Source organism: Aliiglaciecola sp. LCG003 (assembly GCF_030316135.1).
Lineage (GTDB): Bacteria > Pseudomonadota > Gammaproteobacteria > Enterobacterales > Alteromonadaceae > Aliiglaciecola.
In genome coordinates this window covers 2537544-2595214 of the sequence record NZ_CP128185.1, presented here as the reverse complement: position 1 = coordinate 2595214, position 57671 = coordinate 2537544, and the positions used below count along the sequence as shown (strand labels likewise).

Here is a 57671-nt window from a genome sequence, read left to right as displayed (position 1 = left end):
GAAAATAACACTATCAATACGACTAAGTACGCTTGGCGATGAGTCATAGCGACTACCTATTTTTTAAAGCTAGGAAGTGGTTCATATGATCTTAGTTCATCTTAAAAAGTTGGTTTAAAGATATCAATTGTAACCTTGCATTCGGCACTGTCGAGGGGGGAGATTTTGGGTAGGTTATCAGGCTCGCAACTAATGCTGTGATTAAGCGACATTGTGGCTATCCCAGCATCAGTCAGGCTATTTAGACCAGAAAAAAGATAATCAGATATTACCGCAACAGGTTTGGGATCGTATTCGGTGTCTATAAATTGCTCTGTGTCATAAATAAGGTAGCTTGGATGGCCTTCTTCAGCTTCGCCAATAATGGTATATCTTCCACCCAGTGAAAAGCCTTCTAACCAAGTGACGGCTACATCTCCTTTTCGCACGTGCAACAAAGTTAAGTTGTCACCTTGATCAGAATGATAAAATACTACGTCGTTAACCGCGTTCAATTTAGAATGTGTTGAAGCAACGCACAGCTTTTGCTTGTGCTGAGGAATTGGTTCGCAGCTAAGGGGTAATTGATTGACGTGACTAAGCTCATTTGCCTCTACTGTAGGAATTTTTAGCAGCATTGTTGTAAGTAAAAGGGCAGCTGGTACTGGGGCGTTCAAATGCACGGTCCATTTGGTTTGATAGCAATAATCTAGCACAGACCTGCTGATTTACCCAATTTGAGCGCAGATAGGACTGCTTATTTTAGGGCATCAAGCCTTCAATGTTGCTTGATGCCCAATCCTGTCATACAGATTGAACAGCCGTTTTTTAAAGCCTAGCGGCTAGTGCATTGGCAACTTTAGATTGGGATTGTCGGTCTAATACTGACATAATATTCCGCCCTGACAAGGCAAGTTTATCGATATCTATACCGGTCTCGATACCCATACCGTTGAGCATATACACAACATCTTCAGTGGCAACATTACCGGAGGCTCCTTTCGCGTAAGGGCATCCGCCTAAGCCAGAAACAGCGCTGTCGATGATAGAAACCCCCATTTGCAGCGCAACCAATATATTTGCTAATGCTTGCCCATAGGTATCATGGAAATGAACGGCTAGCTTTTCCACCGGTACTACCTTGAGTACCGCCTCTAGCATGGCTGCCGTTTTTGTCGGCGTACCGACACCTATGGTATCGCCAAGACTAATTTCATAACATCCCATATCGAGCAATTTAGCAGCGACCTGTGCCACCTTATCAGGGGATATATGACCCTCGTAGGGGCAGCCTAATACGCAGGATAAATAGCCTCTAACGGCAACATCACGTGCTTTAGCTTCTGCCAGCAGTGGCTCGAACCGCGTTAAACTTTCATCAATAGTGCAATTAATGTTACGTTTAGAGAAGCTTTCAGACGCAGCGCCAAACACCGCAACTTCGTTTACACCAGCGGTCATCGCCGCTTCGAAGCCTTGCAAGTTTGGTGTTAAGGCTGAATAAGTTACCCCTGGCTGACGCTTCAACTGCTGGAACAGCGCTGCACTGTCAGCCATTTGTGGTACCCACTTAGGCGACACAAAACTACCCGCTTCAATCACTTTTATGCCACTGTAGGCTAGCTCATCAATCAAGGTTAATTTATGCGCTAGACTCACAGGTGACTGCTCATTTTGCAAACCATCTCGAGGACCCACCTCGACTATTTTTACCTTTTCTGGGTATACCATGTCTGACTTACTCTTGTGCTTCTTGTGCGGCAAAACTCAGTAGTTGTGCGCCACCATCAACTAGATCACCTGCCTGATAATAAAATTCAGTCACGGCACCATTTTGCGGTGCTTTGATGGCGTGTTCCATTTTCATGGCTTCCATTACCATCAAAACCTGTCCTTTTATGACCGACTGATTAGCTTCCACCATCAGTCCAACCACAGTACCATTCATAGGTGCATTAAACCCACCATGTTCATCTTGCGCATCAGAGGTGCCCAAATCCGGCTCTAACAACTGACAACGAATAGCGCATTGTTTGGTGAATAAAGTCGTGTCTTTGTCATGCTCAACAACTGTTATCTGGTAACTATGGCCATTAATGTTCGCACAAAGGGTTTGTGCACTTAAGTCGCCGTGACAGATATACTGCTGTTTGTTGCAATTAATTTTGAATGTATGGTTACCTTTGTCATTGATATCACTGTGGATAATGTCAACTTCAAACTGCTGGTCTTGCAGCAGCATTGATAAAGTTTCACTGTGCTGCTCATTCATCCGCCAGTGATTATTTGCCGACCAAGGAGATGGGCATATTTGTGATGTGTTATTTTGTTGTTCTCGTCTGAGGAGCAAGTACATAGCAGCCATCGGTACGATAGCTTCAATAGTATTCACATCCTCAACAAAGAGCGTGTTATGGTGCTGCTCGATAAAATGTGTGGAGAGCTGTGCATTTTTAAATGCATTATGTGTAGCCAAATTATACAAAAAGTCGATATTGGTGGTAACACCCTCAACATCATAAATACTTAGCGCCTTGGCAAGTTTAGCCAACGCCTTGTCACGGTTTTCATCCCATACAATTAACTTTGCAATCATGGGGTCATAAAATGATGACACTTCATCACCTTGTAAAACCCCAGTATCCACTCGAGTTTTTTCGTCCTCCATCGGCGGAACTAAACGGGTTAACGTGCCGGTTGAGGGTAAAAAGTCATTATTCGGATCTTCCGCATAGATACGCGCTTCAAATGCATGACCATGGATCATAAGCTCGTGTTGTTGTTTAGGTAAGTTCTCACCTTGTGCAACCCGTAATTGCCACTCGACTAAATCTTGTCGGGTGATCATTTCGGTAACCGGATGCTCTACCTGTAGGCGAGTATTCATTTCCATAAAGAAGAATTGACCGTCAGGTTGAAGTAAGAACTCAACGGTGCCAGCACCAACATAATCTATTGCTTGTGCCGCTTTGAGAGCAGCTTTACCCATTTCCTCTCGTAGAGACTCAGTCATTCCTGGGGCTGGGGCTTCTTCAATGACCTTTTGATGGCGACGTTGTACCGAACAATCCCGTTCGAATAGATAGACGCCGTTACCGTTTTGGTCGCAAAATACTTGTATCTCAACGTGTCGAGGTTCGATTAGATACTTTTCGATCAGCATGATATCGTCACCGAAACCTGACATGGCTTCGCGTTTAGCGGCGTCCAGTGCATCGAAGAATTCATTGCTTTGATGCACTTGGCGCATACCTTTACCACCGCCACCCGCTGCAGCTTTAAGCAATACAGGATAGCCCATTTCATCAGCGTATTTTTTCAATAGATCGGCGGATTGGTCATCGCCATGATAACCAGGTACGAGAGGCACGCCCGCTTGTTGCATTATCTGCTTGGCGGCTGATTTAGAGCCCATGGCCTCAATTGCGCCAACAGGGGGGCCAACAAAAATGATGTTATGCTGTTCACACAATCGACAGAATTGGGAGTTTTCTGACAAAAAGCCGTAACCGGGATGGATGGCATCCACATTTAACTTTATGGCTGCGGCTATGATCAATTCACCTTTAAGATAACTTTCTCTCGACGGAGCAGGTCCTAGGCGCACACTTTCGTCAGCCATTTTTACGTGCAACGCGTCAGCGTCTGCATCTGAATAAACCGCCACTGTAGCGATCCCCATTTTTTGGGCTGTCTTGATGATACGGCAACTGATTTCGCCTCGATTGGCTATCAATAATTTTTTAATTTGACGAACTTGTTTCATTATTCACTCCGCCAGTTTGGCGTTCTTTTCTCCAAGAAGGCACTCAGACCTTCTTGTCCTTCTGCAGAGACACGAGTCGTTGCAATACGTAAACTAGTCTTTTCCATTAATTCTTCGCCTAATGGCTCGTCTTTAACGTCAAATACAAGCTGTTTTGCTGCTGCTACTGCTAGCGGACCATTGTTCAATATTTGCGTTACTAAGTCATCAACTGTGCGATTGAGATCTTCCTCAGTGACAGCTTCGCTCAGCAATCCTAGGCGACGAGCGCGCTGGGCTGAAAATACCTCTGCAGTCATAAAATAACGTCTAGCAACTCTGTCACCCATGGCGTCGATCACATAGGGACTTATGGTTGCTGGGATCAAACCTAATTTCACTTCACTAAGACAGAATTTACTCAAGCGGCTGGCAATGGCTATGTCACAGCAGGCTACCAAGCCTACTGCTCCACCAAAGGCAGCGCCTTGGATTTTTGCGATAGTCGGCTTGGGCAGGGTATAAAGGGTATGAAGCATATTCGCTAACGCATTCGCATCGGCTAGGTTTTCTTCATAACTATAGCTGGCCATGCGTTTCATCCAGTTCAGATCGGCCCCAGCACAAAAGTTCTTACCCTCTGACATCAACACCAACACTCTGGCTTTATGATCCCGCGCCACTGTTTCGAAAAGTTTGGTTAAGGTGCTAATCATATGTTCATCAAAGGCGTTGTGCTTATCTGCACGATTCAGGGTTATTGTTGCTACACCTCTATTATCTAAATGGTAAAGGACATCGTCTGAGCCTGTCAGTATTTCGATTGTTGGGTCAGTCATATTATTAAACACCTTACATTCTGAACACGCCAAAGCGTGTTTCTTCTATCGGTTTATTTAAGGATGCAGCAATAGCTAGACCTAATACAAATCGTGTATCAGCCGGATCGATTACGCCGTCATCCCATAAACGGGCAGAGGCATAATAGGGATGGCCTTGCTGCTCATAGGTGTCGATGATGGGTTGCTTAAATTGTTGCTCTTGTTGTTCGCTCCACTCTTCGCCAGCACGGTCTTTCTGATCTCGTTTGACTTGGGCTAACACCCCTGCGGCTTGTTCGCCGCCCATAACCGAAATGCGTGCATTGGGCCACATGAACATAAATCGGGGGTCATAAGCCCGACCACACATTCCATAGTTACCGGCCCCAAAGCTTCCGCCGATTAAAATGGTAAATTTAGGGACTTTAGCACAAGCGACTGCGGTGACCATTTTAGCCCCATGCTTGGCAATGCCACCCGCTTCATACTGCTTACCAACCATGAATCCGGTGATGTTCTGTAAAAATACTAATGGAATTTTACGTTGAGCGCATAACTCAATGAAATGTGCACCTTTTTGTGCAGATTCAGAAAACAAGATGCCGTTGTTCGCTACTATGCCTACCGGATAACCGAAAATACGCGCAAAGCCACACACCAGAGTCGTGCCAAACAAAGCTTTGAATTCGTCGAACTCTGAGCCATCCACTATTCTTGCTATTATTTCTTTAATATCATAGGGTTGGCGAGTATCTTTGGGAATGATGCCGTAAATTTCATCTATAGAATAGGCTGGATCTTGTGGCGCAACTACATCTAAATAAGTGCTTTTGCGACGATTTAATCTAGCCACAGCGTCTCTGGCTAATTGCAGTGCATGATGGTCGTTATTCGCCAGGTGATCTACCACTCCTGATGTACGGCAATGCACATCCCCACCACCAAGTTCTTCAGCACTAACCACCTCACCGGTTGCGGCTTTCACCAATGGTGGGCCACCTAAGAAAATAGTGCCTTGTTGTTTAACAATGATGGATTCATCTGCCATGGCTGGTACATAAGCACCACCGGCCGTACAGGAGCCCATTACAACAGCAATTTGCGGAATGTTCTGAGCAGACAGGTTGGCTTGATTGAAGAAAATCCGGCCAAAGTGTTCTCGGTCTGGAAATACTTCATCTTGTCGAGGCAAGTTAGCGCCACCAGAATCAACCAAATATATACACGGCAAGTTATTCTGTTCAGCAATGGTTTGCGCCCGTAAATGCTTTTTAACGGTTAAGGGGTAATAGCTACCACCTTTGACCGTTGCGTCATTGGCGACAATCATACATTCCATACCAGACACTCTGCCAATACCTGCAATAACACCGGCAGCAGGGACATAGTCTTCATAGACATTCCAGGCTGCAAGTTGGGATAATTCCAAGAATGGTGAGCCTTTATCCAGTAGGCCATTAATTCTCTCTCGCGGCAATAACTTACCTCGTGCAGTATGGCGAGCATTGGCTTTTTCGCCCCCACCTTGCTTGATTTGATCAACCACTTTTTTCAAGTCGTCAACCATCTTCTGCATATGGGCAGCGTTATCGTTAAAATCTTGACTCTTAGTATTTATTTTTGTGACGATGCGGGGCACGAAGCTTGCTCCTGATTATTTTTAATCCAAATTAACTGCGTTCTATGACAACAGTATTTCATCGCTATTTAGCTACTTAGTTTCATTGAACAACTCGCGGCCAATTAACATGCGTCGTATTTCTGAGGTGCCGGCGCCGATTTCATAAAGCTTGGCATCACGCAGTAAACGTCCCGTAGAATACTCATTGATATAACCATTTCCACCTAATAACTGAATGGCATCCAGTGCCATTTTAGTGGCCAGCTCAGCAGAATAAAGGATAGCACCTGCAGCGTCTTTGCGCGTTGTTTCGCCTCGGTCGCATGACCGTGCTACAGCGTAGACATAAGCGCGGGCTGCGTTCATCTGGGTATACATATCAGCAACCTTGCCCTGCACTAGTTGAAACTCGCCGATGGATTGACCAAATTGTTTGCGGTCATGGATATAAGGAACCACTTGATCCATACAGGCCTGCATTATGCCTAACGGACCACCCGACAGGACCAAGCGTTCATAGTCGAGTCCGCTCATAAGAACGCGAACACCGCCGCCTTCATGGCCTAATATGTTTTCCGCCGGTACTTCACAATCTTGGAAAACCAATTCACAGGTATTCGAAGAGCGCATACCTAATTTATCTAACTTCTGCGCTTGGCTAAATCCTGGTGAGTCTTTTTCGACGATAAAGGCTGTAATTCCTTTAGAGCCGCCATTGACGTCTGTTTTTGCATAAATTACAAAAGTATGAGCATCGGGACCGTTGGTGATCCACATTTTGTTGCCGTTGAGTATGTACACGTCACCTTTCTTATCGGCACGCAGTTTCATACTGACCACATCAGATCCTGCATTGGGTTCACTCATTGCCAATGCACCAATGTGCTCTCCACTGACTAGCTTAGGTAGATACTTTTCTTTTTGTGCATCGGTACCGTTTTTAGAAATTTGATTGACGCACAAGTTCGAATGAGCCCCATAACTAAGTCCTATCCCGGCAGAGGCACGACTGACTTCTTCCATCGCAATAGTATGAGCGAGGTAACCCATGTTCGCCCCACCATATTGCTCAGATACAGTAACTCCGAGCAAACCCATCTCACCCAGTTTTGGCCACAGTTGGTTAGGAAAAGCATTGTCAGCGTCGGCTTTTTCAGCCAAAGGAGCGATTTCTGTTTGTGCGAAGTTGTATACGTGATCGCGCAACATATCTATGTCTTCGCCAAGACCAAAATTAAGAGTAGGGTAGGCAGCGTTCATCTTGAGTTATCCTTTTGTTAATTGGTGTAGTTCATCTCGGCAGCGTGACTCAACGTCGTCTAATTCTCCCATCAACATCCTGATATCTTCGAGCTGCTGATTGAGTATTGCGCGTTTTTGTTCGGTCATTTGCAACATAGCTTCAAGCTGAACAACGGAATTTTGGTGACTGTCATAGAGGTTGAATAGCGTTTTTGTTTCGGCTAATGAAAAGCCTAGCCGTTTCCCCCTGAGAATCAATTTGAGTCTTACTTTATCTTTCTTGCTATAAATTCTAGCTTGGCCTGAGCGTTTTGGCGCTATTAAGCCTTGCTCTTCATAAAACCGAATGGAACGGGGCGTAATATCGAAACTTTTAGCTAATTCACCAATACTGAAGGTAGTAGGCGAAGTCGTTGAAGTCGCATTGATATGCTGTTCTGCTAACTCGGTTTTTTGCATGCACTGAGGCCTTTAAGCTATATATTAGGGATGAGGGTGTACCCCATAACTATTCAATCATTACTTGGTTTACCTTTACGTTCACGTAAACCTTTTGGTTACGTTAAATCACCAAAACTAACTCGTCAACTGTCTTACCTTAACCCCTTCTATTGGTTTTAGACGTTTCGTTCAGATTCCTGTACAAATTGAAACAATAATTAACGACCCTAACCAACTAGATAATGGTCTGTAATACAAAGGCTTATATCGCTTTAATAGACGGTTAAAAGGTGTTAATTACTCCGCTAAGGCTTATTTTTAATGGGTTGATAAATTTCACATTGTATTTAACTAGACGATCGGTCTATTATTGTTGAATGAATACATCAGCTAGTAAACCACGTCGTGGTCGTCCCCCTAAAATATCCCGAGTTAATTGTGATACTCGAGCAGAACTGATCCGCAGTGGCTTGGAACAATTGACAGAGCATGGCTTTACATCGTCAGGCATCGAGCCAATTTTGAAGAAGATAGGCGTACCTAAAGGCTCTTTTTATCATTACTTTTCTAGTAAAGAAGCCTTTGGTCAGGAGTTGATCGAGAATTATGCGAATTATTTCTCCAGTAAGTTAGATGTTCACTTGTTAGATCACTCTGCTGCGCCACTGGCGCGCATTGCCAGTTTTGTTGAAGATGCAAAAGCGGGGATGCAACGCCATCAATTTAAGCGGGGATGTTTAATCGGTAATCTTGGACAAGAGGTAGATTCGTTGCCTGCTGGATATAGGCAGTTACTAATGACTACTTTTGCTAGTTGGCAACAACGAATACAGCGCTGTCTGGAACAAGCAAAGGTGCAAAAACAAATCTCGGCGACAGCAGATTGCGAGCAACTAGCGGAGTACTTCTGGTTGGGGTGGGAAGGAGCGGTTAGTCGCGCAAAACTGGTACAAGAGTCGACGCCACTGGATAACTTTTTGAGCTGTTTTATCGCGGGCTTGCCCAGATAAAATTTTTTATCTATTTTTATAGACGATCGGTCTAAATGAGAGGTGCAATATGTTTAAAGGAATTTTAATTGAAAAAGATGATCAAGGTTACCGAGCGACTTTGCAATCAATAGATGAGAGTGTGCTCAATGCTGGTGATACAACTGTTAGCGTTTCATACAGCACCATAAATTATAAAGATGCATTGGCGATTACCGGTAAAAGCCCGGTGGTGCGGACATTTCCTATGATCCCTGGCATAGACTTAGTCGGCACAATTGAGCAGTGTGATAGCGGTAAGTTTAAGCCAGGAGATAAAGTACTACTCAATGGTTTTGGCGTGGGAGAAAGTCATTGTGGCGGGCTGGCGCAAAAGGCCCGTCTAAACAGTGAATGGCTGATCCCATTGCCCACAGCATTTAGCGACCGACAAGCGATGACTATTGGCACCGCGGGCTACACAGCGATGTTAAGTGTCATTGCATTGGAAAAGCAGGGAGTGACACCGGAAAAAGGCGAAATTTTGGTAACTGGTGCAAATGGTGGAGTGGGTAGCTTTGCCATCACTATATTAGCAAAATTGGGTTACACGGTTGTCGCATCCACCGGGCGTCCAGAGCAAGCAGACTATTTAAATAAATTAGGCGCAAAAGAAGTGATAGATCGCTCAACTTTGTCAAGTCCTGGTCGTCCTCTGGCTAAAGAACGTTGGGCCGGAGCCATTGATTCTGTTGGGAGTCACACATTGGCTAACATCTGCGCAAGTACCCAATATGGTGGTGTGGTAACTGCCTGCGGCTTGGCACAGGGCCTAGATTTTCCTGCATCAGTTGCACCATTTATACTGCGCGGAGTTACTTTGGTCGGGATTGACAGTGTTATGCGACCCTTGGCTGATCGAGTGGAGGCATGGAAACGACTGGCAGAAATCCTAGGACAAACTGAGTTTGAAGATATTTGCACTGATATAAGCTTAAGTGAGGTGGTTGAGGTAGCCGACAAATTATTAGCCGGTCAGGTGCAAGGTAGAGTAGTGGTTGATGTGAATCGTTAGATCAAAAAGCATCTACTCAACGAGTAGGTGCTTTTAACTGGCTTCAGCGTTGATATAAATAGATTGATTAAAAAATATTTTGAACGGTAGATAAACATTGAGGCTGGGCATAGCAAATCTTCTTGCCCAAAAACCACCTTTAAATCTAGCGACTATTCACTCCAACAAAGCTTATTAATTTTTGCCCCACAAAGCAAATTAGCACACCCTATCATCATCCTTTTACATTACCACAATCTATTACTTTTTATCCGTTATGCAGTAACCAATGAGCTAAACTTAACTAAGTAATCTCCCTGTAGCTAAATTGATTAAGAATAATTTTGTTAACCAAACAAATACTAGTATTGGTATTTTGAATCAATTTATTTCACAAGTTATTTACATGCTGTAAAATATTTGCTAATTTAACTTAATCGTTTAAGAAGTCTGGCTGATTAGCTAGGTGCAGGACAAGTTAAAACCAAGAGTTAGCTTGCCTATTTCGTTCTACTAAATAGTGAGTCACCGTTGTGAGGCTTGCAGTATTATTTAGGCAATTTGTTTGGATCAAACCTAGGCTTAGCAATATGATTTGGGGCGCAAAAAACCGCCAAACAGCTAAGTTTTAACAAAAATTAATTTTTAATTAGTAAGTTATTTAGCAGTCGCGATCTGATTTACTTTTTACAGTGATGCAACGATTTCTTAACGGAAGTTTTGAAGTATTTCGTTGTTAAACATAACAATGGGGTCACACATGAAACACACACACTTATTTAAACCAGCGCTGTTGTCGCTTGCCGTATCGACAGCAATGTTTTCCCATCACAGCTCAGCGCAAGAAACCGCTGCGCAAGATAATAGCGTTGAAGTTATTTCCGTTAAGGGCATCAGAGGCTCATTAATAAGAGCCCAAGCCGTTAAAATGGAAAACTCCTCCATCGTTGAAGCAATTTCTGCAGAAGATATAGGTAAATTACCCGATTCATCCATTGCCGAGTCATTAGCCCGTTTGCCTGGTATGGCGGGCGAGCGAGTGGGTGGACGTACTTCGGGTATATCGGTTCGTGGTTTTAAAGAGGATTTTACAGGTACCTCATTAAATGGTCGCGAGTTAATTGGTATTGGCGACAACCGTGGTGTGGAATATGACTTGTATCCTTCTGAGATTATGACGGGCGCGACCATATATAAAACGGCTGATGCTGGACTGATGGTTCAGGGCATTGGTGGTACTGTTGATTTGCAGACTGTACGTCCGCTACAAGCTCAAGAAACCTTAACTGTAAATGGCAATTATGAGCTATCAGGTCGTGACTCTGACAACCCGGAGTTTGACAATAAAGGGCATCGTTTGTCTCTGTCATTTGTAGAAAAATTTGCTGACGATACGGTTGGTTTAGCGGTGGCACTTGCTACCACTGAGTCGCCTAATAACCAACGTAAGTATGGGGTGTGGGGCTATAATACCAATGATGAAGGCCAAGTGACCCCTTCAGGACTAGACAGCCAGGCCATCAGTACGGTATTGGAACGCGATACCATATCTGTAGTTTTACAGTTTCAACCTACTGACAATCTAGATATTATCGTAGATGCGTTAGACATCAGTTATTCTGACTCCGGTGTGATTCGCGGCTTTATTGAACCCTTCTCTGCAGGAGCAATGACAGGTACCGGCACTAACACCACGGGAACCCAAATTGAGGCCAACCCAGTACTAAGAACTGACCCGTCACAAAAAGACGGTGATCTACAGGTATTCGGCTTGAATGTGGAATATCATGTAAATGACAACTGGTCGGTAGAGTTGGATGTAGCCAACAGTGAGTCTACCAAGCGCGATTTACGCGGTGAATCTTATGCAGGATTGGCCCGTTCTGGCGCTTTGACCAGTGATCAATTGGGAACTCGTGATTTCGTTATGAGCTCAGACGGTATTTATTTCACCGGCTCAACTGGTTTGGATGCGTTTTCTGATCCAAATGCTTTGCAACTTACTGGTCCACAAGAATGGGGCGGTGGTTTAGCCAATTTGGCAGATCAATTTACCAGTACTGAATTAACCGCTAACGGCTCGCCATACACCTACCTTAATGCACAGGATGGTTTCTTAAACTATGCCGATTTTAGCGAAGAGTTAACGACCTATAAGTTTGAGGTTGTGGGCTTGCTAGACGGTGATGTATTTACCAAAGTCACCGCGGGTGTGAATTACAGTGACAGATACAAAGATAAAGAAAATAAAGGCTTCTTTGCCACAGCATCTTCTTATCCTTCATCTAGCGCTATACCGCAACAATACCTTTATAACGGCTTGGCAGATTTAACCTGGGCTGGAATGGGTTATGTGGTTGCCTATGATGGTTTTGCCCCTTATGAAGACGGCGAATATACCTTGAATGATGCTGGCTTACTCGAACCTGACCGTTTAGGCGACACCTATATCGTTGAGGAAGAAATAACCACAGTCTACGCTAAAGTAGATTTTAACACTGAGCTGGGCGGTCTTCCGGTTATGGGTAATATCGGCTTACAGTATGTGCAAACTGACCAATCTTCATCTGGATATACGGGGGTGGTAGGTGCTAACTTTGCGGTTTGTGATGCAAATGGTGACCAACAAATAGATGCAGACTGTATAAAATTTGTCAGCACCGATTATAGCCATGTATTACCAAGCTTAAACGTCAGCATGGAAGTAGCTGATAATAAATTTGTACGCTTTGCGGCAAATAAAACTATCAGCCGAGCCCGTATTGACCAAATGAAGGCATCTGGTTTTGTGAAATTTGACCAGAACATTGATTTAATTGCTATTCCTAATAGCCAAGCTGCGGTTGATCAGTATGGCTCGCCTTGGTCTAAGTTTGCGGGTAACCCATTACTTAAACCTCTTGAAGCTAATAATTTTGACGTATCATTTGAGAACTATTTTGATGATGAAGGCTATGTATCGGCCGCGGTCTTTTATAAAGACTTAGTCAACTGGACTCGAGACGGCAACTTACCTATTAACTTTCGCAGCGATGAAACTAATGACGGTGCGGACTACTTCATTGCTGGATTCCATGACCGTGTAGCAACTGAAGATGGCGAATACGGCCCCGCAAAAGTGTTTTATGCGGCGGGCGATTTGATTACGCCACCAGATTACGGCACTTTCTCGTATTTCGAAGATGGTTTAACGGGAACAGTGAAAGGATTAGAGCTAACGGCGAATGTACCCTTTAGTATGTTTGCTGATGAGCTGGAAGGTTTTGGTGTTGCCGCTTCTGCGACCTTAATTGATGCAGAGCTAGAAGATGGTACCAGCATTCCAGGACAATCAGACCGAACCTATTCACTAACGGCCTATTACGCTAAAGGTGGTTTTGAGGTTCGAGTTGCCGGAACAGATCGTTCAGAGTTCAGTACCTATCAACGTGGCGGCTCTAACAAAATAGAGACGGCGACACGAAATGGTGTAACTTTATTAGATGCCCAAATCAGTTATGACTTTGAAAACCATGACAATGATTATTTGCAGGGTTTGCGTGTATCGCTACAAGGCACCAATCTGACCGACGTAGATGAGGAAACCGTCAATGACGATGGCATCGTGACCACCCGTCGTCAATTTGGTCCTTCTTATATGCTGAACTTTAATTACTCGTTTTACTAAATAACGCCCGTTATATCGTCTAGACCTCTAAAGTTGTGAGACTTTAGGGGTCTTTTTTTTGTCTGTCCGTGTATTATTGATTAATAAGCATTATGCAAAGCATAAAAACTAATCAGTGTAGTTAAGGTGAAAAGTGAATAAACCTTTTAAGATTGTGATTTTAGGTGGCGGTACAGCCGGATGGATGGCTGCCAACCTTTTTGCCAACCAATGGCGCCAGCAGAACATTCAGATTACCCTAGTTGAATCACCTGATATTGGCATTGTGGGTGTAGGGGAGGGCTCAACCCCTTCTTTGAAGCACTTTTTCCAACAGCTTAATATCGCTGAATCTGACTGGATGCCAAGATGCAATGCTACTTATAAGGTTAACATTCGTTTTGCTGGTTGGAGCCCTGCGTCTGGAATCGCACAATATAGTCACCCCTTTGTGTGTCAAACCGATACCTTCACGAAGCGGGACTTTTACCTTAATTGTCGCACTCGTAGGTTGGGCTTAGATACCCATGTGGTACCTGAAGATTTTCTCTTGAACGGGTGGTTGGCAAAGCAAAACAAAGGCCCGCTAGCGCCAGAAAACTTTCCCTTTGAGATGGAGTATGGCTATCATTTTGATTCCCATCTACTTGGTCAGTTTTTAGCTGAACATGGACAAAAACTTGGGGTTATCCATCGGCAAGAAATCGTTACCTCAGTTGAGACACACGACAACGGTGACATAGCCCGATTGCAATGTGAATCTGGGGCACATATCGACGGAGACTTATTTGTTGATTGTAGCGGCTTTGCCGCGGTATTAATGCAACGGACTCTGGGGGTTAAGTTCCAAAGCTACAAAGAAAACTTATTCAACGACGCCGCTGTGGTGATGCCGACTCCAATAAAACAAGTCATCCCGGCTGAAACTATTGCTACCGCCTTGACCAATGGTTGGGCTTGGAAAATCCCCTTAACTAATCGCTACGGAAATGGTTACGTTTATAGCTCTGATTTTATTAGTTCAGACCAAGCCGAGCAAGAATTACGTCTACACTTGCAAACCCTTGATGATCCCCAGGCCTGTCGACACTTAAAGATGCGTGTCGGTCAATTAGAGCAGCATTGGGTTAAAAACTGCATTGGACTTGGCTTGTCTCAAGGTTTTATTGAGCCTTTGGAAGCAACGGCATTGCATTTGGTACAAGTATGTATTGAAACCTTCATTACTGAATTTGAAAGCGGCAAATTTACCGCTCAACACCAACAAAAATACAACCAACAAATCTCTGAACGCTTTGAACGGGTAAGGGACTATGTCGTAGCGCATTATAAATTGAATACTCGGGATGATAGTGAATACTGGCGAGTGAATCGAAATAATGAAAATTTATCCGATTCGTTGCTAAATATTTTACATGTGTGGTATCAGCGTGAAGATTTACAAACGGAAATCAATCGTCAGCAAATCAGCAGTCATTTTGATACCATTTCCTGGCATTGTTTACTGGCGGGTTATGGTGCATTTCCACCACTAGCAGCCAAGCAGCCTCGCCAAGGTGATATGTATCTGGAAAAAAGCATTGAGCAATTCAATTACCGTTGCGCATTGAACTTTAGTTCTCATCAGAGCAATTTGAATCAACTAAAATGATTGTATAAACGGAACAAGATAGCGCTGAATACGTATGCAGATGGGATGTTAATGAACCGTTAAGCCGTTAATATTTACTTATCATGTACAGTGTTAACAAGTTGATTAATCCATGTCGAAATATCGATTAACAGGCTATTTATGCATTACCTTATTATTAGGTTGTCAAACCACCATTGAGGGGGAAACTATGCAGGACTCCCAAGCGCTGGGCAAACCTGTGGTCTATCAAGTTTTTACTCGTTTGTTTGGTAATACCCAGACCTTAAATAAGCCTTGGGGAACCGCCGCTGAAAATGGTGTCGGTAAGTTTGACGATTTCAGCCCCGCTGCACTGCAAGGCATTCGTGAGCTTGGTGTGACACATATCTGGTACACCGGCGTTCCTCATCATGCTGTGATAGCCGACTATTCCGATTACGGTATCTCGATAGATGATCCAGATGTGGTCAAAGGTAGAGCCGGCTCGCCCTATGCGGTAAAAGATTATTATTCGGTCAATCCTGATTTAGCCAATGACCCAGCAAACCGACTGGCAGAATTCGAACAGTTGATTCAACGCACCCATCAACAGGGTATGAAAGTCATCATTGATATAGTGCCCAATCATGTCGCCCGTAATTATCAATCTATTGACAAACCTGCTGGTATCACTGACTTTGGTGAAAACGATGATCCGAGCTTGGCGTATTCCCGCGACAATAACTTCTACTATATTCCAGAAAACGACTTTCAAGTGCCTGAACTGTCATTAGACAGTCAACTTCCTGCTGACGACAGTATGCGGCTAGCCGACGGTAAGTTTCATGAATCCCCGGCCAAATGGACGGGCAATGGCTCGAGGCTGCCTCAGCCGGATGCAAATGATTGGTATGAAACTGTCAAAATAAATTATGGTGTACAGCCCAACGGTGAGCTCGACTTTCCCCGTTTACCCCGTGCTTATAAAGACAAAGATTATATTGCGCATTATGAATTCTGGGCTGATAAATCAGTACCTGATTCATGGCTTAAATTCGAACATATAGCCCACTACTGGTTAGACAAAGGCATAGATGGTTTTCGTTATGATATGGCTGAAATGGTACCGGTAGAATTTTGGAGTTATCTCAATTCATCGATTAAAACAAAAAATCCACAAGCCTTCATTTTAGCTGAAGTGTACAACCCGCAATTATACCGAGATTACATTCAGCTGGGTAAAATGGATTATCTATACGATAAAGTAGAATTTTACGACAGTCTGAAAAAGGTCATGCAACAACAAGCTGGCACTGATGAGCTGGAGCTTATCCAAGCCTCAATGGCGGATATTGAACAGCATATGCTGCATTTTCTGGAAAATCATGACGAACAGCGTATAGCCAGTCCTGAATTTGCTGGTGACGCCCAATGGGGATTACCTGCAATGGTGGTTTCTGCACTCATTAGCCGTTCTCCTACTATGTTATATTTTGGACAGGAAGTGGGCGAGGACGGCAGTGAACTTGCAGGGTTCGGCAAACCCTCTCGGACCAGTATTTTTGATTACATTGGCGTGCCAGCGCATCAAGCTTGGATGAATAATGGCAAGTTTGATTCAGGACAGTTAAGCGAGCAACAAAAAGCTTTGCGTGAATACTATCGAAAATTACTTAACTTATCCGCCTCACTTCCTGCCATGCAAGGGCATTATGCCAGTTTACACTCCGCCAATCGATGGGGTCAGAGTAACTACAGTAGCAAGCATTTCTCTTTTGCTAGGTGGAATGAGCAGCAACAATTAATAGTGTTGAGCAGTTTTGATTCAGACAAGAGTGCAGAATTTGACTTGCTGATCCCCGAGCAGCTTATTGCAAAATGGCAATTAGCAGACGGACAGTATCAGCTAACAGATTTACTCACAGAAGCTGATATGACTATGAAGGTAGTTAACGGGGAGGGTAGGATTGGAGTAAATTTGGCATCAAGGACATCCTTAGTACTAGCGCTACAGCGAGATTAGGTGATGATTTCATTCACCACCTTCAGCACAGATCATTTATCGCAAATGTTGATTGAAAAAACTCACTGTCCGTTGCCAAGCTAATTCTGCTGCTTCTGGGTCATAACGGCCAGTAGAGTCGTTATGAAAACCGTGATTTGCATTCTGGTACATGTGCATAGTGTAGTCGACGTGATTGTCTTTTAAATCCTGTTCGTACTCAGGCCAGCTCGCATTAACTCTTTTATCCAATTCTGCGAGCTGGACTAACAGTGGCGCTTTGATATTTTTGCGCAGTTCTTTTGTGGCTGGCGTGCCATAAAAAGGGACGCCCGCACTTATAACATCAGGTATCGATGCGGCTAGCATATTGACTATGTAACCGCCGAAACAAAAACCGACAGCGCCAAGCTTGCCATTACCAGATGGATGGGCTTGTAAAAATTTTGCCGCCGCAATGAAGTCTTGCTCAATTTTCGCCCGGTCCATCGAGCGCTGCATGTCTCTACCTTGATCATCATTACCTGGATAGCCTCCAAGTGGGTGCAATGCATCTGGCGCAAACGCGATAAATCCGGTTTTTGCTGCGCGTCGGGTAACATCTTTGATGTAGGGATTAAGGCCTCTATTTTCGTGTACGACTAAAATTAGTGGTGCTTTAGCAGACATCTCACTGGGAGTAACCAAGTAACCTCTGCCGTCTCCATGCCCCTTTTCCGAGGGAAAGTTCAAGTAGGTTGCTTTAATATCAGGGTCGTTAAATGAAACTTGTTCTGCCAAGGCATAGTTGGGCAACAACGCCGAGGATAGCACCGACATACTAAAACCCATCGCAGCAAGGGATCCCAGTCGAGATAAGAATGTACGTCGGTCTATTATTCCGTGGGCATATTGATCGTACCAATCGAAAGCTTCTTGGGGAATGATTTGTGCTGACTGATCGTCATTCTGAACTGGAGCGCTCATAAACATTTACCTATCTAATAAAATATTAAGCTTAACTACAACAATAATATGTATTGCTTGTGTTTACGATCACAAAATAATTAACGGCGTGTATAATTTTTACTTTTAGCAGTGCAGATTAAGACAACATTGATTGCTCTTTTCGCCAGTTTCAATGTTTGTAACTCGTATACTTAATAAACGGACATTTGGGCGGTTTTGTGCCAATTCCCGCCATTTCGGCCTCAATATTATTTGACCATTTATAAAGCGGACTTTTCAAAACAGTACATTGACAGTAAGCAAAGGGCAGTTTGCAGCCCTTGATATACGCTCGGTTTTTGAAACATCCCAACGTCATCCTTGCTAAGGCAAGAATGACGTTGGGATGTTTCGTAAGAAGCTACATTATGGCGGCTATTGCCATCGTAGAGTCAACAAATTCTAAATGGCCGTTTCTCGAGGGCTATCCGGTCGTTAACGCTAAAAATTGTTTTGGCTAAACAAATCTTACTTTTCGTTGATATTCGAAGCAAAATGATCGACCTACTGCTCTATGGCTGGTAATCGCTCTTCGATTTCTTTTGGTAGCCTGTCACTGATAGAGTTTTCGGCAATGCTGATGGGGTTCGCATTGTTCCTTAATGCTTACCCAGCGACTATTTTATTCCGATGCTTACAGAGCAACAAGCCAATTGTGGGTGCATCATTTTCAGTTTTTATTTGTTGATCAACACGGTTTAAATAAAAGTTTAGCTGGCCAGTGTGCTCTGGTTTGAATTCGCCGACTTTAAGCTCGATTACAATATAGCAACGCAGGTTTATATGGTAAGCATTAAACAGCTAGAGGATGACAGGGCACTGTTGACGCTGATATTTCTCACGATTTACCCACGCCACTGACCCGTATTCGATTAGTCAGTGAAATGTTGCTCGTAGATCAATAATGGGGGAAAGAAGGCATAGTGCATGACATTAAGGATATGAACGACATCATTGATTATGTTTGCCAAGACAATCAGGAAAACCGCGAAGACATTAACTTAAATGATCTAATAGAAGACGTAGTACAGGCAAGAAATATAGCAGAACACCATCACATAGAAACCCGACTAGAACCGATACCAGTTGCCAAAATACACAGGATAGCCATAAAACGAGTTTTGGATAACTTGATCGTAAATGCATTTCGTTATGGCAGCGATAATATCTTGATTTTATCCGGCATCAACAAAAAACAAAAATCAGTATTCTTCACAGTTAGAGATTATGGGAAGGGTATCCCCAACGAACAGATTGAAAATCTATTTCAGCCCTTTACCCAAGGCGATAAGGCAAGAGGAAGTGCAGGTTCTGGCCTTGGGTTAGCAATAATCAAACGCATAGTAGGCTTGCATGAAAGCGTTGATGAATTGGCGAATCATCCAGATGGCGGATTATCGCTACGGTAACCCTACCTTTGCGATAATCTCATCAAATTTTTCATAGTGCAGGTGTCGGCTATTTTTACGTAATTAATTATCTTGAATGAAAAAAATAAAATAATCACTTGTAAACAAACGCTTAGAGTTTTGGCCTGATACATGCTTAATTATATATAAAGCAAAAAGCAAAAAGCAAAAAGCAAAAAGCAAAAAGCAAAGATGAAAAATTCATGAAAAAAATAATAATTATCTTATTCAATCTTGGTCTACTGACTATTTCGCAAAGTGCAATGTCAGGTACTATTGTCACTGAGTGGGATTTTGCAATGGAAGCGGGAATTCTAAATCCGACGTTTCAATACGGGGCTAGCACACCGCCAGGACAAGCTTACACTCCAAACGTTAACATCAATTTTGGTGGTAACTCTGACAATGGATTTACATCAATTTTATCGTCGGGAAATATACACGACCACATTTGCTGGGGTGTGGGTGTTCCCGCGACTGGCGGCGCTCAAAGTTGCATTGAATTTGGCGACGATATAATTAATGATGGGATTGGCGGTAGCAATGATTTGTCAAGAGTTAACAACACAGTAACTACGTCCTCAGCACTTGGATCATTATTGTTTGAAGATGGGACATCAATAATTCACCGCAATTATGATATCACCCCTCCATATTTATCCGGTTTTTCCCTACTAAATGGATTAACATTGTCAAATGTTGCTGTGCTAGGTGGAGTTTATTCTGTTCCAGAATTAGAAATGAATATCATCACCAATGAAGGAAATGCTGGAGAGCCGTGGGCTCCAAATGATGCTTTCATTGTATCATCACTTTTTGGTGCTGAGCTTCTTGAAGTTAATATTACCGAAAAATATTTTGATATTGCGACAACTATAGATCTAACCGGGTTGCTACCATCTGATTTTCATACAGAGTATCAAATTGTTCGACGCTTTAGTGGTCTTGACCTGATTGCTGATCAGTCAACCAATACCTTCGGATTTATTGCCAATGAAAATCTAGATAATTACTTAACAATGCAGTTTGCCGTACGTGCAGTTACACCTAACGCAGTTCCAGAGCCCTCAACTATTATGATATTTGGTTTAGGGCTATTACTTGCAGTCGGTTCTACAATTCGTAAGAAGTTATCCATAGAATAACTAATCTTCTGCAATATAGCGTTAAACAAAGTACTCACTAGCATCAGGAATTTTTTCCAAATACTTAACAACATATGAGCACTGTGCAACTGCTTTTTTATTATCGCTTTTAATTTGTTTAAATACGTATTCTAAAAGAGTTTTTGCTAGGCCTTTTCCAGCAAGTTCTTGCGGAACGATAGTGTGAGTTAGGGGCATGTTGCCATCTTGAACATCGTAAGTAATATAGCCAATAGTAAATCAAGGGGTCAATCAAGGGGTCAGCAATCACGGGGGCAGAGTAAAAGAAACTGATTTAATTTTCCCGTAAGTGGCATGGCGATTGAGCCTTTTGGAAGTTACCAATGAACGAGTGCATTTCGCTCGAAGCCGTCTGTCACTTCAAGTGCCAATTCCGGTCATTCCGCACTTTTGATAGTAACTTCGGGTTAACGCCCAAAGCGGACCATATAGGGTGCCAGTCGAATGGTAAAAATGAAGCGAGTCTCGGTCATACAATTAAGTTGCCGTGAAAATCGTATCTCTGAGAAAGCAGCCGCTGGAAATTTATAATCTTAGAGTATTATCTTTATTCACACTAGATTATATGATTTGAGTACAAAAAAATGGGCAGGCCTAGCCTACTTTTGGTTCATGGGCGTCTTTTACAAATACACATGAAGAATGTTTGAATATCTACCATATGTTTCTCACTAAACACAAACTTACAATTCCATGCTTACGTCATACAAAAACATCATGCTAACTTGATTCTTAGCGCATCAGGGATAATTAAATATATTTCCTGTTTGTATCTTCTATATGAGAACCAACAAAATTAGGTTTACTAATTTAATATCAGGATGAAAGTTAAAAAATGAAAAACTTATTATTTTTAGGTATTGTCATCTTAAGTGGGGTCTTCAATGTTCAATCAAAAGAAATCGATATAGATAGCGATAGAAATATAAAATTCCCGCCAAAAGGTGACTTGATTTCAGTTAATGATTTGCAAAACGACGTGGCGGAGTTAAAGAGCTTGCTATTAACAGTTCATCCTAATCCTAGTTTCACTATGAATATTGCAGAGGTTGAGCTTCAACTAAATAAACTTACACAAGCAATTGTAGCTCCAATGACACAGATTGAAGCTTGGAAACATTTATCTCTGATGAACCCATTTTTTAATGATGGTCATATGGTTATTACATATCCAGAATACTACCGACGTTTAAGCGAACATATGGATAACGGCGGGCGGCTTTTTCCCCTTCAAGTTAGAATCGATAAATCGCAAAATATCTATGTTACGGGTGTTGAAAACGTTGATGGAAATATCAGAGTAGGTGACAAAATAGCTGCAATCAATGGGGTAACAGCATCAGAAATTGTTGGCAATATTCTAAACAGAATGCATGGCGATACAGCCAGTAACCTGCGAGCATTCGGCGCGGAGAGATTTGCCAAGATGTATTGGTTACTGTATGGAGACACTGGCTATTACCAAGTCGATATTGATGATAATAGTGAACTTAGACGTTATTCTATTACTGGCAGTAACAAGAAAACTGGGAGGGAGAACTCTGATATTAGTGATTTTGTACAACGTAAAATATTAAAAGATGATATTGGTTACATACGAATCGACCGATTTTACTATTCCCCTGAGCAAGAAGAGCCTTTTTTTAACTTTATGAAAGAGTCATGGTTGGAATTCCGAGATGCAAATGTACAAGATGTCATAATTGACGTCCGGAATAATCCTGGAGGAACGGATCACTATTGGCAGATAGGAATTGCCCCTTATGTGGCTCAAGAATCTTTCTCATTTCTATCACGATTCAAAATTCGAATGACAGAGCGTAATATTAGGTTAGGGCCTTTTAAAGGTGAATTAGGAACCCTAGTCGAAGGATCTTATGACGAACTAATTCCTGTCGAGGAGCTCAACGACCTCCGCATACCTGGTAAAGCCTATTTGTTGATGGGTCCTTTGAGTTATTCTTCAACCGTTTTGTTTTTGACTGCATTTCAAGACTCACATCAGGCTGTAATCGCTGGCGATTCTAGTGGTGCGAGGTCATGCACTACGGGCAGAATTCAAACGTCAATTTTTGGCGGTTCGAAACTAGAACTAACAATGCCAACAGCAATTTTTACACGACCTGCCGGTCAAGATTTGTGTAAAGAATCGATTAAACCAGACATTTTAATATTAGATGAACCATCAGACCCTAATATTGCAGTGACTAAACTAGCAAAATCCATTATTGATAGGCGATAAATTCTCTTGGTAATGACACTTGTCCAATTAAGTCAGATTGCTATTTCTCGCTCAAATTTGATTTTTGATGGAAACGGCTGAATGTCTGGTTTCTGCTAACGGACTAAACCCCTCTCGCGGCATGGTTGCCGCTTCAACTATTTAAAACTCCCACCATTACTGACCCGCTTCTAAGCTAAACAGAGTGAATGGCAATTCAGTGTGTCCGACAGTTAACTGATAATCTAAATATTTGGGGGCGCTCACTGAAAGAGCAACGAATGATCGTTATAGGGACTTGAGTGATATGGCAGTAGCACGCCCAAAGCGCACGGAATAACTTCTGAGGACGAAGGGTAGTAATGACCGCTCTCCAGACATCCGATTAACTAGCCGTGAAGATCGCCTTTACTGAAAAGCGGTCAATCATAATCATCCATTTAATGCTAATTTTGTAGTTAAAACCATGAACTAGGCTTGAATAGTGTGAATTATTCAGTGGTAATTGTCATAGCCAAGAAAATATCATTACAATCAATGTTTACTTGAATATGAATATTTAAAAATATATTAAATCGACTTGATGCCAATCGAGCCAATCCTAATACAAAAATAGCAAGTGTGGATGGAGCGAGATTGATACCAGCCTCGGGGACAGCTCATTAGTTTAACACCCTTAAATAATCACATGGAATTTCTAACACTCTCTTATTTTGCTTATTTTAGTAATCATTTTTATTCTGGAAGAATTACTTCACTTCCCTTAGTTCGCATGTTCCACTCCCATTCACATATTTTAGCGGAGTCGTGTTTTACAGTAGAGCGCCCGCTTCCGATAAAAACAGGGGACGAATAATCATCGCTCGCTTCGTAGTCAAAGTTAACTGCAAATTCCCAAACGCCAAATGAATCGTCATCTGCTACTGAAATTGCATTGCTAACGGGATCCCATGCCCCTACTACGGAGTAAGAATCATCAGGTTCATTGTAGGATATTGTTACGCTCTGGGTATCAATATCAAAACGCCAATTCTCAGTAAAAGTTTCTGTTGATCCAACTGGGTATTCATCCTGACAGTTAGAATTGTCAGCATAGGTGTAAGTCAGAACCGTTGTTGCAATTAGGTTTAAAGGAAAAGATAGTGGGATCTCAAGATCTACTGAAGTAGTTCTGAGGCTCATATCAAAATCTTTTTCTTGGCCAGAAAACAAAACGGTATATTCTTGGTGCTGTGCATTTTCGATATTGACGATGGCTTGCATTGGATCACCGGGTAGCGCTTCGATGAACAAATATTCTGGAAATATTTGCCAAATAACGGAAGCCTTATCAAATTCTTTTTTAGCTTTATTTGCAGCAGTGGCAACAAGGTGAAATTGGTTTTCATTGTTTTCATTGCCCTTTGCCAACGTTATTTCTGATAATGCGAATAAAAATTCAGGGTCGTCAGAATAAGACTGACATAGATTGCTCTTAACTCCCAAATCCACAATTTTGGAATAGATAAAGTTTTTTTGATACCAAGATTACATTCAGGAAAATACGATAAATTTAATTTACTAAGCTGGGTCTGTTGTAACGCATCGTCACCTCGCAAATAGGCCAATGAATCAGCAAATTCTGCGTCTACTTCGAGTTTAATATGGGGCTCAAGAGAAAAATACAAACCTGCCACTTTATATGCTCTCAGTTCAATCTCAGGCACTAACTTAATTTCAGCTTCGGCTTTTACAAATGCCTCGACCTTGGGGATAGAATCGTTAGAAATACTCTGATAATTGTCAGAAGTACTTGTCCATTTATCTTCATTTTGATTGTATCGAGTACCCGCCTGAATTTTAATTGTTTTGCTTGCAGTAAATTCCACATCTAAACCGGCTGCAATGAGTGCGCTAAGTTCAATTGATGGAGCAAAGATTAGCTCTAAATATACGGGTACAGGGCCAGCAAAAAATTTCATGGGCAGTGTGACTTCAGACAGGTTAATTTTACATTTTCCAGTTAAAGCGGTAGTTGAAAATTTACCCTTATTTTCTGTCACATATTCGATGTTCATGTCAAATAAAACATGAGAATCATCCAGACCGTGTATAAATGACCAATCAAAATTTATATCGAGTTTCGGGTCGATATTTAATGTTGTAAGGGTAATAACCATTTCAGTGGCAACCCCTTCAGCATTTCCAGAAGTATTGTCTTTTATGGTGATCGATTTTTTTATCGGGTCGATTTCGTATTCCATGTCTGAATTATCCTCACACTCGAATAAAGCGACCTGACTTAGTTGGGGTTGATTTAACAAAGTGGTTATTCTGCTGCCCGATTTTCTCATCGGACTCATAGCTAATTTCCGTGACCCAGCAATGTTAAGTAAAGATTGATTTTGTGATGTGGCAGTAAAAATATCTCCACCCAATGTCGGAATATCTAACTTTAAGGCAATTTGCCCTATGTCGATAACATCCTCCAACATAGCATCTGAGGTTAACACTTCATAGGTACTGCCAAGGTCAGTGATCTGCTCAATACGTTTCAAATAGCCTGCTGAGGTGCTGTCCTCAACATAAATAATACTATTCAGAGCTGGCAGAATTAGTTCGCTATTTTTATTTAACGTCAATGTGTTTTGGAAAACAGTGACCGTCCCAAGCTTAAGTTCGGCGGCGGTTTTGAAGTCTATATCGTCATGCAGAACTATGGCAGTTCGCAGTGTTTGCATGGAATATTCTTTACTACTATTGCTGTTATTGGCTTTATCAATAGCAATCAGTTTGAAAAAATAGTCGGTGTGAGCATTGAGCCCTGTTGCTTGGTATTCTAAAAAGTTAACGCCTTCTACAAGTAAAGTAGCGTTTGATGGGGTGAAACCGGGTTCGGTTGATGAATGTAGCTGATAGACTATATCTGACTGCGAGGTTTTATTGTCGCTAACCTCATTCCAAGACAACGAAATTGCATCACTGTTAGCCGCGTACAATACGGCAATATTAGGGGTGATGGGGGGTAGTGTATCAATGGTTTTAACTTCAATAGATATAGTTGAAGTACTGCTAGCACCATCGTTATCCGTTGCTGTAATTTGAAAGGTTAGGGTTTCATCTGTACTAACATCTGGGGCTATAAAGCTTACATTTGCAGATGATGGATTATCTAGTTGTACATTGGTACCAGAAATTTGCGTCCAATTGACACTGTTAATTGTGCCATCTGGGTCATCTGCTAAACCAACAATATTTACTGTGGCAAGTGCTTCTACGGTTTGATCTCCTCCCGTATAAACTGTTGGTGACTGATTAACTCGCTTAACAATTATGCTGACAGAATCATTTGCATTTGTACCACTGTTGTCAGTGACAATGAGCATGAACGTTAAGGTTTCATCAGCATTAATATCCGGTGCAGTAAAGCTTGTACTTGCTGATGTGTCGTTGCTAAGAGTAACTGTAGTCCCCGCTGTTTGTGTCCAGCTATAACTTGAAATTGAACCATCAGAGTCAGCGGCTGTTCCAGTTAAACTCACTGTCGTTTGTTCATTAACTGTTTGATCATTGCCAGCATTGACTGTTGGTGCCTTGTTAGCAGGTGGATTTGAGCTTCCCGAGTTTCCCGCAGAATCTGAACTTTCCCCACCACAAGCAGTTAACAATAAACAAATAAAAATGAGTAAACTAAATTTTGACATATCCTGACCGTGTTATTAAATTTATGGCTTGGCCAACGCCGATCAAGAATCATTCCAAAAAAATAAATCACTTTAAATACATAAGCATAAATTTTTTCTGGCAAGCTAACATCAACAATCTGTAAGAAAATTAAACTCACCTATTTAGGTGAAAAGGCATTAAATTTTAAGAGCGAAACAAGCCTAAAGTGACCATTAATTCAGCCTGCGAGTGGATGTCCATCTTCTTATAAATAGCTTTTAAATGAGTAGCGAGCGTGTTGTAAGTAACACCCATTTCAATAGTTAGTTGTTGCAATTTTTTCTTGCGGTTAATTGCTTGAATAAGCAGCAATTCTTTAGGGGTCAAACCAAATTGTTTTATCAACGTCGACCAGCGTACCGCGTTTTGTTTGGTTAAAGTGATTAAGCAACAGGGTTGGTCTATGTCTACAAATTCTGAGTCTCGAGTCAAAGGTGCGATACTCAACAGCAACGTTTCACCGGCCGAGCGCTCAAACAAAATAGATTCCTGTTCACCAAAAGCATGTGGTTGATTTACACATTGTGTCAGACATTGATTAAGCCGCATCTGATAAGCAGAAGGAGCCAGGGTTAAATGCTGATCAATGACCTTAATATCCTCATGTTCTTCCAGCTCTTGATTAGCAAATAAATTGGCAAGCAGTATACGTCCATTCTCATCACACACCAGCAAGCCTTTATCCGATTGATCAAGTATGCTCTTACTAATAGACGAATATCTCTTATATAGGGTCAAGTCCTTGTAAATTTTTGTGGCTCGGCTGAGATGCGGGGTGAGTAACTTAATTAACTCAAAATCGTTAGCATCATAAGCCGCGTCATCGGGGCCTCTATTGATTGAATAGATGGACTCATATACTCCGTCTCTTACCAAGCAGCCTCCTAACGCGTAGTGAGACTTCATAGGTAACATAATGCGTTGATAGAAATCCGAATCAATCAGTAAGTTTGCATTCAAATGTTCATTAATATAAATCGCTTCGCCTTCTGATAAATGACCAGTAATTTGGAGATAGGGATCATCAAAGGTACTGGATAAATATTCTTGCAAGATCTTTGGGTCGTAATCAAAGTTTGTTCTAACCTCAAAGCCAATAGGACGAGGTTGATCTAACTTTTGTAGAAAAAAAATAGCTTTGTTTGAGTGGGTGATATGCCTAAGACGCTCCATAACCTCAGACCAATGACCGTCCAAACCCGCTTGGTATATTTGCCCTATCAGCTCAGAGACAAAGTTTAATGGGATAGTATTTATATTCCTTATTTCCATATATTTTATCCAAATAGGCTAATCGTTGTTATATTGAGACTGTATATTTTATTAATTATTAGTCAATTTCTTATTTTTAAGCACTTTGGTGGGATAAAATAATGACAATTAAATGGGACTATTAATCGGGGTGAAGAACATTTTGAACTATTAAGGCTTAGTAACGAGGGCATTGATCCAATGTCCGCTATAGAGAAAGTTTCTGAAATGTATTGCAAACCCTGACGATCCGCTTCCTGCCATTTTGAGCCGTAGGCAAAGCTACCAGCGTGAGTCCGCTTTGGCACGAAGTGATCTTTCATAAGGCAGGTTTTGACAGTCAGCTTTCTTGTCTTTAGCGGCCAGTAACTGGTGAGTTAATAAATATCTGTACCCCGCTCAAACGCCCCGTTCGCATTTCAAACTAAAGACTATTCGCAGCCTACTAAACTTAGATCTCCATTAACGTAGGAGATTCAAATGTATCAATTAGCAATTTACCATAAAAAAGAACCTTGGAATAAAAACAAGCTAGTAGGACAAAAACTACCGCTTAAACTTCAACAAATTTGGGCGATTCGAATCAGATTAGAGTTGTTCACCAAGATTAGAGATTTGGCACTTTTTAATTTAGCCATCGATAGTAAGCTTCGTGGATGCGATTTAGTTGCTTTGAAAGTTAATAATATTGCACACGGTAAGACTATTCAGTCGAGGGCTATTATTGTTCAGAAAAAGACAGACACACCAGTTCAATTTGAAATAACAGAAAGTACAAGACACTCTCTTTCAACCTTAATCGAACATTCTAAACTCAGCTCATATGACTATTTGTTCAAATCCAGAATCCAATCATCCGAACATATTTCGACTCGGCAATATGGGCGCATAGTAGACAATTGGGTTTCAAGCATTGGATTAGATCATACACAATACGGCACTCACTCTATGCGAAGAACTAAACCGTCTTTGATTTACAAGAAAACAAAGAATCTGAGAGCGTGCCAATTGCTCTTAGGTCACCGAAAGCTTGAAAGTACCGTTAGATACCTAGGTATCGAGGTTGATGACGCCCTTGAGGTCTCAGAGAGCATTGATTCATATGTGTGATTCATAGAGATCGTTTCAGTATACTATGACGCTATGAACAAAGAAATTAAACAACGTTTAAAGTGGATTGAGCTTTACGAAGAAACCAATAATGCGGGCCTAGTTTGTCGTCGGTGTGGAATTTCTAGGCCCACTCTTCGAAAGTGGTACAAGCGATACAAAGAGAAGGGACTAGACGGCCTACAGGACGTTTCTAGACGCCCGCACAGCTCCCCAAACACTAAAATTAATAATCGAATTGAAGAGTGGATTCTTAAACTCAGAAAAGATAGAAAACTTGGTGCCAGAAGAATTCAAAATGAGCTTCTTCGCGAGCATAATTTTCAGCTATCGCTTGCTTCAATTCACAAAGTGCTGACCAAACATGAAGTAAAACCAATAGTTTTTCAGCGGAAGAAAAAAGACTTCATTCGATACCAAAGACCTATTCCTGGTGACCGAGTTCAGATGGATACATGTAAAATTGCACCAGGGATTTATCAATATACTGCTGTTGATGATTGCTCTAGATATCGCGTGTTGGACGTTTTTAAGCGCAGAACGGCAGCCAATACTCTTACCTTCATCGATAAGGTAATAGAAGAAATGCCATTCCCGATACAGCGATTTCAAACTGATCGCGGAACGGAGTTTTTTGCTGAAAAAGTACAGCTCAAATTGATGGAGCATGGCATTAAATTTCGCCCCAATAAGCCAGGCTCTCCTCACTTAAATGGCAAAGTTGAAAGGTCACAAAGAACTGATAAAGAAGAGTTTTATTCGACCGTTAATTTGGATTTGGACGAACTCAAAAATGAAACGTTACCTGAGTGGCAGCATTACTACAATTGGCAACGCGCTCACGGCTCATTCAAAGGTAAAACTCCAATGGATGTTGTATGTGAACGGCTTGAAAAAACACCGCTTTGGGAAGACGTTCACGCTAACTACGAAACTGAAAATGAACGCATTCAGTTATCGAATTATCAGCGTGATCTTCAACTACGAAAAGTGAAATGATGTCTATGAATCACACAATTCATAGAAAGTAAGCCAGACTCTATCATGGAGTCTGGCTCAATTGTGCCATGAGCGGTCTGTCAGAAAAACACATTTTCTATATTGTTTTTATTTTTGAATCGCTTTAGCTAATCTTTCCAAATAGCTTTTATCCACGTGATACACAGTTGCTCATTGTGAGCTACTATTCAAGATTTTCTCAATAGCTGAACCATCCTTGTTAACTTTGTAGATAAAATACATTCTGCGATGAAAAAAAGACTTTGGAGCCATCAGTAGACCACGCAGGATTCCACTCTTCAATACGATTGAATGTTAGTCGCTTTTGGTTGGAACCATTAATATCCATAATATATACCTCTTGTTTGCCATCTCTATCTGAAAGGTAAGCGATTTGCGAACCATCAGGCGAGATCTTTGGCGACATATTATTTGTATCGTCAGTGGTGAGTTGAACTGTGTCGCTACCATCGCTATTGGAAATGCTTATTTGACTTGGGTTAGCTTTAGATTGAAATAGTAGTCGTCCATCTTGCATAAATTCAGGAGCGCGTCCCTCAAATGCTTTTATTTGGCGTTGCTCAGGCCCTCTGCATTCATAAACCAAATTTCTTCTTGCCAGTCTCCATTAACATTTTCGTACTCTCTGGCAAATGCGATGGTTTTTCCGTCAGGAGACCAAGCTGGTGCACTATCCCAAATATTTTCAACATTGGTGAAGCGGCGTATGTTTTTGCCATCCATATCTGCCGTGTGAATAGACCAAGTTTGTTGATTGTCGTATTTAGCATAAAAAGCAATTTGCTTTCCTGAAGGTGAAACTGCCGGGTAGCCGTCATTGGTAGTTACATCCACCACTTTTATGCGCACTTTCCCTTGTTCATCGCTCAAATAAATTGACTTAGTATTTGCTTCCTTAAATGTATAAATAATGGATAAAGGCTGAGCAGGATAATTTTCATTGGCTTGGCAATCAGCCCCAAAAGCAAGAATAGTAATAGACAGTAGTATTTTTGCCCCGTTAACTCGTATGTCTAGCATTGAACATTATCCTCAACGCAACTCCATAATGCAGAATACTCGGTGTATAAGGAGCGATACATAACCCATATAAATAGTATTGTTATGGGGAACCCTATGACTTCTTACATATTTCAGAGAAACGAATTTGACCAGGTGTGTATCTATCCCCTAGAACACTACCACTGCTTCCGATAGCATTTATCCCATAGTTCTCGTTGTTGCCTTTGCCGCTTGGTTGAAATTGCGTTACTGCTGGGTTTCTTGTCACATTCTTTTAACAAGCAATGTTAAAAATTGTTTTATTTTTAATGGTATAAACCAATGGGTCTTTTGACCAATTAACCCTAGTCCTGCCTCTATCACTTTACATTTTAATCCCTTTGTAACGGAAAGGCCGTTTAGAACATTGGTGGGTAATAATTTCACTCCTCTGTCAGTTTTCACAGTCGCCTGCCAAGTATAAAGGGTAAAAAAGTCGCTTTGCATGAGTTGAATACGTATGCACAAGATTGAGTAGTTCATTAACACAGTTGTAACATGATGTGATCGTCAGATATGTCGATTGGTGGTTTTTTGTTAAGGACTTATTAATAAAAACCATTCAATAAAAACACCAAACGGGAACGGGACACATACATGAAAAAATTCAGACCCAGTTTGATCACAGCAGCCTTTTTGGCTAGTGGTATGGCAATTATAGGCGCAAACGCCTATGCACAGGAAGCCGCCGCAGAGCAGCCTGATACCGCCAATGATCAAATTGAAACAATCGAAGTTAAAGGATTCAGTACCAGTTTAATCAAATCACTTAACCAAAAACGTTTCAGTGATACGGTATCAGAGCAATTATCCGCCGATGACTTGGGCGGTTTGCCTGATGTCTCTATGGCAGATGCTTTGACACGTTTGCCTGGTATTTCGGCAGTACGAACTGGAGGACAAGCTGCTGAAATTAACATTCGTGGTTTATCTGGCGATTTCGTCTTTTCCACTTTAAACGGTCGCGAGCAGGTTTCAACCAGTGGTTCACGGTCCATCGAATTTGATCAGTATCCTTCCGAGCTGATTAGCTCCGCTGCGGTTTACAAATCCCCCAAAGCTTCTTTGATTGAAGGTGGGGTTGCCGGCACAGTTGAACTGCAAACCGCCAGTCCATTAGCAATTAGTGAAGATTACAAAATCAATGTGAATGCTCGAGGCATGTTCAATGACCGCGCCGGTGAAATATCCGATGCTGAAGAGTATGGTCACCGTTTTAGTTTTTCTTATCAGGGTAAATTCCTAGATGAAACCCTGGGTGTTGCTTTTGGTTATGCGCGCTTGTTTCAACCAAGTGTATCAACTCAGTTTATTGGATTAGCTTACAATACTGAAAGAGATGTCGATTTGGTCGAAGGGGATGAAGACAACTACGATCCTAATTCCAACATTCCCAAAGATCAGCAATGTGTGGAATGTGAGTTCGTCAGTGAAGGCTTTGAAATGCAGCACCAAGGCGGTAAAGAAACCCGCGATGGTTATATGGCTGCAATCGAATGGGCGCCGACTGACAATTTCGTACTAAAAGCCGATGCGTTTTTATCCAAATTTGACTCCGAAGAGTTTGCCCGTGGTTTTCGGGTGAAGTTTGAACCTAATGGAGCAACTATCAGCAATCCTGTTATCGTAGATAACTCTATGATTGGCGGGACATTTTCACGAAACAGTGATGCCTTCACTCGGGTCGAGTTGGTAAATGATGATAATCAAGACTTCGATGAAATCTCCAACTATGGCATCAATGCAGATTGGCAGGCCACGGACAATTTATCCATCAATGTAGATTTCTCTTATTCGAATGCAAAAAGTGAATTTAGAAACGGTTTGTTGTGGGCACTAGTGGGTGATGATGCAACAGCCGATAGTCCTGAATTTGACACCGATGTGTCAATTTCCTATTTACTAAACGGCTTGAATTTGCCTGATATTGGCTTTAGCCAGTTCGATGCCTTTTCCGATATAAACCGAGTGATGGTGACTAAATACGGTATTTATCCGTATAAAAACGAAGATGAATTGTACGCTTATAAACTTGATCTGAAATACGAGTTGGATAACGCATTTATTTCATCCGTTGAAGTGGGTGTCAGATATTCAGATCGCGAATATTCCAACGACCGTTCAGTGTTTGAATACGGTAGTGATTCCTCATTTTCTGCTAGTGAGCCACCGCTGCGTTTAACTGATGATATGGCGCAGGTCGTAGGTTGGGAAGGGGACTTCGGCTATTTCCCAGACTACCTGTCCATCGATCTTGATAAAGCCTTAAATGCATGGTTTCCCAGTGGCACACCACAGCCAGTGCAAACATGGGGTGAAGGTCATCCTGGTGTAGTGAATAGCCCTGGTGGCACCAAGAATACCTCTTGGTCAGTGCTAGAAAGTGGCGAAGTTTATGAAAAAGTATTGTCAGCCTATGTGATGGCTAACATCGATACTGAGATAGCTGGATTGCCAGTCACTGGTAATATAGGTGTGCGCCGAGTTGAAACCGAACAAGCCTCTACTTTCTTACAAGATGTCAGCCGTGCGTTGGAAATCGAAGGTGTGGATGAAAATGGTGATCCTACCACTATTGAAGTGGTGATGGGCGATCCTGCCTTAGGCGCTCAATTGATTACCGACGATGCTGGACTGGTCAATAATTTCTACCGTCCAGAATTGCTGGTGGATAAATACACCGACTATTTACCCTCGCTTAACTTGAACTTTAAAATTACCGATCAGGACCAAATTCGCTTTGCAGCAGCCAAAGTCATGGGTCGTCCGCCGATCAACCGTTTGTTTGCCAATACCAACGTTCGGGTGTCAGACGTTAACGCAACACAAAATCCCGACTCGGGTGAGATCACTATAGATCGTGATGCTGAATTGTCTGGTAGTTCAACTAATAGCCCGTATTTACGTCCGTTCTACGCGACTCAGTATGACCTCTCTTATGAGCGCTATTTTGATGACACCGACGGAGCTTTTGTGGTTGCTTTGTTCTACAAAGACATTAAATCTTTCATCAATGACTTTACAATCGAGCCTTTTGATTTCGCTGCCAATGGTTTCCAAGTTCCGACTTCTATAGATGTGCCGGTATTCATTGATTTCGATGATCCTAATGCTACACCGCAACAAGCGGTTGACGAGCAAGGTGATCCATTATTTGTCAATGTGCCAACAACCAATGGTCCATATACCACAGCGGTCAATAATAAAGAAGGTGGCTATATCCGCGGTATCGAGCTGTCTTATACCGAGATATACAGCTATTTGCCAGCGCCCTTTGATGGCTTAGGGGTAACGGCCAGTTATTCTTACACTGAAAGTGAAATACAGTTTCAAACCGATTTGGGTGGTTCTAGCACTCCCCAAGCGCTTCCCGGACTTTCTGAAACCGTGGTCAACGGCACCTTGTTCTGGGAATACGATGACTTTGAAACTCGCATCAATGTGAGATGGCGCGACAAGTTTGTGTCTAAACAAGTGGCGGTCAATGAACAGGTTGTGAATTTTGATTCTGAGATGGTGATTGACTATCAGGCGTCCTACAACATAAATGAAAATCTGGGTGTGTTGTTTCAAATTAACAACCTAACCGATGAACCAACCAAAAGTTATTTTGGTCGTGAGGATCTCACCGGCACCATCCAATACTTTGGCACCCAGTACTTTCTTGGGGTGACGTATTCGCTATGAAATTGAATCAATTGATCCATACGAAAAGTCACTCAAAAGAAACAATAACATTGGAGCAAATACCTATGTTTACAAAATTTAGAGCATTGAGCAGTTTATTGCTGATGCTAACGGCATTAATATTGGGCGGCTGTGGCGGTTCCAGCGTAGATTCTGGCACTAATAAGCTGCTCACTTGTAGTGTACCAAACGTACCAGACTCAACGGGTACTCAATGTGTACCGCCTCCGCCAATCCAGTGTGATGCGCCAACAGTACCCAATGAAAGTAACGACGAGTGTGTAGTGGGAGCGGATCCAAGTGCTCCAGCACCTACCTTTACACCGACGGCCGATCAAGCGGTATTGTATTACAACCGCAATACGGTTGGAGCCGACAACTCTTCCAACGATCCATCCTATGAAGGCTATCGTTTACACACATGGAACAATGATGCTTGTAGTGCTTACGCCGATGCCGACACTGATTGGTCAAACGGTCGGGTGCACTCAGGTGTTGATCCAATTTACGGTGCATATTGGATCCTGAATCTGAAGCCAGGCTATGCCGGTGGAGCTGGCGCTTGTGGTAATTTCATTATTCACAAGGGCACTGACGACGACGGTAAAGAGCTCGGCGGTGGTGACTTTAAAATGCCACTTTCGCAAGATGATCCTGACTTTGCACGGATGAACTTCACCTTCTCTGGTGTGGCGTCTGTATTTGAGTTTCCAGTTGTATCCCTTGGTGAGCAAGCGGTAAAAATTGAAGGTCAAGCTGCCCATTGGTTAGATGCGAACACCTTAGTGTGGGATATCGATACTGATGTGGTAAGCACAGTTAAATTGCATTACTCAGCGGATGCTGACCTGAAGGCCTCAATTGAATCTGGCTTAAATGGCACAGTTGTCGAACTTGAAGCGATAAGCCTCAGTGATGAGCAAGCCGCAATTGCCCCCCATCTTGCTAACTTTGCAGCTTTCCAAGGTGCTTGGACCGTAGATGAAGCTAAAGCGGTATTTAAAACTCAAAGTGTATTGGCTGCCTACAATGCTGAGGACAAACTCATTGCCGCAACAGGTATACAGTTGGCCAATGGTATTGATCAGGTTTATACCCTTGGAGATGCGGATGCCGACGAAGCAATGCTTGGACCAATATACCAAGACGATAGTATTACGGCCGCTGTGTGGGCGCCTACGGCGCAAAAAGTACAGCTTAAATTGTACAATGACAATAAAACCTTAGCCTCGACCTTGGCAATGAGTGAAGACCCCGCTACAGGTGTTTGGACTTATACGGGGGGTCAAGAGCTTGATCGTCAGTTGTATCGTTTCGAAGTGACGGTCTATCATCCTAAAGTGAAGGGTATTCAGGTATTGGACGTGACTGACCCTTATTCGGTGAGCTTGTCGACTAATAGCCGTTTTTCACAGTTTGTAAATTTAGCTGATGAGGATTTAAAACCCCAAGGCTGGGATTCACATGACATTCCAACCATTGAGAACTTCGAAGACGCGGTGATCTATGAAGGCCATATTCGTGATTTCAGTGTAAGAGATGAAAGTACCTCTGCTGCTAATCGTGGTAAGTATATGGCATTTACTGAAGATGGTTCGCTACCGGTTGAGCATTTACGTAAATTGGCAGAAACCGGTGTGACCCATTTTCATATGTTGCCTGCCAATGATATTGCGTCAATTGAAGAGGATACAGCTAAAACCGTAGACCTAAACAGCACTGTCGGTCAGCTTTGTGTGCTTAATCGTCAAGCTGAGGTGTGTAAAGATGCGTCGGTTGACACTGAAATGACCCTACTGACTTTGTTTGAAAGTTATGGCGTGGGTGAGGGGATTAAAGCACAAGCATTGACCCAAGATATGCGCAGCATTGACCAATTTAATTGGGGTTACGACCCTTATCATTTTAATGCTCCAGAAGGTAGCTATGCTTCCGATCCTGAAGGTGTGGCGCGGATCAAAGAAATGCGAGCGATGAATATGGCCTTGCATGGATTGGGTTTGCGAGTGGCCTTGGACGTTGTTTATAACCATACTAATGCCTCTGAGCTTAGTGGTAAGTCAGTGCTGGATAAAGTTGTTCCTGGCTACTATCACCGCTACACCGTTGATACAGGCGCTATCGTGCGTGAAACCTGCTGTGACGACACTGAGCCGCGCAATGTGATGATGGAAAAGTTGATGAAAGACTCACTGACACTATGGGCCAGTGAATATAAGTTCGATTCATTCCGCTTCGATATTATGAGTCAAGCCACCAAAAGTACTATGGTCAGATTGTTTGACGCGATTAAAGCGATTGACCCGGATACCTACTTTTATGGTGAAGGCTGGACCCGCGCAGACCGTGGTTATGAGCAAGCTAATCAGCCTAATATGGCGGGTACCGAAATTGGGACCTATAACGACCGTATTCGTGAAGCGGTTCGCCAAGGTAATATATTCAGCGGCGAAGTTAGTAACGCAGCCTCAGGGGATCAAGATAAAGTTAAAATGAGTTTGGCTGGTACGCTGAGCAACTACATTTTGCAGGATTTCAATGGTGTCGCATCTACCACAAGCAGCATCGGTGGTTATGCAACAGACCCTGCTGATATCATCAACTATGTGTCTAAGCATGATGATGAATCCTTGTGGGACCAATTTCAATATAACCTCCCTGAAACCCTAACGTTGGCAGAGCGGGTACGGGCGCAAAATGTTGCTGCCACTCTTCCGCTGATGTCGCAAGGTATTCCATTCTTGCAAATGGGTGGTGAGTTCTTACGTTCAAAATCTATGGACCGTAATACTTATGACGCCGGTGATTGGTTCAACTATGTTGATTTCAGCATGCAAACCAACAATTGGAATATCGGGTTACCATTAAGACAAGACAACGAAGAAAACTGGCAGTTGATGCAGGCATTTTTTGCTGCACCAGAACGCGCTGCAAGCATGAACGAAATTGAGTTCGCGTCTAGCGTTTTCAATGAAATGCTCAGCATTCGCTCTGCTAGTAAATTGTTTAGATTAACCAACGCCGAGCAAATTATTGATAGAGTCGGTTTTCACAATATTGGTCGTCGCCAAACCTCAGGATTGATTGTGATGAGCATTGATGATGGTGTGTCGGCTGATCCTGATGCCATGCGCACTGATCTTGATCCTATGGTAGATGCCATTGTAGTGGTGGTTAACACCGGATATGAAGATCAATCCCATACTGTACCTACTGCAGCGGGCTTTGAATTGCATAGCGTGCAGATGGCATCACTTGATCCTGCAGTAAGAGGCGCGAGCTTTACCGCTGGTGAAGGCGAGGGTACGTTTACGGTGCCAGCGTTAACCACTGCGGTATTTGTTAAGCCACAAATGGGCGTACAAGGCCAAGGTTTATCAGCACTTGCCACCTCTGGTGCGCCTGATGTTGTTCCTTACGGCAGTACTGCGGTATTTGTACGCGGCGCTTTTAACGGTTGGGGTGAAAGTAACGAAATGACCTATCAAGGTGATGGCGTTTACCAAGCTGTTATTGAAGTGCCAGCGGGCGATTATGAATTCAAAGTGGCTTCGTCCAATTGGTCGACAGTAGACTTTGGTTCAGCAGCACAGGATATTGAGCTAGGAACTGAGAAGAGCTTAAGTCGTGGTGGTTCAAATCTGAAATTGACACTCGCAGCAGATGCAACCTTGAAATTTGTTATTGATGCGTCTGATAGTGAAGCACCAATCTTGTTAGTAGATAACGAAGAGCCTTTCTTTGGTACTACTGTGTTTGTTCGTGGTGGAATGAATGGTTGGGGTGAAGTAGATGCAATGACTTATCAAGTTGGCGGTATCTATACTGCTACTATTGATATCACAGCAGGAAGCTATGAATTTAAAGTAGCCTCAGGCGATTGGAGTACAGTCGATTATGGCAGTGGAGAAGCGGAAGCGTTGGTAACTGTTGGTACTGAAAAGTTACTCGGCAGCAATGCTAACTTAGAAATTACCTTTGCCACAGATGGACAATACAGCTTTGTGTTCAATGCAAGTAACCTTGATGAACCTACTCTGACAGTATTCCCTGCCAATTTCTTTGGCGACACTACGGTCTTTATCCGTGGCGGAATAAATGGTTGGGGCGAAGTTGATGCCGTTGTTTACGATGGCAATGGTGGCTATTCTGTTGATATCGCAATCGATGCGGGAAGCTATGAGTTCAAAGTCGCTTCAGCTGATTGGTCGACGGTGAATTTAGGCGGCAGTGAGGATGCAACAAACGTCCCATTGGACACCGAAGTTCAACTGGCTCAAGGTGGGTCAAACTTGCTGTTGGATATTCCTGCTACAGGTACCTATCGTTTCGCCATAACAGGGCCTGATCCAAGTAAAGCTAAAGTCACCATAAGTGCAGTGAATTAAATTTGACTGCTGGCAACTAAGGCCAAACCTTATTAATTTAAAACCGCTCATAATGAGCGGTTTTTTTGCTTCAGGTATCTGAAAAGTCAATCCACACAGGATGGGCGTAATAGCTGGGCCAAAAAATATTCGAGTAAGGTGAACGGCACCATAAGTGGTAACTTATGTGACAAGGAATGGCCTTGCCTGGGGCTAGGATAATGTGTTTTTTCAGACCGCTACTCTAACTTTAAGGCTTGTTGATGAGGGATAAATCCTTTGGCACATTGCTGAATAAAGTGGGATATTTCCTGCTGATTAACTTGATGGCTGGCTGGTTGTTTAGCACCCAAGACCGGGAATTGGCCGTAACCGGCTAATAAACAATGCCATGACACGGCAGGGTAATAATGGGCGATGTTTTGTCGTTCAATCTCGGCGGTGAGATCTGCACCCCTCTGCCAACATTCAATAATATGGCTTAGTGACGCAGATATATGCTGATTGGCTGCGTTATCTAACCAATAAGCCGTGTCTGTGCGGGTGTTCATTTTGTAGTGACAGACAATATAGTCGCGAATGCCGTCAAACCTATGGTTTATGCGTTGGTTAAATTCATTTTGATGCTTTTCGGTAAATCCACCAGATTGGAAGGCGCTGATGAAACTTTCAATGGTTTCTTGTACCAAATGCAGCGCGGTCGCTTCCAAGGGCTCAATAAAACCTTGGGATAAGCCAACGGCAAGACAGTTTTTGTACCAATGTTTCGCTACTCTACCTATACGCATGTTGAGGTGCCTGACGGGCACATCAGCATCTAATATATTGAGTTTTTGGCGCAGTTCTGTTTCTGCTTCCTCGGCGTTTATATATCTAGAACTATATACATAACCATTGCCAATGCGGTTGGTTAGCGGGATTTCCCAACTCCAACCGCTGCTTAATGCTTGGGCAACGGTTTGCACAGGCAAGGGGGTTGTTTTAGTTGATGGTATAGCCACTGCACTATCATTAAATAGATTATCAGCGAAACTAACAAACTCTACCCCTAATGTTTTTTGCAGCAATACGCTGCTAAACCCAGAGCAATCAATAAACCAGTCGGCGCAGATTTCTTCGCCTTTATCACCAACTAGACACTTAATATCGCCTGATGGATGGGTCTGTACCTGTTGAATTTTACTCTGGATGTGCTTTACACCCTTATCGGTCGCCAAATACTGTAAATAATTGCCTAACTTTGCAGAGTCAAAGTGGTAGGCATAATTGATTGCGACAGGAAAATTGGCTTGGGTTTTGGGGCTCAGCCCGTTTTTAGCTAAATATGCAGACAGGAAATATTGATCAGGATGAGCATCGACATCGTGACCTTGGCGACGCAGTAAACAATTAACCAAAAAGCCGCCCGCAGTTTGTTTATCGGGAAAAGACGCAAAGGGATGAAAATAGTCCTGAAAGCCTATGTTACTGGACCAACCTTGAAATTTTATGCCATTTTTAAAGGTTGCATGGCATTTAGACATCCATTCTTGTTCACTTATCCCCAGAGTATTAAAAAACTGTTTCATCTGTGGCGTTGAGCCTTCCCCCACACCGATGATTCCGATATCAGGGGATTCAACTAGGCTAATTTTAAAACCATGTTGAGCCAAATGATGTTGCAGTAAATTGGCCGCCATCCAACCAGCAGTGCCACCACCTAATATTACAATTGATTTTTCCACAGTGTGGGGGTTTTCACTTGTTGTCATACAAAATATTAACAAATCCTATCATTAGCCTGTCGTCTTGAATAGCGATGTAACTGCCCATTTTAACCATTTATTGCTCTGCGGCCTGATGCCATCATAGTGAATACGTATGCATAGGTTTGTGAAGCAGTAGATGCAAAGGTAGTATCGTCTTTTTAGTCTGTTAACCGTTAATTAACAAACCAATTGGGAAACCTAATTTGATGCCTTGGTGTCTCAAAAATTTTGCGAGTGTATGTCACTTGAAGCCGATTAAATGCCTGCTCGCCCTGTTAGTATTAAGTTACTGTCAGGTCAGCCAAGCGATAACTATTCAACATTTAGAGCCAGCGTTTTGGTGGACCGGTATGAGCGATTCTTCATTACAGTTGATGGTTCATGGTGACAACATTGCTGAAACTACCCCGCAAATCAGTTACCCGGGTGTGCAGATCACCTCAATGGAAAAAACCGATAATGCCAATTATCTGTTCATTAACCTGCAGCTTTCCAAATCCGTGCAAGCGGGTAATTTTGATATTGTGTTTAACCAACAAAAATCCGAAGTGGCCCGCTTTGACTATGAATTAAAGCCGCGCAAGCAAAATTCAGCCAAAAGATTGGGATTTTCAGCCAAAGACGTCATTTATTTAATTACCCCAGATCGTTTTTCCAATGGTGACCCCGACAACGACACTGTTGTGGGTTTAAAAGAGGGCGTTAATCGAGAACAAAAAGGTGGCAGGCATGGTGGCGATCTTCAGGGCATCATCAATCATTTGGATTATATTGAAGAGATGGGCTTTAGCCAAATATGGACTATGCCGATAATGCAAAACGACATGCATGGGTATTCCTATCATGGCTACTCCACAACTGATTATTATCAAGTGGATCCACGTCTTGGCAGCAATCAATTATATCTTAGCTTATCTGAACAAGCTGCAAGTCGAGGAATCGGCCTGATCCAGGATGTGATCCTCAATCACATCGGCTCTGAGCATTGGTGGATGAAAGACTTACCCAGCAAAGACTGGATAAATAACAACGCCAAGTTTACCCCTACCACCCATATGCGCGAAGTATTGCACGATCCCCATGCAGCAGAAGCGGACAAACGAGGATTCAATGACGGATGGTTTGTGCCTACAATGCCAGATCTGAATCAACGCAACCCATTGGTAGCAAAGTATCTGATTCAAAATGCAATTTGGTGGATTGAATATGCGCAATTGTCTGGCCTGCGGGTTGACACTTATTCCTATTCGGATATGGCATTTTTGAGTCAATGGACACAGCGGATTATGCAAGAGTATCCCAATTTAAATATAGTTGGGGAAGAGTGGTCGGTGAATCCTGCCATAGTGGCTTTTTGGCAGCATGGTTCAAAACGCCATAGTGACTATCAATCTTGGTTGCCCAGCGTGATGGATTTCCCCACGCAGCAAAAATTAATAAATGGTTTAACCCATGAGGAAAAATGGGGCTCCGGGCTAATTGAGCTATACGAAAGTCTGACCAACGACTATTTATATGGTGACCCTTATAATCTGCTGGTGTTTGCCGATAATCATGATATGAGCCGTATTTTCACGCAGTTAGATGAAGATGAGCAATTGTATTACATGGCAATCAGTTACCTGTTAACCACCCGGGGCATTCCGCAAATATTTTACGGCACAGAAATATTGATGAGCCATTCGGGCAGTGAAGATCATGGTGTAATTCGTAGCGATTTTCCCGGAGGTTGGCCACAGGATGAAGCTAATGCGTTTAGTGGAGTAGGTTTAACCACTAAACAGCAGCGTGCCCAAACATACCTCAAAAAACTGCTAAACTGGCGCAAGACTAATCCGGCCGTAACCCAAGGAAAATTAACTCACTATGCCCCTCAGAATGGGCTCTACGTCTATTTTCGCCATTTCAAAGATAGCAAGGTGATGGTGATTTTAAATAAAAATCCCGAGGTCACTGAGCTAAAATTGGCGCGTTTCACTGAAATGTTACAACACCATCAGTGGGCGAAAAATATTATGACCGATCTCAAATTACCTTTGAAGCAGAGTCTAAATGTTCCAGCAAAAAGTGCATCGGTTCTGGAACTACAGTAAGCGCTAGTCCATGCCGAGATGGGTGAAATTATGCATTTGATTAACAATAGTAAATAAGAGAAACACAATGAAAAAGACCCAACCGCAATTAAGCTTTTGGCAAATTTGGAATGTCAGTTTTGGCTTTCTTGGCGTGCAATTTGGCTTTGCTCTGCAAAATGCCAATATCAGCAGAATACTGTCTGATTTGGGCGCGGACTTGCACTCACTTTCACTTTTTTGGTTGGTCGCCCCCATCATGGGCCTATTGGTTCAGCCGCTGGTTGGTTCAGCATCGGATCGCACGTGGAATAGAGTAGGACGACGCAAGCCTTTCATTCTAGCGGGAGCTTTGGCGGCAGCATTAGGGATGTTCTTAATGCCCAATGCGCCGTTATTTGTCGCCTTTATGGTGCCTATGTTATTTGGTGCCATGATGTTGGCGTTAATGGACGCATCGTTTAACGTCTGCTTTCAGCCTTTTAGAGCCTTGGTATCTGATATGGTGCCGCCGAAGCAACGCAACATAGGTTATTCGGTCCAGTCTTTGCTGATAAATATCGGTGCGGTGGTTGGCTCCATATTGCCTTTCGTACTGACTAATGTTGTGGGACTAGAAAATACTGCCAAGGCAGGGGAAGTGGCACCGTCAGTGACGTGGGCGTTCTATTTAGGGGCGACAGTGTTACTCGGTTCGGTACTTTGGACGGTCTTTCGCACTAAAGAATATGCACCTAAAGAGTATTATGCGTACAAAGGCCTCGATTACGAAAAAGTGCAAAAAGAACAGCAAATCAAATTGCCTGTACTCACCCGTTTAGGTAATTTCTTCTCGCTGGTCGCCTCTATGCCTAAAACAATGAAACAATTGGCGGTGGTGCAGTTTTTCTCGTGGTTCTCATTATTTATTATGTGGGTGTATACCACCCCTGCCATTACTCAGCATATTTGGGGTGTTGAACCTAAATGGTTTGACCCAACGTATTTGAGCTCGTTAGCAGAGATCCCGGCGCATATATTAATTGCCAAAGGTGCAGCAGGGGATTGGGTTGGGATTCTGTTTGCGGCATATTCATTGTTTGCTGCACTGTTTTCAATCGTGCTGGCGAAAATGGCAGATAAGTTTGGCCGCAAGTTGGTGTACTCGGTATCACTTTTATTGGGTGGGATAAGTTACATCAGTTTTCTGGTTTTCCAGAATCCCGAAGCAACCGTTGTCAATATGTATATCACCCAGGTAACAGTACCTGCAGGTGCGGTGAATTTGCTGCTTCCTATGATTGGGGTAGGCATTGCCTGGGCGGCGATATTGGCGATGCCCTATGCGATGCTGGCGGGGTCTTTGCCAGCGGATAAAACCGGTGTGTATATGGGTATATTCAACTTTACCATTGCTGCCCCACAAATAGTCTCCGGGATTTTATCAGGGTGGATATTGAGTTCAGTGTTTGATAATCATGCCATCTACATATTAATTCTGGCTGGTGTGTCGATGATTTTGGGCGGTCTGGCAGTATTCTTCGTTCAAGAACATGAGCAGGTAGTTGAGGTTAAAGCCTGAGATTCGAAATATTAAATTGGGCAAGCCGAGATAAATCTATCTCGGCTTGCCAACAAAGCTATGATTAAACAGATAATACCAAGTTTAACTATCGACTACCGCAAGACTGTCTTACTACTACTTCAACCTGCATCAACTGAGGTTCAACCACAGCACCACTAATCAATTTCAAAAGACTGTTGACCAGTAATTCGCCAGCCAAAGCGGTATTTTGCGCCACTGTGGTCAGGCCTGGGTTGGTAAAGCGGGAAACAGGAATGTTGTCATAACCAACTACTGCAACGTCATTTGGGACATTTAGTTGTTGATCTTGATAGGCTTGAATGACCCCAATCGCAATCAAATCACTGGCACAAAAAATGGCATCCACTTTATGTCCTTTGCTGATCAGTGTCTGAGCGGCTTCGTAGCCAGAATTTTCGGTCGAGAAGGCTTCAATTTGATTATCTTTAATAACCGCTAATCCTGCCTGTTTAAGGGCATCGCAATGGCCCAAATAGCGTGCTTGAAATTCAGGAGCATGGCTATCAGCACCCCCAATAAATGCAAAATGTTTACGACCAGCATCAATCAGGTGTTGGGTGATATCAAATCCACCTTGATAGTTGTCACAGCCGATAGAAACACCGGGGTGATCTTTATCTTGTGCGCCCCATCTCACGAAGTGAGTTTGTTGCTCTTCTAGTTGAGATAACTTATCACTGTAATCGACGAAGTCACCGTAACCGAGCAAAATGATCCCGTCGGCTTTATTGGTGTCTTCAAATTCGGCATGCCAATCATCACTCATGTTTTGAAAGGATATCAATAAATCGTATCCGGCTAGTGCACTGGCTTTGGTAATACTGCCGAGCATATTCAGAAAAAATGGATTGATTAAAGAGTCATCCGTGGTGGGATCTTCAAACAATAATAAAGCTATGGTGCGGCTTTGCTGTTGGCGTAAGTTACTGGCATTTTTATCCACCTTGTAATTTAGCTCGCGCGCAATAGCCTTAACTTTATCTTTGGTTTCTTGATTTACCAACGGGCTGTCTCGTAACGCTCTTGAAACAGTAGATTGGGAAACGCCCGCTAAATGAGCAATATCAAAGGATGTCGCTTTTGCTTTCATAATTATTACTTTATTAACTCAATTCGAAGACTTGCTTAGGGTTGCAAATTCTTGGCTTTATATAGAGGTTATACACCAGCTTAAAACTGAAATCTTTATTAATTTCACCACAAATGCACGCTTTTAGACGATAACAGCACTGAAATAGTTTTTTTATGTTTTTTTATCGCCACTTTCAGTGGATAATTAGCCTTTAATTAATTTAGCTTAAGGTATTATGCCGTTGGCGCAAAATACTCTAATAAGCCCTTTTTTATTGATACAGTTACAGGGGAATATTTAATGGCCGAGACAGACAGCCGTCCGACCAACTTTATACGTCAAATTGTCGACAAAGATTTGCAATCTGGGTTGCATCAATCTATTTGTACACGCTTTCCGCCAGAGCCAAATGGTTACCTTCATATTGGTCATGCAAAATCTATTTGTTTGAATTTTGGTATTGCTGAAGATTATCAGGGTACCTGCAATCTTCGATTTGATGATACCAACCCCGAAAAAGAAGACATAGATTTCGTTAACTCAATTAAAAATGATGTGCATTGGCTTGGTTTTGAATGGAATGGTGCGGAACGTTACTCGTCAAATTATTTTGATCAGTTGCATGGATATGCCGTTGAATTAATTCAAAAAGGTCTAGCATATGTGGACTTTTCTAATCAAGATGACATGCGCGAAATGCGTGGTACCTTAACCCAACCAGGTAAACACAGCCCATATCGCGACACCTCGGTAGAGACTAATTTAACTGAGTTTGCCAAGATGACGGCTGGTGAATACACTGAAGGGCATTGTGTATTGCGTGCCAAAATCGATATGGCATCTGCTTTCATGTGTATGCGTGATCCGGTTATTTATCGTATTCGATTTGCCCACCATCACCAAACAGGTGACAAATGGTGCGTTTACCCAATGTATGATTTTACCCATTGTATTTCTGATGCTATTGAGGGGATAACCCACTCTTTGTGTACCTTGGAATTCCAGGATAACCGTCGCTTATACGATTGGGTAATTGAAAATATTACTATTGAAGCCAAACCGCGCCAATACGAATTTTCTCGTTTAAACCTTGAATACACAGTATTGAGTAAGCGTAAGCTAATTCAGTTAGTTGATGAAAAACAAGTTTCTGGTTGGGATGATCCGCGTATGCCCACCATCGCTGGCTTGCGCCGTAGAGGTTATACTCCAGCTTCTGTTGTTGAGTTTTGCAAGCGTATTGGCGTGACCAAAATGGACAACATGGTTGAAATGAGCATGTTGGAAGCCTGTATTCGTGAAGATCTAAATGAAAGTGCCAATCGAGCCATGGCAGTATTAGATCCAGTCAAGATTGTGATCGAAAATTACCCTGAAGGGCAAACGGAACAGTTACAAGCTGCAAATCATCCTAATGATGAAACTAAAGGTAGCCGTATCTTACCTTTTGGCAAACAAGTGTTGATTGAAGCTGAAGATTTTCGTGAAGAAGCTAATAAGAAGTTTAAACGCTTAGTGTTGGGTAAAGAAGTTCGTCTGCGTAATGCTTACGTGATTAAAGCTGAACGGGTTGAAAAAGACGAGCAGGGCGAAGTGAAAACCATTTATTGTACTTACGATGCTGATACCTTGGGTAAAGACCCTGCTGATGGTCGTAAAGTCAAAGGTGTGATCCACTGGGTGAGTGCCGAGCATGGTATTCCTGCAGAAATTCGTCTGTATGATAGATTGTTTACGGTTCCTAATCCTGCTGCACAGGAAGATTTTCTGGCCACGATCAATCCCCAATCACTGGTGGTTAAGAATGGCGTGGTTGAGCCTAATTTACAACATGCAGAGGTTGGACAAGCCGTGCAGTTTGAACGCACAGGCTATTTCTGCAAAGACAAAGATAGTCAGCCTGACCATTTAGTATTTAATCGTACGGTTGGATTGCGCGACACTTGGGCCAAAATTGGCGATTAACTATTGTCTGAGCGCATTATTATAGAGCCCATCAATGAGATGGTTCTAAATGGTAGTTATGTCAAATCGAAGCGGCTCATTGTAAAGTGAGCCGCTTTTTTATGGCCCGAAACACTCGCAAATGAAGTCTTGATAATATTCGGGTTATTCACTTGTATCAGCCAAAAGGTTACTCTGAAAAGGAATTATCATCTTGTTTTTAATCGTGAAGCTACTTTTGTTACTCGCCGCACTTAAGTTACATGACGCAGTGGAAAAACCAGTGCCGCCTGCGTTACTGTATTCAGTACCGATCATATTGATAAGTTTACTTGCCGGATCTGCATCCTTTTTAGGCCTGCTATTTATTGCCTTGATTACGCTGTTTTTATCTTTATTGTATTTCTGGTTATTATCTAACTTCCCAACGGGTACAAAGTATTATTCAATCATGACTATTGGCGGGCTGTTATTGATAATATTATGATCCAATACTGGCGCAGTTAAGAACTAGTTCTGCCTGACTGCAGAATACAGCATCAGGTTTATTAAACCTTTTGTACGATACAAGTCACCAATTTAGTCAAATATAGCAGGGTAAAATGAAAACATTAACCAAACAAGACCAAGATGCAATCACTCCAGAACAAGCATTTACGCTATTAAAAGAAGGGAATTTACGTTTTATAAATAACCTAAAGGCTAACCGTAATCTGCTACAGCAAGCGAATGAAACATCTGATGGCCAGCACCCATTTGCTATCGTGCTAAGTTGTATAGATTCCAGAACCTCAGCAGAGATTATATTTGACCAAGGCTTAGGCGATATTTTTAGTGTGAGGATCGCAGGTAATATCCTTAACGAGGATATCTTGGGCAGTATGGAGTTTGCCTGCAAGGTAGCAGGGGCTAAGATTATCGTGGTGTTAGGACACAGTAAATGTGGCGCAATAATGGGCGCTTGTGATCATGTGGAAATGGGTAATTTGACTTCATTGTTAGCCAAAATTCGTCCCGCAATTGATGATGAAAATACCGTATTGGAAAACCGCAAGTCTGGCAACGATGAATTTGTTGAAAAGGTCACCTTAGTTAATGTTAAAAGAGGTATGCAAGGGATCATCCAGCGTAGCCCCATATTAAAAGAAATGGCTGAAAAAAATGAAATTAAAATTGTCGGCGGGATGCATGATCTCATGTCTGGCGAAGTGAGTTTTATTGTCTAACCTTATTACCTAAATTACTATCAAACATCACACATGATGAAGGCTTGGCCTAAGGTCATCGTGCATTTCACAATTTTTCCTATTATTTCCGCCCCGCACGGGGTGGAAATATTCTCGGTTTTCAGTTTAGATACTCGCACGCAGTTGTATTAATAGATTAAAACAAGCTATTCATCAGCAACAAGATAATGCTGCTGGTTAAATAATTACTCAGGATAATAAATTTACCTGTACAGTTGGTTGTTAAACATGCTAAAAAGATAAAATGCTCAGTATTTAGATTTGTAAAATACTGCCGACAGGGCAGGTTCCTATCAGAGCACAAATATTCTACTTTACCTGTGGACCCTTACAGGCAAATGCAGTTGAATTTCTAGGGGAAGTCAAACGGAGATAAGTTGTTATGAAATTGAAAAATAAAGTAACGTTAGCTTTAGTTGTTGGATTTACTGCTTTTAGTCTTGCGGCAAATGCCAAGAGTACTCAAGAAGCGGTCATTAATACAAGTTTTGATTCACTCGCGCTAGATACGGTTGTACTCAATACAGTTCCCGGTGGTTATTGCAGCTATTGGGAAAAATATATGGGCTGGTGCTCGCCAGACTAAAGGTATAACTTATATTGCGCCGGCGGGATAGTTATCCGCTGGCCACAAGATCCCGCTCTACACAATAAAGTTACACAACGTTTTTGGTTATGATTGTTCCACAGCCTATTTTTATCAACGTTGATCCTACTAAAGTTAGTAGCGTTAAATTTATAGATGCAATGTTCCGCAGTTGAGTATTACTTTTGTAGGGTTAACGGAAGACACTCTACTCTGCGACAAAACTTGAGAATTTGTCCTTTGAATTCTTGCGGCAGGTATTCGGTATGAACCGGATTTTGTTGGGTAGAGGTAAATCCATAATCGATCATTTTTGTCGTTAATTTGTTCTTACGGCCTCGTCCAGGGTCGACAATAATGACCTCGCAGGTTGGATTGGCATGTGCAGCAATGAAACTCGCTAGCAAATCGATATGCTCATCTTCATACAATAAGTCGCTGCCAATAATTAGATCAAATAAACCCAGATTGTCACTTTTAGCCGCCCAGTCTACTTGCTCGAAGGCAATAGTTTTGTCGCCATTTAATAGTGTATTTCGTTGTAAGAAGGTTTGAACTTCAGGATGATAATCAGTAGCTGTGATGTCAGTTAATTGTTTATTGAGCAGTAAGCTGGTCAGGGCCATGCCGCAACCAACTTCCAAAATCCTTTTAGAATCAGTCTGGTAATCAAGGATAAAATGAGCTAGCACTAAACTTGATGGCCAAATTATCCCAAATATCGGCCAAGAGGCTGATGATATGCCGAGCTTTTCAGCAATGCCTATGGGGTCATGAAATTCTTGATTATCCCGTAGCGTGCACATGTGGATATCTATTTTACCAAACTCTAGGGTTTGGTAGCATAAACGTAACATTGTCATTTGGCTGTCTCAATAATTGAGCGCTAAGCCAGCTATCGATGATAAATGACAAAACGAGGAGTTTTCACTAGGGTATAGCACTTGGTCAAAATGACAATCGATTTAACCCATCGCTAACCCACAATATCATTTCTGCCTTCATATCCTCATCAAGGCTCTTATATGAGCTGTTGCACCAGAACTCAACGCCGTAAGGCTATATCCTCCCTCAAGAAAGGACACTATTCGCCCTTCACAGCAGTTATCGGCTATTTCAATAAGTTGTTTGGTTAGCCAGCTATAGTCGTTATCGACTAAATTCCAATCAGCCAAGGGGTCTGAGCGATGACCATCAAAACCTGCTGATATTAAAATTAGCTGTGGGTTAAACGCCCTTAATTCTGGTAGCACGCGCTGAGAGTAACATTGCCTGAATGTGTCAGAATCTGTCCCTGCTGGTAAGGGGTAATGCAGGCAATTTGCTGAGGCTTTTTCAGGGATCGCATAAGGGTAAAAGGGATATTGATAAGAGGAGAGAAAAAGAATTGCAGGATCATTTTTGACAATATCCTCTGTGCCGTTTCCATGATGTACATCAAAGTCCACTATCGCTATGCGTGTTAGCTTGTATTGCTGTTGCGCGTAGGTGGCGGCGACAGCGATATTATTGAATAGGCAAAATCCCATGGATTTGTCTTTCTCTGCGTGGTGGCCGGGTGGCCTTATGGCACAAAATGCATTGCTAAACTTATGGTCAAATATGCCATCTAAAGCGACCATACCTGAGCCAGCAGCGTAAAGAGCCGCATCGAAAGATCCATGGTTCATCCTGGTATCCTCGTCAATGTTTAAATATTGTCCTTTGATGGGAGCATGTTGTTGAATGCGCTCTACATGACGTGGTGTATGTGTTTGCTTTAAAAGATCTATTGATACTTTATGTGAGGGTAATTTTTGTACAAAATTAGCCAAACCCGATTGGATCATTGCGTCTTGTATAGCATGTATGCGATCAGGACTTTCAGGATGGTCATGTCCCATATCGTGAAGTAAGCAGCTTGGATGAGATATAAAAGCCGTTTGAGACATAGATTAACCTTAACTTTATTGTGGAATTATTATACTAGCAAATGATTGCACCTTGGTCATGAGAGATTAACCATGAAACATTATTTACACTCATTTTTCTCACCCAATTCAATTGCGCTATTAGGCGCCAGCGAACGGGCATCATCTATCGGCCGCACTGTGCATCAAAATTTAACCTCCAATGCCTTTGCTGGGCCAATTTATTTGATCAATCCTAATCATGATGTCTTGTTCGAGCAGCCTTGCTTTCATTCCATCATGGATGTTAAGCAGCCAGTGGAACTGGCAATCATAGCAGCTCCGGCCGCGGTTGTGACAAAACTGATGGACGAGTGCGGCAAGTGTGGTGTCAAAGCTGTGATCATTTTGACTGCTGGATTTGGCGAAGGGAATGATTCTGGTAAGCGACTCCAAGAATCTGTCTCACACGTCGCCAGACGTTACAATATTCGTTTTATTGGGCCCAATTGTTTAGGCTTAATAAGGCCGAACTCTGGACTCAATGCAACCTTTCACAGTGGCAAGGTTGATACTGGTAGTATTGCCTTGATTTCACAGTCGGGCGCATTGTGCACCTCGATATTGGATTGGGCCAAAAGCCGAAATATTGGTTTTTCCGCTGTGGTATCCATAGGCGGAGCGGCGGATGTGCACTTTGGTGAGCTGTTAGATTACCTTACCTTTGATCCTCAAACCAAAAGTATCCTATTATATATTGAGGGCATCAATCATGCTCGCTCGTTTATCAGTGAATTAAAACGTGCATCAAGGGTGAAACCTGTATTAGTCATGAAAGTCGGCCGTCATAGTCAAGGAAGCACCGCGGCGCAAACCCATACTGGGGTTATCTCTGGCGAAGATGATGTATTTAATGCGGTGCTAAGACAAGCTGGAGTGGTCAGAGGGTATCGTGTTTACGATCTCTTTGTTGCGGCAACGGTACTCTCTACCAATAAGCGCTTACAGGGTGAAAACCTGGTTATCGTGACTAATGGGGGAGGGCCAGGTGCTATTGCAGCAGATCGAGCCAGTGATTTAGACTTGAATCTTTTGCCATTGAGCAAACACAGCAAGCAGCAGCTAAACGAGGTTTTACCCAGTAACTGGTCACAAGATAACCCCATAGACATTATTGGTGATGCGCCTCCACAACGCTATAAGCAGGCCCTATCCATTTGTTTAGCAGACAAAGACATTGATGGCATTGTGATTATTTTATCGCCGCAAGCGATGACACAACCTTTGGAGGTAGCAAAGCTAATTATTGAGGCCGCCAAAGAAAGTGCCAAAATGATCATCTGCTGTTTTATGGGCGGAGCACAGGTTCAACAATCCAGAGCTTTGCTTGAAAAGAATCATATACCAAGTTATGACACGCCCGAGGCTGCCATGGAGGCCTTTTCTTATCTGGTTAATTTCACCCGCAACCAAAAACTATTGTTGCAAGCCCCTGAGCCCTTACAAAAAGAAGTCAAAGTGAATATTGAAGGCTCTAAAATGGTGATTGAAAATGCCCTGTCTGAAGGTCGTACCGTTTTAACAGAGTTAGAGTCCATGGCCATTCTTAATGCCTACCATATTCCCACCACCCGAGCAGGATTAGCTCGGGATGCAACGGAAGCGGTTATGTTAGCTGAGTCTATTGGTTATCCCGTGGTAATGAAGGTCTATAGCAAAGAGATCACCCATAAATCTGATGTCGGTGGCGTGCGATTAGGTATATCTAATGCCGAAGCTGTCAAGGCTGCTTATCAAGACATTTTCGTTGCGGTCTCAAAGCATTATCCCGATAGCGAGATTAGCGGTGTTACCGTTGAGTCAATGTACACCAAAAAGAATAGTCGGGAACTGTTAGTAGGCATAGCCAATGACAAGGTATTTGGTCCGGTTATTACCTTTGGTGCAGGTGGAACTGCGGTTGAAATTATGGGAGATAGAGAAATCGCCATCCCGCCTTTAAATAAAACCTTGGCACAAGAACTAATGATCCATACGCGCATTTCTAAAATGCTGGGAAAATTCCGTCAGCTTCCAGCTTGCAATATATCGGCTATTGAACATGTTTTGCTGCGGCTGTCGGAAATGGCCTGTGAGCTTCCATGGATAAAAGAGCTAGATATCAATCCATTAGTGGTAGATGAAGAAAATGCCATCGCCTTGGATGCTAGAATAGTGGTGGCCCATAACGCGCAAATTGGACGCTATACACATATGGCAATCCATCCGTACCCTGTGGAGCTGGTTACCACCGAAGTACTAAAATCTGGTGATGTACTGCAGATCCGTCCCATACGTCCTGAAGACGCTACAATTGAACGAAACTTTGTCAATGGCCTTTCTGCAGAAGCGAAATACTTCCGCTTTATGCAAAACATAAAAGAGTTGCCGCAAAGTATGTTAGTGCGATTTACTCAAATTGACTATGACCTTGAAATGGCTCTCATTGCAGTTGTCGGAACCGACAGTGAGGAGAGGGAAATTGGGGTCGCCAGGTATGTTACCAATATTGACAAGACCAGTTGTGAATTTGCCGTGGTGGTAGCGGATGAATGGCACCGAAAAGGGATCGCGATGCGCTTAATGAAAGCGCTCATAGATAGTGCCAGAACTGAAGGTCTAGTCAGTATGGAAGGTATGGTCTTGGCGGAAAATAAAGCGATGTTGGCATTTTGTCACCAGCTAGGTTTTGATGTGGAGCAAGATAAACTTGATCCAAGCCTGTGTAACGTTGTGAAGTATTTAAGAGAGTAAAATAAAAATGAGGCTGATAGGTTACAACAGAGATTTTTTGCTCGGCTAAAACGATGCTGCAGTTATCCATCTTGTCAAAGACAGTATATGCAGCCCTCAACAACAATTCCGAATCGCCGGCAAATTGGTAAAACATTGATCCTGATCAGGTTGGCCAAAACCAAAGCGGTTAATATGAGCGCTGAATTAAATCTTGCTGCTAGTGAACTCGTCTCTTCGCTTATTGCACGCTATAGATCAATAAAAATTGACTTACGAATTAAGGAACGCCTGTATGAAAGCCGCTGTAGTTAGCACATTCAAAGAACGGTTAGAAATCAAAGATATTGCCATTCCTGATGTTGGCGCAAAAGATGTTTTGGTAAAGATTCATGCCTGTGGTATTTGTCATACGGATCTTCATGCCTGTCATGGCGATTGGCCGGTAAAACCTAAGTTACCTTTGGTCCCTGGACATGAAGGTGTGGGTGAAATTGTTAAATTAGGCTCTGAAATACATCATTTAAAAGTCGGTGACCGTGTTGGTATTCCTTGGTTGTTTTCTGCCTGCGGGCAATGCGACTATTGTTTAGAGGGTCAAGAAACGCTATGCCTAGAACAGCAAAATGCAGGCTATTCAGTAGATGGGTCTTACGCTGAATATTGTCTGGCCAATGGAGACTATGTGGTCAAAATTCCAGATAATCTTAGCTTTGTTGATGCCGCGCCTCTGTTTTGTGCGGGAGTTACCACCTATAAGGCATTAAAAGTTTCGGAAGTGAAACCAGGGCAATGGATGGCCATTGTTGGCGCTGGGGGCTTAGGCCATTTAGCTATTCAGTATGCATTAGCTATGGGTATGAAGGTTATTGCAGTGGATACAGGTGCCGAAAAAATGGCATTGGCTAAAAAGTTAGGTGCGACTCATTTCATTGACTTTAAACATGACAAACCTTCAGAAAAAATCCAGCAACTGGTGGGCGGCGCACACGGAGTAGTCTGCACCGCGGTGTCTAAAGTGGCTTTTGCAGAGTCCTACCGTTCAGTGCGTCGTGGCGGATCCATTGTTCTAGTAGGGTTACCGCCAGAGGAGATGCCTATTCCAATATTTGATACGGTATTAAATGCTGTCAAAGTTATTGGTTCTATCGTCGGCACTCGCAAAGACCTCAAAGAGTGCTTGCAATTCGCTGCTGATGGTAAAGTGAAAGCGATTATCGAGGTGAAGCCCTTAGAGCAAATCAACGAGATTTTTGCCGATATGCTAAAAGGTGAAATCACTGGGCGTATAGTGGTTGATATGGGCAATGAGGCTTGAGCAGAGTTAGATTCATGGCTCCAAAGTGATAAGACTATGTCAGCTATCCCTGCTAAATTTATACTAGCTGATTGACATCAATCCGTCTCAATACTCAATCAAGAATAGACGGATTGATGTTAACGCCAACATTTGCGTTTATTTAGGCTGGGCAACGAAGGTTTTACCATTTTCGCTTTTGCTCTCATCAGACATCAAATATAAATATAACGGCATGATATCTTGCGGTGCTTTTAAATCGTCGGGGTTTTCCGCTGGAAAAGCTTTGGCACGCATCGATGTGCGAGTGGCTCCAGGATTAATAGCGTTGAAGCGTAAACTGGTATTACTGTATTCATCGGCGAGCACTTGCATCATTCCTTCAGTGGCAAACTTTGATATGGCATAGGTGCCCCAATATGCGCGGCCTTTATTTCCCACTGAAGATGAGGTAAATAGCACGGACGCACAAGGAGCCAACGCCAAGGGATCGAGTAAAGCTTGGGTCATCAAGAACTCACTTTTTAGATTGACCTGCATCACCTCGTCAAACAACTCTTCGGTTATTTGCTTGAGCGGCTCAAGATGACCCAGCACGCTTGCGTTGTGCAATAAACCATCTAATTTACCGAATTGATTAATGATAGTTGCGGCCATGTCTCGGTAGTGTTGGGCAGTTGCACCTTTTAAATCAAGGGGCACTATTGCGGGCTCTGGGCCACCGCTAGTCACTATCTGGTCATACACATTTTCAAGTTTCTTGACCGTGCGACCTAATAAGATAACAGTCGCGCCATGTGCCGCAAAAGACAGCGCAGCGGCTTTGCCTATGCCGCCTCCGGCCCCTGTGACTAGAATAACTTTGTTTTCCAATTCATTTGGAGATGCAACGTAATTAAGCATTGGATAATACGAATAAATTTAAAGATAACCAATATTAACATCTGCTCCACTTCATAGGTAATCCTTTTGCACGTTGAATTACGTCACAAATACTTAACAAACCTTTGCAAATAGATAACAAAGTCAATACTATGAGGACAATGATAACTGGTCTAACTTGTTAATAAAGTGAGTTGTCCAACGATTGAACAATGATCGTTTGATTAATAAACTTTTTTGATGGATTACAAAAGATTTAACCGTAGTGTGGGAGAAATAATGAAAAAACTGTTAATCAGTACAAGTATCGCTGCAGTGTTTGTGCTCGCTGGTTGCGGTGGTGGCGACGAACTTAAACAAATTCAAAATGAGACGACGAAAAGCGTACCTGCATCGAGAATTAAGTTTGATCCTTCCAACAGCGTACTAAATGTACCAAATGATCTATTTTTCGCGCTAGTCGAGCGTACAGACGACGGCACTCTTGAAATGCCTGATGAAGTAGCAGGCCAAGCAAATGGTGGTACACCTGATTTCGGTAATCCTTCTGCTGCATTAGGGGCACTAGATGGTTGGTCCACTCAACATCCATTTACCTTTGGTACCAGTCACCCTGATGGTGTTAGCTTGGACGCGGCTTCAGTAGCAGCGCCAGGTGCCGTACGTATTTTTGAAGGGGCCATCGGTGGTGATTTAAATGATCCTGATTGCACAACTGCACCGCCAATTACTGGTTGTAAAGTAGGTGCTGAACTGACATTCGGTGTTGACTTTATCACTCAGGCCAAGGGTGACGATATTGCCATAGTGCCGCTTAAACCATTGAAAGAGTCAACTTCGTACTACGTGGTTGCAACAACTAATCTAACTGCTGGTGGAAAGGCATTAGAGCCTTCTACCACCTATGAGTTAATCCGCCAAGATATTAATACTTTACCTTTGGCAACAGAATCTCAACGCAGTTTGCAAGGTATTATTAATTCTTATGAAGCGGTGCTTACTAGCCAAGCTGGTTTGAGTGCAGATGAAATTATATTCGCTTTCACATTCACCACTCAATCTACAACATCGCTAATCAGCACGGCTAAACAACTGCAAATCGGTGGTTTCGCTCAAGCCTTGCAAGCAGGTTTAACCCCTGCACAAGCCGCAGCATACCTACCTGTTATTCCTGTGACTGAAGCTCCAGCGGATAATGTGTTTGATGTTTTAGCACCGGCACTGTTGGGTCAAGCCCAATTAGCACAACTGACTGCGGTTGGTTTGAATACCTGTGATGGCCTGATTGCCGCGGTAACTAACCCGTCTTCGCCATTATTTGCTACTGCTGCATCTGTTTTCCCTCAAGTTGGCGCATTTTGTGCGGCTTCTTTGAAAGCAGGTACCGTTGACCTACCATATTACCTTAGTGCAACTGATCCGTTGAACGGTCGTTGGAACGCAGCTTGTACCAATGGTTTAGCACTGCAAACTATCGGTGCT

42 protein-coding genes (2 of these 42 cut by a window edge) are annotated in these 57671 nt (G+C 42.6%); 21 read left to right on the top strand and 21 right to left on the bottom strand.

Going from position 1 to position 57671, the window contains the following annotated elements:
- The 8 genes from QR722_RS11120 to QR722_RS11085 all read right to left on the bottom strand — a co-directional run.
- Window positions 1–47, bottom strand: partial view of a DUF922 domain-containing protein gene (locus QR722_RS11120; RefSeq protein ID WP_286282921.1) — the 5' portion only. The gene continues 532 nt to the left of window position 1, outside the view; 47 of the gene's 579 nt are visible here — the first part of the coding sequence; it begins with the start codon at window positions 45–47; its stop codon lies beyond the left edge, outside the window.
- Between the two features lie 54 nt (window positions 48–101).
- Window positions 102–656: a hypothetical protein gene (locus QR722_RS11115; protein ID WP_286282920.1), complete on the bottom strand. Its 555-nt coding sequence runs from the start codon at window positions 654–656 to the stop codon at window positions 102–104.
- 151 nt (window positions 657–807) lie between these two features.
- Window positions 808–1710, bottom strand: a complete 903-nt coding sequence (locus QR722_RS11110; protein WP_286282919.1) for a hydroxymethylglutaryl-CoA lyase — start codon at window positions 1708–1710, stop codon at window positions 808–810.
- 7 nt (window positions 1711–1717) lie between these two features.
- A complete protein-coding gene (locus QR722_RS11105; protein WP_286282918.1) occupies window positions 1718–3745 on the bottom strand; it encodes an acetyl/propionyl/methylcrotonyl-CoA carboxylase subunit alpha in 2028 nt (675 codons plus the stop codon).
- The gene (locus QR722_RS11100) at window positions 3745–4563 is read right to left on the bottom strand and encodes an enoyl-CoA hydratase/isomerase family protein (protein ID WP_286282916.1); all 819 of its coding nucleotides are present in this window, start codon (window positions 4561–4563) and stop codon (window positions 3745–3747) included. Before QR722_RS11100 ends, QR722_RS11105 begins: the two co-directional genes overlap by 1 nt.
- Window positions 4564–4576: 13 nt before the next feature.
- The gene (locus QR722_RS11095) at window positions 4577–6184 is read right to left on the bottom strand and encodes a carboxyl transferase domain-containing protein (protein WP_286282915.1); all 1608 of its coding nucleotides are present in this window, start codon (window positions 6182–6184) and stop codon (window positions 4577–4579) included.
- A 72-nt stretch (window positions 6185–6256) separates the two neighbouring features.
- On the bottom strand, window positions 6257–7426 hold the full coding sequence (locus QR722_RS11090; RefSeq protein ID WP_286282914.1) for an isovaleryl-CoA dehydrogenase: 1170 nt from the start codon (window positions 7424–7426) through the stop codon (window positions 6257–6259).
- 6 nt (window positions 7427–7432) lie between these two features.
- Window positions 7433–7867, bottom strand: a complete 435-nt coding sequence (locus QR722_RS11085; protein ID WP_286282913.1) for a MerR family transcriptional regulator — start codon at window positions 7865–7867, stop codon at window positions 7433–7435.
- A gap of 359 nt (window positions 7868–8226) precedes the next feature.
- Between QR722_RS11085 and acuR the strand changes: the two genes are divergently transcribed.
- The 5 genes from acuR (at window position 8227) to QR722_RS11060 (ending at window position 17152) form a co-directional block, all read left to right on the top strand.
- A complete protein-coding gene (acuR, locus tag QR722_RS11080; RefSeq protein ID WP_286282912.1) occupies window positions 8227–8859 on the top strand; it encodes an acrylate utilization transcriptional regulator AcuR in 633 nt (210 codons plus the stop codon).
- A 49-nt stretch (window positions 8860–8908) separates the two neighbouring features.
- Window positions 8909–9892 (top strand): acrylyl-CoA reductase (NADPH), encoded by a 984-nt coding sequence (acuI, locus tag QR722_RS11075; RefSeq protein ID WP_286282910.1) that lies wholly within the window; start codon window positions 8909–8911, stop codon window positions 9890–9892.
- Window positions 9893–10631: 739 nt separating this feature from the next.
- Window positions 10632–13538 carry a TonB-dependent receptor gene (locus QR722_RS11070; protein WP_286282909.1) on the top strand — a complete coding sequence of 969 codons (2907 nt, stop codon included), beginning with the start codon at window positions 10632–10634 and terminating at the stop codon, window positions 13536–13538.
- 133 nt (window positions 13539–13671) lie between these two features.
- Window positions 13672–15168, top strand: coding sequence for a tryptophan halogenase family protein (locus tag QR722_RS11065; RefSeq protein WP_286282908.1), 1497 nt, complete (start codon window positions 13672–13674; stop codon window positions 15166–15168).
- 112 nt (window positions 15169–15280) lie between these two features.
- Window positions 15281–17152: an alpha-amylase family protein gene (locus QR722_RS11060; RefSeq protein ID WP_286282907.1), complete on the top strand. Its 1872-nt coding sequence runs from the start codon at window positions 15281–15283 to the stop codon at window positions 17150–17152.
- A 36-nt stretch (window positions 17153–17188) separates the two neighbouring features.
- On the opposite strand, the gene QR722_RS11055 is transcribed toward QR722_RS11060, so the two are convergent.
- Both QR722_RS11055 and QR722_RS19405 read right to left on the bottom strand, forming a co-directional pair.
- Window positions 17189–18097 (bottom strand): dienelactone hydrolase family protein, encoded by a 909-nt coding sequence (locus QR722_RS11055; RefSeq protein ID WP_286282906.1) that lies wholly within the window; start codon window positions 18095–18097, stop codon window positions 17189–17191.
- Between the two features lie 627 nt (window positions 18098–18724).
- A complete protein-coding gene (locus QR722_RS19405; protein ID WP_353506911.1) occupies window positions 18725–18895 on the bottom strand; it encodes a PDDEXK nuclease domain-containing protein in 171 nt (56 codons plus the stop codon).
- Between the two features lie 146 nt (window positions 18896–19041).
- On the opposite strand from QR722_RS19405, the gene QR722_RS11050 reads away from it, so the two are divergent.
- The gene (locus QR722_RS11050) at window positions 19042–19527 is read left to right on the top strand and encodes an ATP-binding protein (protein WP_353506881.1); all 486 of its coding nucleotides are present in this window, start codon (window positions 19042–19044) and stop codon (window positions 19525–19527) included.
- A gap of 203 nt (window positions 19528–19730) precedes the next feature.
- The gene (locus QR722_RS11045) at window positions 19731–20672 is read left to right on the top strand and encodes a PEP-CTERM sorting domain-containing protein (RefSeq protein ID WP_286282905.1); all 942 of its coding nucleotides are present in this window, start codon (window positions 19731–19733) and stop codon (window positions 20670–20672) included.
- A 21-nt stretch (window positions 20673–20693) separates the two neighbouring features.
- On the opposite strand, the gene QR722_RS11040 is transcribed toward QR722_RS11045, so the two are convergent.
- A complete protein-coding gene (locus QR722_RS11040; protein ID WP_286287648.1) occupies window positions 20694–20897 on the bottom strand; it encodes a GNAT family N-acetyltransferase in 204 nt (67 codons plus the stop codon).
- A 631-nt stretch (window positions 20898–21528) separates the two neighbouring features.
- On the opposite strand from QR722_RS11040, the gene QR722_RS11035 reads away from it, so the two are divergent.
- The gene (locus tag QR722_RS11035; RefSeq protein WP_286282904.1) at window positions 21529–22935 is read left to right on the top strand and encodes a S41 family peptidase; all 1407 of its coding nucleotides are present in this window, start codon (window positions 21529–21531) and stop codon (window positions 22933–22935) included.
- 714 nt (window positions 22936–23649) lie between these two features.
- Here the strand turns inward: QR722_RS11035 and QR722_RS11030 are convergent.
- The 3 genes from QR722_RS11030 to QR722_RS11020 form a co-directional block, all read right to left on the bottom strand.
- Window positions 23650–24324, bottom strand: a complete 675-nt coding sequence (locus QR722_RS11030; RefSeq protein WP_286282903.1) for a hypothetical protein — start codon at window positions 24322–24324, stop codon at window positions 23650–23652.
- 2 nt (window positions 24325–24326) lie between these two features.
- Window positions 24327–26597, bottom strand: a complete 2271-nt coding sequence (locus QR722_RS11025; RefSeq protein ID WP_286282901.1) for a PKD domain-containing protein — start codon at window positions 26595–26597, stop codon at window positions 24327–24329.
- Between the two features lie 166 nt (window positions 26598–26763).
- Window positions 26764–27891: a LuxR C-terminal-related transcriptional regulator gene (locus QR722_RS11020; protein WP_286282900.1), complete on the bottom strand. Its 1128-nt coding sequence runs from the start codon at window positions 27889–27891 to the stop codon at window positions 26764–26766.
- Window positions 27892–28350: 459 nt separating this feature from the next.
- Here QR722_RS11020 and QR722_RS11015 point away from each other — a divergent pair, with 459 nt between their 5' ends.
- Together QR722_RS11015 and QR722_RS11010 are read left to right on the top strand one after the other, a co-directional pair.
- Window positions 28351–28980, top strand: coding sequence for a tyrosine-type recombinase/integrase (locus tag QR722_RS11015; RefSeq protein ID WP_286282899.1), 630 nt, complete (start codon window positions 28351–28353; stop codon window positions 28978–28980).
- A 33-nt stretch (window positions 28981–29013) separates the two neighbouring features.
- Entirely contained in the window at window positions 29014–29979 is a 966-nt protein-coding gene (locus QR722_RS11010; protein ID WP_286282898.1) for an IS481 family transposase, read from the top strand.
- Window positions 29980–30199: 220 nt separating this feature from the next.
- Here QR722_RS11010 and QR722_RS11005 read toward each other — a convergent pair whose 3' ends face one another.
- Both QR722_RS11005 and QR722_RS11000 read right to left on the bottom strand, forming a co-directional pair.
- Window positions 30200–30517 (bottom strand): TolB family protein, encoded by a 318-nt coding sequence (locus tag QR722_RS11005; protein ID WP_286282897.1) that lies wholly within the window; start codon window positions 30515–30517, stop codon window positions 30200–30202.
- A gap of 29 nt (window positions 30518–30546) precedes the next feature.
- Window positions 30547–31020, bottom strand: a complete 474-nt coding sequence (locus QR722_RS11000; protein ID WP_286282896.1) for a TolB family protein — start codon at window positions 31018–31020, stop codon at window positions 30547–30549.
- A 618-nt stretch (window positions 31021–31638) separates the two neighbouring features.
- Here QR722_RS11000 and QR722_RS10995 point away from each other — a divergent pair.
- On the top strand, window positions 31639–34728 hold the full coding sequence (locus QR722_RS10995) for a TonB-dependent receptor (RefSeq protein WP_286282895.1): 3090 nt from the start codon (window positions 31639–31641) through the stop codon (window positions 34726–34728).
- 65 nt (window positions 34729–34793) lie between these two features.
- On the top strand, window positions 34794–39116 hold the full coding sequence (locus QR722_RS10990) for an alpha-1,6-glucosidase domain-containing protein (RefSeq protein WP_286282893.1): 4323 nt from the start codon (window positions 34794–34796) through the stop codon (window positions 39114–39116).
- A 218-nt stretch (window positions 39117–39334) separates the two neighbouring features.
- Here the strand turns inward: QR722_RS10990 and QR722_RS10985 are convergent, their stop codons facing one another.
- Window positions 39335–40846: a tryptophan halogenase family protein gene (locus QR722_RS10985; protein WP_286282892.1), complete on the bottom strand. Its 1512-nt coding sequence runs from the start codon at window positions 40844–40846 to the stop codon at window positions 39335–39337.
- A 242-nt stretch (window positions 40847–41088) separates the two neighbouring features.
- On the opposite strand from QR722_RS10985, the gene QR722_RS10980 reads away from it, so the two are divergent.
- Both QR722_RS10980 and QR722_RS10975 read left to right on the top strand, forming a co-directional pair.
- Window positions 41089–42936, top strand: a complete 1848-nt coding sequence (locus QR722_RS10980) for a glycoside hydrolase family 13 protein (RefSeq protein WP_286282891.1) — start codon at window positions 41089–41091, stop codon at window positions 42934–42936.
- Between the two features lie 67 nt (window positions 42937–43003).
- Window positions 43004–44476, top strand: a complete 1473-nt coding sequence (locus tag QR722_RS10975; protein WP_286282890.1) for an MFS transporter — start codon at window positions 43004–43006, stop codon at window positions 44474–44476.
- 88 nt (window positions 44477–44564) lie between these two features.
- Here the strand turns inward: QR722_RS10975 and QR722_RS10970 are convergent, their stop codons facing one another.
- Complete coding sequence (locus QR722_RS10970; protein WP_286282889.1) at window positions 44565–45590, bottom strand: LacI family DNA-binding transcriptional regulator; 1026 nt, start codon at window positions 45588–45590, stop codon at window positions 44565–44567.
- 282 nt (window positions 45591–45872) lie between these two features.
- On the opposite strand from QR722_RS10970, the gene glnS reads away from it, so the two are divergent.
- The 4 genes from glnS (at window position 45873) to QR722_RS10950 (ending at window position 49349) form a co-directional block, all read left to right on the top strand.
- Window positions 45873–47537 carry a glutamine--tRNA ligase gene (gene glnS / locus QR722_RS10965; protein ID WP_286282888.1) on the top strand — a complete coding sequence of 555 codons (1665 nt, stop codon included), beginning with the start codon at window positions 45873–45875 and terminating at the stop codon, window positions 47535–47537.
- Window positions 47538–47730: 193 nt separating this feature from the next.
- On the top strand, window positions 47731–48003 hold the full coding sequence (locus QR722_RS10960) for a hypothetical protein (protein WP_286282887.1): 273 nt from the start codon (window positions 47731–47733) through the stop codon (window positions 48001–48003).
- A gap of 115 nt (window positions 48004–48118) precedes the next feature.
- Window positions 48119–48742, top strand: a complete 624-nt coding sequence (locus QR722_RS10955; protein WP_286282885.1) for a carbonic anhydrase family protein — start codon at window positions 48119–48121, stop codon at window positions 48740–48742.
- 403 nt (window positions 48743–49145) lie between these two features.
- Entirely contained in the window at window positions 49146–49349 is a 204-nt protein-coding gene (locus tag QR722_RS10950; RefSeq protein ID WP_286282884.1) for a hypothetical protein, read from the top strand.
- Between the two features lie 179 nt (window positions 49350–49528).
- Here the strand turns inward: QR722_RS10950 and QR722_RS10945 are convergent, their stop codons facing one another.
- Both QR722_RS10945 and QR722_RS10940 read right to left on the bottom strand, forming a co-directional pair.
- Complete coding sequence (locus QR722_RS10945; protein ID WP_286282883.1) at window positions 49529–50212, bottom strand: class I SAM-dependent methyltransferase; 684 nt, start codon at window positions 50210–50212, stop codon at window positions 49529–49531.
- Between the two features lie 138 nt (window positions 50213–50350).
- Window positions 50351–51280, bottom strand: coding sequence for a histone deacetylase family protein (locus tag QR722_RS10940; protein WP_286282882.1), 930 nt, complete (start codon window positions 51278–51280; stop codon window positions 50351–50353).
- A gap of 72 nt (window positions 51281–51352) precedes the next feature.
- Between QR722_RS10940 and QR722_RS10935 the strand changes: the two genes are divergently transcribed.
- Together QR722_RS10935 and adhP are read left to right on the top strand one after the other, a co-directional pair.
- Window positions 51353–54031 (top strand): bifunctional acetate--CoA ligase family protein/GNAT family N-acetyltransferase, encoded by a 2679-nt coding sequence (locus QR722_RS10935; RefSeq protein WP_286282881.1) that lies wholly within the window; start codon window positions 51353–51355, stop codon window positions 54029–54031.
- Window positions 54032–54305: 274 nt separating this feature from the next.
- Window positions 54306–55328 carry an alcohol dehydrogenase AdhP gene (adhP, locus tag QR722_RS10930; RefSeq protein WP_286282880.1) on the top strand — a complete coding sequence of 341 codons (1023 nt, stop codon included), beginning with the start codon at window positions 54306–54308 and terminating at the stop codon, window positions 55326–55328.
- Window positions 55329–55466: 138 nt separating this feature from the next.
- Here the strand turns inward: adhP and QR722_RS10925 are convergent, their stop codons facing one another.
- Window positions 55467–56210 (bottom strand): YciK family oxidoreductase, encoded by a 744-nt coding sequence (locus QR722_RS10925; RefSeq protein ID WP_286282879.1) that lies wholly within the window; start codon window positions 56208–56210, stop codon window positions 55467–55469.
- 258 nt (window positions 56211–56468) lie between these two features.
- Between QR722_RS10925 and QR722_RS10920 the strand changes: the two genes are divergently transcribed.
- Window positions 56469–57671: the 5' portion of a VolA/Pla-1 family phospholipase gene (locus QR722_RS10920; RefSeq protein ID WP_286282878.1), read on the top strand. Its footprint extends 1377 nt past the window's final position; 1203 of the gene's 2580 nt are visible here — the first part of the coding sequence; the start codon lies at window positions 56469–56471; its stop codon lies beyond the right edge, outside the window.

Coding starts and splice junctions, on each gene's coding strand:
- QR722_RS10975 (WP_286282890.1), top strand. CDS start 43,004: ATGAAAAAGACCCAACCGCAATTAAGCTTTTGGCAAATTTGGAATGTC.
- QR722_RS10950 (WP_286282884.1), top strand. CDS start 49,146: ATGAAATTGAAAAATAAAGTAACGTTAGCTTTAGTTGTTGGATTTACT.
- QR722_RS11090 (WP_286282914.1), bottom strand. CDS start 7,426: ATGAACGCTGCCTACCCTACTCTTAATTTTGGTCTTGGCGAAGACATA.
- glnS (WP_286282888.1), top strand. CDS start 45,873: ATGGCCGAGACAGACAGCCGTCCGACCAACTTTATACGTCAAATTGTC.
- QR722_RS11055 (WP_286282906.1), bottom strand. CDS start 18,097: ATGAGCGCTCCAGTTCAGAATGACGATCAGTCAGCACAAATCATTCCC.
- acuR (WP_286282912.1), top strand. CDS start 8,227: ATGAATACATCAGCTAGTAAACCACGTCGTGGTCGTCCCCCTAAAATA.
- QR722_RS11045 (WP_286282905.1), top strand. CDS start 19,731: ATGAAAAAAATAATAATTATCTTATTCAATCTTGGTCTACTGACTATT.
- QR722_RS11035 (WP_286282904.1), top strand. CDS start 21,529: ATGAAAAACTTATTATTTTTAGGTATTGTCATCTTAAGTGGGGTCTTC.
- QR722_RS11085 (WP_286282913.1), bottom strand. CDS start 7,867: ATGCAAAAAACCGAGTTAGCAGAACAGCATATCAATGCGACTTCAACG.
- QR722_RS10955 (WP_286282885.1), top strand. CDS start 48,119: ATGAAAACATTAACCAAACAAGACCAAGATGCAATCACTCCAGAACAA.
- acuI (WP_286282910.1), top strand. CDS start 8,909: ATGTTTAAAGGAATTTTAATTGAAAAAGATGATCAAGGTTACCGAGCG.
- QR722_RS11100 (WP_286282916.1), bottom strand. CDS start 4,563: ATGACTGACCCAACAATCGAAATACTGACAGGCTCAGACGATGTCCTT.
- QR722_RS11005 (WP_286282897.1), bottom strand. CDS start 30,517: ATGCAAGATGGACGACTACTATTTCAATCTAAAGCTAACCCAAGTCAA.
- QR722_RS11020 (WP_286282900.1), bottom strand. CDS start 27,891: ATGGAAATAAGGAATATAAATACTATCCCATTAAACTTTGTCTCTGAG.
- QR722_RS10970 (WP_286282889.1), bottom strand. CDS start 45,590: ATGAAAGCAAAAGCGACATCCTTTGATATTGCTCATTTAGCGGGCGTT.
- QR722_RS10945 (WP_286282883.1), bottom strand. CDS start 50,212: ATGACAATGTTACGTTTATGCTACCAAACCCTAGAGTTTGGTAAAATA.
- QR722_RS10925 (WP_286282879.1), bottom strand. CDS start 56,210: ATGCTTAATTACGTTGCATCTCCAAATGAATTGGAAAACAAAGTTATT.
- QR722_RS11070 (WP_286282909.1), top strand. CDS start 10,632: ATGAAACACACACACTTATTTAAACCAGCGCTGTTGTCGCTTGCCGTA.
- QR722_RS11025 (WP_286282901.1), bottom strand. CDS start 26,597: ATGTCAAAATTTAGTTTACTCATTTTTATTTGTTTATTGTTAACTGCT.
- adhP (WP_286282880.1), top strand. CDS start 54,306: ATGAAAGCCGCTGTAGTTAGCACATTCAAAGAACGGTTAGAAATCAAA.
- QR722_RS10935 (WP_286282881.1), top strand. CDS start 51,353: ATGAAACATTATTTACACTCATTTTTCTCACCCAATTCAATTGCGCTA.
- QR722_RS10985 (WP_286282892.1), bottom strand. CDS start 40,846: ATGACAACAAGTGAAAACCCCCACACTGTGGAAAAATCAATTGTAATA.
- QR722_RS11015 (WP_286282899.1), top strand. CDS start 28,351: ATGTATCAATTAGCAATTTACCATAAAAAAGAACCTTGGAATAAAAAC.
- QR722_RS11010 (WP_286282898.1), top strand. CDS start 29,014: ATGAACAAAGAAATTAAACAACGTTTAAAGTGGATTGAGCTTTACGAA.
- QR722_RS10995 (WP_286282895.1), top strand. CDS start 31,639: ATGAAAAAATTCAGACCCAGTTTGATCACAGCAGCCTTTTTGGCTAGT.
- QR722_RS10990 (WP_286282893.1), top strand. CDS start 34,794: ATGTTTACAAAATTTAGAGCATTGAGCAGTTTATTGCTGATGCTAACG.
- QR722_RS10940 (WP_286282882.1), bottom strand. CDS start 51,280: ATGTCTCAAACGGCTTTTATATCTCATCCAAGCTGCTTACTTCACGAT.
- QR722_RS11110 (WP_286282919.1), bottom strand. CDS start 1,710: ATGGTATACCCAGAAAAGGTAAAAATAGTCGAGGTGGGTCCTCGAGAT.
- QR722_RS11105 (WP_286282918.1), bottom strand. CDS start 3,745: ATGAAACAAGTTCGTCAAATTAAAAAATTATTGATAGCCAATCGAGGC.
- QR722_RS11060 (WP_286282907.1), top strand. CDS start 15,281: ATGTCGAAATATCGATTAACAGGCTATTTATGCATTACCTTATTATTA.
- QR722_RS11000 (WP_286282896.1), bottom strand. CDS start 31,020: ATGCTAGACATACGAGTTAACGGGGCAAAAATACTACTGTCTATTACT.